This window comes from Acinetobacter sp. AS167 (genome assembly GCF_037152175.1).
Lineage (GTDB): Bacteria > Pseudomonadota > Gammaproteobacteria > Pseudomonadales > Moraxellaceae > Acinetobacter.
Map to the genome: position 1 here is coordinate 1 of NZ_JBBCMP010000017.1, position 57671 is coordinate 57671.

Annotated in this window: 44 protein-coding genes and 3 pseudogenes (1 of these 47 running past the window's edge); 15 read left to right on the top strand and 32 right to left on the bottom strand. The window is 38.0% G+C overall.

Annotation, left to right across the window (positions count from 1 at the left end; translation table 11 throughout):
- Positions 1-197 precede the first annotated feature (197 nt).
- Positions 198-1571, bottom strand: coding sequence for a dihydrolipoyl dehydrogenase (locus WFN33_RS18725; RefSeq protein WP_336954539.1), 1374 nt, complete (start codon positions 1569-1571; stop codon positions 198-200).
- A gap of 216 nt (positions 1572-1787) precedes the next feature.
- Between WFN33_RS18725 and WFN33_RS18730 the strand changes: the two genes are divergently transcribed.
- Entirely contained in the window at positions 1788-6245 is a 4458-nt protein-coding gene (locus WFN33_RS18730) for a hypothetical protein (protein ID WP_336954540.1), read from the top strand.
- Positions 6246-6592: 347 nt separating this feature from the next.
- Here the strand turns inward: WFN33_RS18730 and WFN33_RS18735 are convergent, their stop codons facing one another.
- The 4 genes from WFN33_RS18735 to thyA form a co-directional block, all read right to left on the bottom strand.
- Entirely contained in the window at positions 6593-7033 is a 441-nt protein-coding gene (locus WFN33_RS18735; protein WP_234622392.1) for an META domain-containing protein, read from the bottom strand.
- A 78-nt stretch (positions 7034-7111) separates the two neighbouring features.
- Entirely contained in the window at positions 7112-8173 is a 1062-nt protein-coding gene (locus WFN33_RS18740; protein ID WP_336954541.1) for an Lnb N-terminal periplasmic domain-containing protein, read from the bottom strand.
- A gap of 31 nt (positions 8174-8204) precedes the next feature.
- Positions 8205-8717, bottom strand: a complete 513-nt coding sequence (locus tag WFN33_RS18745; RefSeq protein WP_336954542.1) for a dihydrofolate reductase — start codon at positions 8715-8717, stop codon at positions 8205-8207.
- Between the two features lie 79 nt (positions 8718-8796).
- A complete protein-coding gene (gene thyA / locus WFN33_RS18750) occupies positions 8797-9639 on the bottom strand; it encodes a thymidylate synthase (RefSeq protein ID WP_151801587.1) in 843 nt (280 codons plus the stop codon).
- Positions 9640-9813: 174 nt separating this feature from the next.
- Here thyA and WFN33_RS18755 point away from each other — a divergent pair, with 174 nt between their 5' ends.
- Together WFN33_RS18755 and WFN33_RS18760 are read left to right on the top strand one after the other, a co-directional pair.
- Entirely contained in the window at positions 9814-10611 is a 798-nt protein-coding gene (locus WFN33_RS18755) for a YwqG family protein (protein WP_336954543.1), read from the top strand.
- A gap of 407 nt (positions 10612-11018) precedes the next feature.
- Positions 11019-11546: a hypothetical protein gene (locus tag WFN33_RS18760; protein WP_004726489.1), complete on the top strand. Its 528-nt coding sequence runs from the start codon at positions 11019-11021 to the stop codon at positions 11544-11546.
- A gap of 107 nt (positions 11547-11653) precedes the next feature.
- Here WFN33_RS18760 and WFN33_RS18765 read toward each other — a convergent pair whose 3' ends face one another.
- From WFN33_RS18765 to lgt, 3 genes are all read right to left on the bottom strand, one after another.
- The gene (locus tag WFN33_RS18765) at positions 11654-12025 is read right to left on the bottom strand and encodes a hypothetical protein (protein ID WP_336954544.1); all 372 of its coding nucleotides are present in this window, start codon (positions 12023-12025) and stop codon (positions 11654-11656) included.
- Positions 12025-12411 (bottom strand): hypothetical protein, encoded by a 387-nt coding sequence (locus WFN33_RS18770; RefSeq protein WP_336954546.1) that lies wholly within the window; start codon positions 12409-12411, stop codon positions 12025-12027. Before WFN33_RS18770 ends, WFN33_RS18765 begins: the two co-directional genes overlap by 1 nt.
- A gap of 86 nt (positions 12412-12497) precedes the next feature.
- Entirely contained in the window at positions 12498-13316 is an 819-nt protein-coding gene (gene lgt, locus WFN33_RS18775) for a prolipoprotein diacylglyceryl transferase (protein WP_336954547.1), read from the bottom strand.
- A gap of 94 nt (positions 13317-13410) precedes the next feature.
- Here lgt and WFN33_RS18780 point away from each other — a divergent pair, with 94 nt between their 5' ends.
- Positions 13411-14193: an NRDE family protein gene (locus tag WFN33_RS18780; RefSeq protein WP_336954549.1), complete on the top strand. Its 783-nt coding sequence runs from the start codon at positions 13411-13413 to the stop codon at positions 14191-14193.
- A gap of 48 nt (positions 14194-14241) precedes the next feature.
- Here WFN33_RS18780 and WFN33_RS18785 read toward each other — a convergent pair whose 3' ends face one another.
- The 4 genes from WFN33_RS18785 to tatA all read right to left on the bottom strand — a co-directional run bounded on the left by WFN33_RS18785 (position 14242) and on the right by tatA (position 18466).
- Positions 14242-16407, bottom strand: a complete 2166-nt coding sequence (locus tag WFN33_RS18785; RefSeq protein ID WP_336954550.1) for a PhoX family protein — start codon at positions 16405-16407, stop codon at positions 14242-14244.
- Between the two features lie 582 nt (positions 16408-16989).
- Positions 16990-17772 (bottom strand): twin-arginine translocase subunit TatC, encoded by a 783-nt coding sequence (gene tatC / locus WFN33_RS18790; protein ID WP_056514073.1) that lies wholly within the window; start codon positions 17770-17772, stop codon positions 16990-16992.
- A complete protein-coding gene (gene tatB / locus WFN33_RS18795; RefSeq protein WP_336954551.1) occupies positions 17769-18224 on the bottom strand; it encodes a Sec-independent protein translocase protein TatB in 456 nt (151 codons plus the stop codon). Before tatB ends, tatC begins: the two co-directional genes overlap by 4 nt.
- Before the next feature lie 17 nt (positions 18225-18241).
- Positions 18242-18466, bottom strand: a complete 225-nt coding sequence (tatA, locus tag WFN33_RS18800; RefSeq protein WP_004726505.1) for a Sec-independent protein translocase subunit TatA — start codon at positions 18464-18466, stop codon at positions 18242-18244.
- Between the two features lie 174 nt (positions 18467-18640).
- On the opposite strand from tatA, the gene WFN33_RS18805 reads away from it, so the two are divergent.
- Positions 18641-19516: a permease gene (locus WFN33_RS18805; RefSeq protein ID WP_336954552.1), complete on the top strand. Its 876-nt coding sequence runs from the start codon at positions 18641-18643 to the stop codon at positions 19514-19516.
- A 133-nt stretch (positions 19517-19649) separates the two neighbouring features.
- On the opposite strand, the gene rdgB is transcribed toward WFN33_RS18805, so the two are convergent.
- The 11 genes from rdgB to WFN33_RS18860 form a co-directional block, all read right to left on the bottom strand.
- The gene (rdgB, locus tag WFN33_RS18810; RefSeq protein ID WP_336954553.1) at positions 19650-20273 is read right to left on the bottom strand and encodes an RdgB/HAM1 family non-canonical purine NTP pyrophosphatase; all 624 of its coding nucleotides are present in this window, start codon (positions 20271-20273) and stop codon (positions 19650-19652) included.
- An 84-nt stretch (positions 20274-20357) separates the two neighbouring features.
- Entirely contained in the window at positions 20358-20855 is a 498-nt protein-coding gene (locus tag WFN33_RS18815; protein ID WP_336954554.1) for a hypothetical protein, read from the bottom strand.
- A gap of 27 nt (positions 20856-20882) precedes the next feature.
- Positions 20883-21260 (bottom strand): nuclear transport factor 2 family protein, encoded by a 378-nt coding sequence (locus WFN33_RS18820; protein WP_336954555.1) that lies wholly within the window; start codon positions 21258-21260, stop codon positions 20883-20885.
- A gap of 84 nt (positions 21261-21344) precedes the next feature.
- Complete coding sequence (locus WFN33_RS18825) at positions 21345-21941, bottom strand: tetratricopeptide repeat protein (protein ID WP_004726515.1); 597 nt, start codon at positions 21939-21941, stop codon at positions 21345-21347.
- Positions 21938-22531: a methionine biosynthesis protein MetW gene (metW, locus tag WFN33_RS18830; protein ID WP_004726517.1), complete on the bottom strand. Its 594-nt coding sequence runs from the start codon at positions 22529-22531 to the stop codon at positions 21938-21940. The genes WFN33_RS18825 and metW overlap by 4 nt, the downstream gene beginning before the upstream one ends.
- Complete coding sequence (gene metX, locus WFN33_RS18835) at positions 22531-23691, bottom strand: homoserine O-succinyltransferase MetX (RefSeq protein WP_004726519.1); 1161 nt, start codon at positions 23689-23691, stop codon at positions 22531-22533. Before metX ends, metW begins: the two co-directional genes overlap by 1 nt.
- Positions 23692-24141: 450 nt before the next feature.
- Entirely contained in the window at positions 24142-25839 is a 1698-nt protein-coding gene (leuA, locus tag WFN33_RS18840; protein WP_336954557.1) for a 2-isopropylmalate synthase, read from the bottom strand.
- A gap of 279 nt (positions 25840-26118) precedes the next feature.
- Entirely contained in the window at positions 26119-27219 is a 1101-nt protein-coding gene (locus WFN33_RS18845; RefSeq protein ID WP_336954558.1) for an alpha-hydroxy acid oxidase, read from the bottom strand.
- Positions 27220-27281: 62 nt separating this feature from the next.
- Positions 27282-27965 carry a Fe2+-dependent dioxygenase gene (locus tag WFN33_RS18850; protein WP_336954559.1) on the bottom strand — a complete coding sequence of 228 codons (684 nt, stop codon included), beginning with the start codon at positions 27963-27965 and terminating at the stop codon, positions 27282-27284.
- A 72-nt stretch (positions 27966-28037) separates the two neighbouring features.
- Positions 28038-30377, bottom strand: a complete 2340-nt coding sequence (locus WFN33_RS18855) for a TonB-dependent receptor (RefSeq protein ID WP_336954560.1) — start codon at positions 30375-30377, stop codon at positions 28038-28040.
- 418 nt (positions 30378-30795) lie between these two features.
- Positions 30796-33099 carry a TonB-dependent receptor gene (locus WFN33_RS18860; RefSeq protein ID WP_336954561.1) on the bottom strand — a complete coding sequence of 768 codons (2304 nt, stop codon included), beginning with the start codon at positions 33097-33099 and terminating at the stop codon, positions 30796-30798.
- Positions 33100-33530: 431 nt separating this feature from the next.
- On the opposite strand from WFN33_RS18860, the gene tig reads away from it, so the two are divergent.
- From tig to WFN33_RS18880, 4 genes are all read left to right on the top strand, one after another.
- Entirely contained in the window at positions 33531-34862 is a 1332-nt protein-coding gene (gene tig, locus WFN33_RS18865; RefSeq protein ID WP_004726530.1) for a trigger factor, read from the top strand.
- A gap of 188 nt (positions 34863-35050) precedes the next feature.
- Complete coding sequence (clpP, locus tag WFN33_RS18870; RefSeq protein ID WP_004726532.1) at positions 35051-35662, top strand: ATP-dependent Clp endopeptidase proteolytic subunit ClpP; 612 nt, start codon at positions 35051-35053, stop codon at positions 35660-35662.
- 36 nt (positions 35663-35698) lie between these two features.
- Positions 35699-37009, top strand: coding sequence for an ATP-dependent Clp protease ATP-binding subunit ClpX (clpX, locus tag WFN33_RS18875; RefSeq protein WP_336954562.1), 1311 nt, complete (start codon positions 35699-35701; stop codon positions 37007-37009).
- 164 nt (positions 37010-37173) lie between these two features.
- On the top strand, positions 37174-37923 hold the full coding sequence (locus WFN33_RS18880; RefSeq protein WP_336954563.1) for a DUF2846 domain-containing protein: 750 nt from the start codon (positions 37174-37176) through the stop codon (positions 37921-37923).
- Positions 37924-37983: 60 nt separating this feature from the next.
- Here the strand turns inward: WFN33_RS18880 and WFN33_RS18885 are convergent, their stop codons facing one another.
- From WFN33_RS18885 to WFN33_RS18900, 4 genes are all read right to left on the bottom strand, one after another.
- On the bottom strand, positions 37984-38517 hold the full coding sequence (locus WFN33_RS18885) for a DUF2059 domain-containing protein (protein WP_336954564.1): 534 nt from the start codon (positions 38515-38517) through the stop codon (positions 37984-37986).
- Positions 38518-38572: 55 nt separating this feature from the next.
- Positions 38573-39106: a DUF2059 domain-containing protein gene (locus tag WFN33_RS18890; RefSeq protein ID WP_336954565.1), complete on the bottom strand. Its 534-nt coding sequence runs from the start codon at positions 39104-39106 to the stop codon at positions 38573-38575.
- Between the two features lie 10 nt (positions 39107-39116).
- A complete protein-coding gene (locus WFN33_RS18895) occupies positions 39117-39665 on the bottom strand; it encodes a hypothetical protein (protein ID WP_336954566.1) in 549 nt (182 codons plus the stop codon).
- A gap of 82 nt (positions 39666-39747) precedes the next feature.
- Positions 39748-41274: a fumarate hydratase gene (locus WFN33_RS18900; RefSeq protein WP_336954567.1), complete on the bottom strand. Its 1527-nt coding sequence runs from the start codon at positions 41272-41274 to the stop codon at positions 39748-39750.
- Between the two features lie 657 nt (positions 41275-41931).
- Here WFN33_RS18900 and WFN33_RS18905 point away from each other — a divergent pair.
- Together WFN33_RS18905 and WFN33_RS18910 are read left to right on the top strand one after the other, a co-directional pair.
- A pseudogene (locus tag WFN33_RS18905) lies at positions 41932-42540 on the top strand (class I SAM-dependent methyltransferase).
- Positions 42541-42818: 278 nt separating this feature from the next.
- Positions 42819-45005, top strand: a complete 2187-nt coding sequence (locus WFN33_RS18910; RefSeq protein WP_336954568.1) for a TonB-dependent receptor — start codon at positions 42819-42821, stop codon at positions 45003-45005.
- Between the two features lie 149 nt (positions 45006-45154).
- On the opposite strand, the gene pta is transcribed toward WFN33_RS18910, so the two are convergent.
- The 3 genes from pta to WFN33_RS18925 form a co-directional block, all read right to left on the bottom strand.
- Entirely contained in the window at positions 45155-47296 is a 2142-nt protein-coding gene (pta, locus tag WFN33_RS18915) for a phosphate acetyltransferase (protein WP_336954569.1), read from the bottom strand.
- A 219-nt stretch (positions 47297-47515) separates the two neighbouring features.
- Positions 47516-48733 (bottom strand): acetate/propionate family kinase, encoded by a 1218-nt coding sequence (locus WFN33_RS18920; protein WP_336954570.1) that lies wholly within the window; start codon positions 48731-48733, stop codon positions 47516-47518.
- Positions 48734-49151: 418 nt separating this feature from the next.
- A complete protein-coding gene (locus WFN33_RS18925; protein WP_336954572.1) occupies positions 49152-50417 on the bottom strand; it encodes a glutamate-5-semialdehyde dehydrogenase in 1266 nt (421 codons plus the stop codon).
- A 303-nt stretch (positions 50418-50720) separates the two neighbouring features.
- Between WFN33_RS18925 and WFN33_RS18930 the strand changes: the two are divergent.
- Both WFN33_RS18930 and WFN33_RS20495 read left to right on the top strand, forming a co-directional pair.
- Positions 50721-51768 (top strand): annotated as a pseudogene (locus tag WFN33_RS18930) (alpha/beta fold hydrolase); the annotation flags it as partial.
- A 77-nt stretch (positions 51769-51845) separates the two neighbouring features.
- Positions 51846-52073 (top strand): annotated as a pseudogene (locus tag WFN33_RS20495) (alpha/beta fold hydrolase); the annotation flags it as partial.
- 90 nt (positions 52074-52163) lie between these two features.
- On the opposite strand, the gene WFN33_RS18935 reads toward WFN33_RS20495, so the two are convergent.
- Both WFN33_RS18935 and nagZ read right to left on the bottom strand, forming a co-directional pair.
- Positions 52164-53009, bottom strand: a complete 846-nt coding sequence (locus tag WFN33_RS18935; RefSeq protein ID WP_336954574.1) for a class I SAM-dependent methyltransferase — start codon at positions 53007-53009, stop codon at positions 52164-52166.
- Positions 53010-53246: 237 nt separating this feature from the next.
- Positions 53247-54266 carry a beta-N-acetylhexosaminidase gene (gene nagZ / locus WFN33_RS18940; protein ID WP_336954575.1) on the bottom strand — a complete coding sequence of 340 codons (1020 nt, stop codon included), beginning with the start codon at positions 54264-54266 and terminating at the stop codon, positions 53247-53249.
- Positions 54267-54462: 196 nt separating this feature from the next.
- Between nagZ and WFN33_RS18945 the strand changes: the two genes are divergently transcribed.
- On the top strand, positions 54463-56646 hold the full coding sequence (locus tag WFN33_RS18945; protein WP_336954577.1) for a carboxy terminal-processing peptidase: 2184 nt from the start codon (positions 54463-54465) through the stop codon (positions 56644-56646).
- Between the two features lie 209 nt (positions 56647-56855).
- Positions 56856-57671 carry the 5' portion of a bifunctional diguanylate cyclase/phosphodiesterase gene (locus WFN33_RS18950; protein ID WP_336954578.1) on the top strand. 1260 nt of this gene lie beyond the right edge of the window, so 816 of the gene's 2076 nt are visible here — the first part of the coding sequence; it begins with the start codon at positions 56856-56858; the stop codon falls past the right edge of the window.

Below are 57671 nucleotides of genomic sequence, written 5' to 3' on the forward strand. Positions count from 1 at the left end.
CCTCTTAGCGCTGATGGTAGTGTGGGGTTACCCATGTGAGAGTAAGTCATCGCCAGCTTTTAAATCTAAAACACCCCGGTCTCTAACGAGAACGGGGTGTTTTTTTATGTGCGCTGTTTAGTGGCATAATGAAATAGAAATGTTTGGAAGAAAATATAAAAGCTCTATTCTTCAAAATAGAGCTTCAGGTAAAAGCGTTATTTAAGTTGTCTTCGGGCATGTTTTAATGCTGTTCTTAAGCCTTCTTCCAAAGTTGGATGATAAAAAGGTTTTGCTAATACTTCATCAATTGTTAGTTCTTCGGAAATGATCCAAGAGAGTAAGTGAGTCATATGTTCAGCAGATTCAACAAAAAGTTCAGCACCTAAGAGTTTTCTGCTTTGCTGATCTACATAAACTTCAGCAGCACCTTTATTTTTACCTAAAACCAATGCACGACCTTGCTTTTCATAAGAAGCAAAACCTGTAATAAAATCTATGTTTGATTTTGATAGTGAGGCAAAGCTTTGACCAGCAATTCCCATTTCAGGACTACAGAACACGATACCTAAAGGTGATAGGTTATTTAAGTTGTATACATTGGGGAAATTTAAACAACTTGAAATGACATTTCTTCCTTCATTCGCAGCCTCATGTTGTAAAGGTGTTTGAGTGAAAGCATCACCAATAATAAATATTGGAAAATCAGCCAATTGTTTAGTGTTGTAATGAACCGGTAATTGTTTTAAATCTGAGAATGCCTGATCAATATTTTCGAGGGATAAGGTTGATAAGTTTGTAGCACGACCAGTCGCATTTAAAATATAGTCAACCTGTATGGATTTAGACTCATTATTTTCGATAAATGATATTTCAACACCATTTTCAAGATCTTGAATTGAATCAGGTAAAACTTCAAATTTTATATTAAGTTCTTTGGATAATTCCGTTTGTGCAATTTCTTGTAAATTAGGGCTACTCAATACCCCTACTTTTTTGCTTCTTGCAAAAATAGTCGTATTTACGCCTAAGCGATGCATTGCTTGAGCCATTTCAATTGCAATCACACCACTACCGATTACGGCAATAGATTTAGGCAAAGTCTCAAGTTCAAATACTTCATCCGATGTGATCAGTTTATTGCCTATTTTATTTTTCCAATCCTGGTTATAAGTCGGTGTTGAGCCTACAGCAAGAATAAATGATTTAGATTGATAATGTTTTCCATCGACCTCAACCGTATTTGCATTTACAAATTTAGCTTCGCCATCAATTTTATGTGCAGTTTCCCAACTTTCTACATCTTTAAGCGTCGCACGAGCAAAGCGGTCACGTAAATTTCTGACATGTTGCATAACTTGACGTGTATCGATCTCTGCTTTTACCTCTAAAGCGACTTCTTTAGCATTTTGAATGTCATACATTCGATTTGCAGTTGAAATGAGAACTTTACTTGGCATACAGCCAACACGGACACAGGTTGTATCCCATGGACCTTTATTGATAATCAGTATGTTAGATGTATATTTGATTGCTTCTTTATATGCACTAATACCTGCTGTACCTGCGCCGATGATGATGATGTCGTACATATCTTCTCCTCATTTAATTATATTACAAGAAATATTAATTAAAGATTTAATAGCAATTTATAAAAAATATTCATATAAAGAGTGTCGTCAAATTATATTTTTTCAATATATCACAAGTATTAGATTGAAAAGTTTTGTAGATTTGAGTACATTTCGTGTAAAAGCCATAAAAGTATTTTTAGGGCAAAACTTATACTAAATACAATGGATGAAATTATGATTTACTTAACAAAATTTAAAGAATTAGGGGTTAAAGCAACAGTTCTGGCGTCCTCGTTAGCTTTAGTGGCGTGTGGCGGCGGTGGAGGTGGTGGATATTATGGGGATGATAAGAATAATGGTGGAACAGGTACAGAAAATGGTGGTAATGGTTCAACCACGGATACTAAAAAAGTTGTAGAAAGTTTGGGGCTTTCGCTACAAGATGCTGAAGCTAAACCAATTGATGTTGCTTATGACAATTCTAAAGTATTAATTTCAGTTCAAGCCTTGAACAGTGATAAAGGTGGTGTTGCTGCTAAACTGGTAAATTTATCGATTACAGATAGTGAAAAATTAGGTGTAACAAGTAAGAGTTCTCAAGTAACGACTGGTGATGATGGTGTTGCGGTATTTGAATTAAATATTCCTACACTGAATGCGAATTCTGGAAAAGTACAGCTGACTGCAACTGTAGATGGAACAACAATTAAACAGGTTTATACCCTTAATATTAAAAAAACAAGCACGATTCAAAGTGAATATAATCTTAAAATCCAACAGGGAGTTGTGCTTAATTTACCAAAAGGTTCAGCTTCTATTACTGCCCAAGTCACAGATAAAAATGGTGGTGTAAAAGCGAATCAATCTGTATCTTTAGCTTTACCTGCTGAAATGCAAGGTAAATTTTCGATTACAAATGGTTCTACCTTAAAAACAGATGAGCTAGGCAAAGCAACCTTTAATATTACTGCGAATAGTGATTTAACGGCAGCTGACATTGCTCAACTTGTATTAACCTCGTCAAGTTTAGATTTTAAATTAGTGGATGAGTTTAAAGCTGAGAGCCAAGCAAAAGCATCAGTTACTTTTAAAGATGTTTCTCAAATTGTTCAAAAATTAGAAATAGTTACTCAAGATAGCCCTATCGTTGCACAAGGTGGAACGACGCAAGTTACTGTTGTTGCAAAAAATAGTGATGGTAATCTTTTAACCAATAAAAAAGTAAAATTATCTTTTACAGATAGTAGTGCTGTATATGGTGTCACGATTGATCAGGCAGAAGTGACAACTGATGCGAAAGGCTATGCAGTATTTACCCTTAAATCTGCATCATCGTATCCGATTGCCTTATCTCAACAAGGAATTAACTTAAAAGCGACTTATAGTGACTCCGCAGATATTTTTGCAACAGCAACAGTTAAAGTGACAACTGCTGATACTGGAGCATCAAACCAGCAGGCACTTCAACGTCTTGAAATTGCATCTTCGTATCAGATTAATGCAAAAAATGATTCGATTACCATTACTGTTAAAGGAATTAATAATAAAGGTGAAGCCGCGACTCAAGGTAAGGTCAAACTGAGCCTAAATGCTGAAGCGAATTCTAATGGTGTTACTTTTGATGGAAGTGCAGAACAGGAATTTAAAACAGGTTATGTCACTTACACCTTAAAAACCAATGCTAAAACGCCGGCAGCTGTTGAAGCTTTAGTTGCGGCAGGTATTACTGCAACATTTACCACCGATAATAATGTAACAAACAGCATTAAGATTACAGTAGAAGATGAAGCGAAGTCAGAGGAAGCATTAAGTTATCTTGCAATAGACCCGATTAATGTGGCCTATGATTACACTAAGGATCAAACCATTGTAGTCAAAGTGAAAGCTACAGGTGTAAAAGGTAGTGCATTAAAAGGAGAGACTGTTAATTTAGGATTTTCAAAGGCATATTCAGTTTCAGAGTTGCAAAGCCTAGGATTAAGTCTATCCAGTTCTGCGGATGCACTTACGGATGCAACAGGTTATGCAACCTTTACCTATCAGTATAAAGCAAGTGGAAGTCCAACCCAAAAAGCATTAGTTGAGAATGGTTTAGGCCTCATTGCTAAACCAACCAATGGAGTTGGCGCGGCAAGTACAGTCAATCTCAATTTCAAAGCACCAACAGCTCAAGGTGAAATTGATTTAGATCACTTGAATATTGATATGTTGGGTAGCCTCATTTTAACCGCAAATAACGAACAAACCTTCGATGTAACCGTTAATGCGTTGGGTACAGATGGTAAGGCGCTGCCGAATCAAAAAGTGTCTATCGGGCTAAATGATGCGGCGACAAGTAATGGAGCGAGCCTCGCTACGGCGGCAACACTTACAACGAATGACCAAGGTCAAGCAACGTTTAAGATTAAGGTGAAAGCCAATAATATAAGTGAGTTGGCAAACTTAGTTGCAAATGGCCTTACCGTGGCTGTAAAAGGAGTACGTACCGATGGCTCTGCTTATACCGTTACACGTAAAGTTGAGATCTCTCAACCTGTGGTTATCATTCCAGATTTGGCTGCGTTAAGTCTGAGCTATGATGTTCAAACCGTTTCTGTATTGGGTGGAGAAGTCCGTGTTAAAGTAATTGCTAAAGATGAGAATGGAACAATTATTCCAAATACATCTGTCGCGATTGCATTATCAAGTTTAGCGGGTTCTCGAGTTTCATTGTCAGACTCCAATTTAACAACAAATAGTAAGGGTGAAGCTGAATTTACCATTAGAGTTGCTGAAGGTGCTTATGATGCGAGCTTAATCAAGAATGGCATCACGTTTGCTGTCGTGGGTACAAATCGTAATAATGGTGATCGTATTCAGCAGACGGGTTCGATTCAGGTTGCTATCCCTCAAGATTCTGTAAACTTGCGTTTAACTGCTGATAAAAAAGAATTAGAGTTTGGCAAAAGTTATCAAGTTCAAGTTGCAGTTAAAGATGAATTAGGTGCTAATACAGGCTATCCTGTAAATTTAGCTTTAAATAAAGAAGCTTATGATGCAGGAATTCGTTTAAGTAATGATTCGCTAGTCACAGCAGCAAATGGTCAAACACAGATTACGATTACGATTCCAAAAGATATTCCAAGTGCTGCTAAACAAGCATTAATTGATTTAGGTTCTAAAGCAATTCAAATCAAAGGTACGATTAAAAATCCGAAGGGTGTTGATGTTGTATCTACCTTAGAATTTAGTGTTTTTGAGGCAGTGAATCCAAATCATTTAACTATAGATTCTTCTAAGGCAAGTTTAAGTGTTGCTGGTGATAAAACAATTGTTAAAGTGCAATTGCTTGATAACAATGGTCTTCCTGTTAGAGATGAAGATGTAACCTTAGCGGCGAATAATTCTGCGACATTGATTATTGGAACACCAGGAGATGGACACCCAACAAATACAAGTAAACCACAGACTGTAAAAACTGACTCAAATGGTAATGCTTTCTTCTCTGTGGAAGTGGATGGTAATACTGCTGATGGAGACTTGTTATTGGCAAGTGGTATTGAACTCACAGCAAGTAATACCAATACAAATGGTGCCTTAACAACACAGATTTATCGTTTAACGGCATTTAAACCTTCACCAACAGCACCTCAACCTGCGCGTTATAATTTACGAATCGAGTCGAATAAAGCAACACTAAATGTGCGTAATGATCTAGCAAATGTTACGGTGACTTTAGTCGATCAAAATGGTGGTGGTGTTGCGAATAAATATGTCAACTTGAATATCAAAGATTTTGTTCGAAATGGGGTACTTATTGTTGGTGCATCTGGTTTAACAACCGACCAAAATGGACAAGCAGTATTTAAAGTTAAGGTTGATGAAAGTGCACGTAATGCGACATATACTGCAGCAGCATTTGATGCTGATGATTTAAATTTAACAGCGACATTCAGTGAAGCTGGGTATTTAGACGCAACTCAAATTTCACGTATTGATGTTGTGCAGTCAGTTGTGCAGAATCCAGTTGCATCAATTGTTATCGGTGTTAATCCTACAGAAACGGGATCTTCAAATGACGGTGTGTACTACACGAAAAATTTATCAGTAAGTGTTGTCGATTTTGATGGTAAGCCGTTAGCGAATCAAAAAGTGGAAATGGATATTAATCCAACTAATTATGTTAAAGGTCGTTACATTTGGGCGTTAGCACCTGTGCCTGGCTCTGATCCAGTATTAAAATGGGTTGGACCTGGTAGTGGTTATTATAACTTGAACAATCCAAATATTTATTTAAGTAATGGTATTCCAATGAACAATAATGGAACGCCAGCAGATACGACTGATGACTTTCCTGCATTAACAACAATCAATTCAGCACATAGTTGTGCTGTAACCGCGCCATATAGTGCAATTACCAATAATGAAGTAAACAGCATTCCCGTTAAAGTACCAACATTCTTAGGACAAGGGGCTACGGCAACGTATACAACGGATGCTGAAGGGAAATTTGATTTTGTGATTCGTTATCCGAAGATTTATGCTCAATGGCTTAATGTACAAATTGGCGCATCATCACAAGTTGCGACATTACCATTTAGAACGACATATAATTTAGGGCTGGCTTCAGTTGCATCTGATTACAGTACTGATGGGACATTCGGACCAAATTTAAACAGTCCTTATGGTATCAATACGACTACATGCCCATAATTTTTATTGATAAAAAACAGCGCTTCGGCGCTGTTTTTTTATTTAATAGATGTTCCCATACTTACCCCAACCGTAGGTTTTACATTCATTGAACTACATGCAGATAAAATTAGGCATGAGATCAAGATAAGGCCAATGAACTTCATAGAAATATCCAAATTTTAAGTTGTTGTTATTCTAATCCCAATGATAAGACAGCGTGTGTAGTAAAATTATTGTCTTTCATTGATTGAGTTAAAATTTTTATTCAATTTCATTGTTGATATTGGATTCTATAATCTGAGGTGTTTAAAAGCCTAACGTTTTAAGCTTTTAAACTGTGTATATAAATAACTGCTTAGACGATGTTATGGCGTTGTAAATTGCAAAACACGATTCCCATATTGATCAACTAACTTTAACGTTTTGTCATAGACTTGATAACCTTTCACCTTATTGAGTGCTTCAGTATAGTCAGCCGCGAGTTTCATAGTGTCCTGACAATACATCCGAGTAGAGCCGAGTTGCCCTAAGGTTAAGTGCTGTCCTTTGATGGCGTATGCACCCATAATACGATTACAACCATCTGCACCACTTACCCGTAAATCTGAACCAAATTGAATACTTGGTACGTTGTGAGCATTTGGTGTTGCTTTATATTCTGTTGCACCAATATGCGTGAGTGTCCAATTTTTGTTTTGCAACAAACTTAAATTTTGGCTTTGTTGATCAGCACTTGGTGTAGATGCACATCCAGAAAATAAGAGCGTTGCTGTGATGAATGTGGTTGCGAGTATGGATTTAAACATGCGTATTCTCCTAATTTTTAATGATTATATAAACAAAATTGAGTTAAACCATAAAGACGAGCTGACTAAAGCTATACATTATTGAGCATGTTCATCAGGTAAACCAAAACGAATCACTTTAGAAAAGTTATCGCTATTTTGATATTTAAACTGAGCATATTCAGCCGTTCTTGGATTGATATGTGCTTTTTTATACCATTCTTTGATTGACCATTGATGATTTAATGCACCCAAATCATAAAGATAATTGGGTAAATAACCTGAAGCCAATAAACGATAATCTGTTGGTAATTTTTCAGGGGAAATTGCCTGAACCATATCAAAAACCAAAGTTGTACAGTTACTGGTTAGGGTGTTGTACCACTTTGGATGTTCTGCCAAAGCGGAAGATTTCAAAAGATACTCTTCAAACAATGCTTTGGTTTCTGCTTTTGGTAGTTGAATCGGGAAAAAATAAACCTGCTCACCTCGAATATTACTCCGTGTATAAACAATATCTTTTTCATCTGCAGCGATTAGACTTAGCTCAAACTGTCTAAAAAAACCACCAATTGCAGAAAAGTTTTCATTTTTTTCTTTTCGAATTTCAATGGAAAAAACGAGTGGGCGCTGATTTAAAAAATCAAAGCTAACCAAGGTATGGGCAATTTGTGGTCCCATCCAATAAGAGGTGATGATATTGACGCCTGTAATCTCATCTAAGTTGTAGCTTCTGGTTTCCCAGCGTTCGTCATATTGATCAGGGGAGTGCCAATTAAAGTTACGGACATTATGAATCGTGACAAGATGACCTTGCTGCTCGTAAGTAAAAATTCTGGAAACTTCAGGACTCCATTGACGATCTTGTTGCGCAGGAATATTAAAGTACCAGACTAAGCTGACAATAAAGGCGATGATATAGATCAAACTGTCAGTTTTTCGGCTAAATATATTTTTAGTAAAATAGATTCCAAGAATACTCAGTGCAAAAATAATCCAAATAGGGATGATGATATAACTGAAAATCTTTCCTAAGGGGTGTTGAATCCAAATTGCGAAACAAAACCACAGGCTGCTCAATACGACAAATAAGCTAAACAAGGAATGGATTATCCCCATTCCAAGTGTATGCAGTATTGATCTTGCTTTTAAGCTATCCATAAGCCACTATTTTTATTCATAAAGTTCAGTGCTATTTTCGGTATGTTGCAAACTCAAAAGCAATAGCTGTTTTGTCATCAACATGTGACTCGCTCGCAACTTTTTTAAATTCCGCTGGAATTTCTGGATAATACGCATCACCTTGTACATCGAGTTCAATGTGGGTGAGCTCTAAACGATCAGCAATGTGCATGGTTTGTTTAAAAATTTCACCACCACCAATGATAAAGATACTGGCAGGTTTTTCTGAGACCAATACATCAGGAATCGCTTGCTCCAAAGCAGCATCTATACTATGGGCCGTTTTAACCCCAGCAAAACTCCAATCCTGATCACGGGTAATCACCCAATTGACACGTTTAGGTAATGCACGTCCCATCGATTCAAGCGTTTTACGTCCCATCACCACAACACCACCTTGGGTGATTTCTTTGAAGTGCTTAAGGTCTGCTGAAATATGCCATGGAAGATCGTTCGCTTTACCAATGCAGCGTTGTTGATCCATTGCAACGACATGCACAATTTCAAAGTTTTTAAATGTCATAATGAATTCGCTTATTATCCATTGGAAAATTTTCCCTCCTATTGCAAGGAGGGAATAAGGAAAGACTGAATTAAAATATTTAAACAGCTACAGGTGCTTTAATTGCAGGATGTGACTCATAACCTGTAATTTCAATATCTTCAAATTTAAAGTCAAAAATATCCTTAATTTCAGGATTTAACTTGAGTTGGCACAGTGGTAAGGGCTCACGTGTTAACTGAAGTTTTGCTTGTTCAAAATGGTTAACATATAAATGTGTATCACCGCCAGTCCAGACAAAATCACCTACGCCTAAACCACAAACTTGAGCAACCATATGAGTCAGTAGAGCATAGCTGGCAATATTAAATGGCACCCCTAAGAAAACATCTGCACTACGTTGATAAAGTTGGCAAGACAACTTTCCATCCTGAACAAAAAATTGGAATAAAGTGTGGCATGGCGGTAAGGCAACTTTACCTGCTTCATTTGGATTCCAGCCAGACACAATCAAACGACGTGAGTTTGGATTGGTCTTGATTTCATTGACCAACCAACTGATTTGGTCAAAACCATCATTTTCAAACAAACCATTATCTTTTTGCGTAGCGCCAAAGTTACGCCATTGATGACCATAGACTGGGCCCAACTCCCCTTCAGGGCGTCCAAAACGGGCAGTCTGCTCAGCGGTAGACCATTCATCCCAAATCGAAACTTTATTGTCTTTAAGATATTGAACGTTGGTGTCGCCTTTTAGGAACCACAGCAATTCAATCACAATTGAGCGGAAATGAACCTTTTTAGTGGTTAGTAGCGGAAACCCTTTTGACAAGTCAAAACGCATTTGATGACCAAATACAGAACGAGTACCTGTACCAGTACGATCACCTTTGTCACCGCCATCGTCTAGGATATGTTGTAGAAGGTCTAAATACGCTTTCATATAGTGTCCAATTTGGGGCGTCCATACGACATAAATGACAGATTATGTCGCATGATTACCCATTCGTAATGTTTCTGAATAGCTTCAGAGTTTATACTAATCTGAGTTTCTTTTTAAGCTAGATTATTTTCTGTTTTGCATCCATCTAACAGCTAAAACTAAGAGTATTTGAAAATGAGTATAAATTTGAATGAGCTCCCAGCATGTTTACAGCCATATAAAACGCAAATTATTGCGACAAAAAAAGACAGTATAGAAATATCATTAGTGCCGACTGAAGATTTACAGATTTGGCAAAGCAAAGTGGGTGGAAATCCCTATTTACCTGTAGAGACGCAATATCCGCAGAGCGCGGAGGGTGATGACCTACAATTATTGGCGCAGATCAATTTTGCAGAAGTGCCAGAAAATCAACATTATCCAAAGTCTGGAATTTTACAGTTTTTTATCAATCCGCATGATGATTTATATGGTCTCAATTTTGATGATCAAAAAAAGCAAGATGGCTTTCGGGTGGTTTTTTATGACAAGATTGAGCAAGATCTTGCACTTTTACAAAGCGATTTTCCAAGTTTTGTTGAGGACGATATTTATAGTCCTATCGCAGGACAGTCTGCGATTCAGTTTGAGAAGGCTGAAAGCTATATTGATATGAATAATTTTGATTTTGCTCAAAAAGTCACAGACCCTTATGAAAAAGATAATGAAGAAGAGTTTTGTGATGAGTACAGTGAAGTTTTTTCCGCAAGCGGTCATCGTTTAGGTGGATATCCATTTTTTACTCAATCTGATCCGCGTGAATACAATGAATCTATTCAAGATTATATTTTACTGTTGCAGATCGATACAGGTGAAGCTGAAGGTATTGAGATCATGTGGGGCGACTCAGGTGTAGGGAACTTCTTTATTCATCCGGATGATCTTGAAAAAAGAGATTTCTCTAAAGTGGTGTATAACTGGGATTGTTATTAAGCACCGACGGCATAATTTCTAAAAAGCTGATGTTGATAACATCAGCTTTTTATTGAAAAAATCTTTCTTTGGCATACGATTTTGCTGAATTCATAAAACAAAAGTGTGACTGAATTGACAGTTTAATGTGTTGATTAGATTAAGAAAATATTTTAATGATACGGCCGAGTAAACCTCTATTGATTAATTTTTAAACAAACAAACCCAAGTGATGAATTGTGTAATGTCAGCAGTTTCAGTAGCTTGAGGCGTTACAAATGAGATTTATTAACACTTACATATTTTTTTACATGTTTTAATTCTACATTTTAAGAATTGCTGATTACTATTCATGGCTTGTGAAAAGTTGTTATTGATTTAAACAAGGTAGTTTGAATCAATTCAAAAGGGCAGTTTGAGGACAATGCATGATTTACGACCACAATGTTAATATGAATGAATACGTGAATCCCACGGTTCATATTCAGATTCGATCGGAAAATCAAAATAATAATTTTCGACCAGATGAATACTTAAAAAATAAAGCATTTGAAACTTTTAAAAATCAAACTGAAGCATTTAAGAAAGAAAGCTTAATCGATATTAGTAAATTTACTGAAAAACTTGTCAGTATGTCACGTAGTACTACTGCACATCGTTGTGCAAGATATGTGCGTATAGCGCTTGAATCAGCTGGTGCACGTTTTTCTGATCATCCAGTTGCGGCTTCAGATTGGGGTTCGACTTTAACTGAGATTGGTTATAAGCAAATCCGTCCTGACTTTGATAATCCTCAAGAAGGTGATATTTATATCATCAACAGTACCAGTCGCCATCGTTATGGCCATATTGCTGGATTTACAGGTTCTCAATGGGTTTCTGACTTTAGACAGCGTAGTTACGATGTGTATAAAGACCCAAATGTAACCTATGAGTATTATCGTTTAGCTGCTTAGTTTCACAGTCAAAATCATTTAATCTATTACGGATTAAAAGATAAAAAAGGAAGCTTTTGGAATGAAAGGCTTCCTTTTTTATTGCAATGCTTTTTTTTACAACATCTTTAGTCAAAACGTTTTGCGCGATTTTGATAAATTGACATGATAAATAGACCTAAAGCAGCAAAGCCAAGGGCTTGAATTGATGTCAATATTTTATGTTGTGCAGGTAAAAAAGCCATTAAAAGCATAAGTGCAAGAAAAGGGTAGATGGAAAATAAAATTTTGAAACCTTGAGTATAGACATTATTTTTAGAGATTCTTAGCCCGAGCATTCTTAATAAATGTGTAGAGATTCCAATCGCTAAACACATCACGGTAAACGTTGGACTTAACTTCTCAATCGTGGTGCAATAATAAATTATTGCGCAGGTTAAGATTGAAATGACGACTTTAATTTCACGACTACAGCGCGCTGAATACCAAAAATCTAACATTATTTAGAGACTTGTTCAGACGAATTTTGATTGAGTAGGGATAGTGGTGAAAAAATACAAACTGCTAGAGCCATAAAACCAATACCTTGAGCGCCTGGGATCAAAATTTCACCATTGTTCATATTTTTAAAAACCAATGCCAAAACTAAAGCCAGTGGAATCCAGGTCAATAAACGATAAAGAAATCCTGTGGGGTTTTGGGCTGCAAAATGAACTTTACAGTAACGACAAATCAGAAAAATAATACCTGTACCTGCAAAAAGTAAAATATTATCAAGGGTTAAAGGCTGGTACCAATAGAGTCCAATAGTGACCAGTACCAATAAAATAAGAAAAATGAGCTTCTTTGCAACCGAGACTTTAGGATCAAACCAAAATTCAAGCATAGTGATTTCGTTTAAATTGGATAATGATAATTTAGCATAAAAAAGGTGAAGCTTAGCTTCACCTTTTTCAACTTAGCTCATAAGGCTTAATTATTTTTTTGTGGACCCCAGTCAAAAATTTTCTTTTGGTAAGCATACCAAATTAACCATAATCCAATCAGAATCATTGGGAATGAGAGGATTTGACCTTTGGTCATCCAACCAAACAAAATATAACCTTGATCCGCATCAGGTTCACGGAAGAATTCCATAAAGAATCGAGCACAGCCATAACCCATTAGAAAGATTGCAGATACGGCATAACGTGGGCGTGGTTTAGCACTATAGAACCATAGAATAAGGAACAGCAGCAGTCCTTCACACAGCGCTTGATAGAGCTGAGATGGATGACGAACCAAATGTAGTGGATCTGTCGGGAAGATCATACCTAGCGCAAAGTTAGGGTCAGAAACTTGACGACCATATAATTCACCACCTATGAAGTTACCAATTCGACCAAACATCAAGCCCGTCGGTACACAGGGTGCAATGAAATCTAGTGTTTCAAACCAAGTTTTCTTGTATTTATGGCACCACAAAAGCATGGCGATCATTACACCAAGGAAGCCTCCGTGGAAACTCATACCACCAGTCCAAACTTTAAATAGCCAGATAGGATCTGCTAAAAATTTGCTAAACTCGTAAAATAAAACATAGCCTACACGACCACCGAGTACAACTCCAAGTGCACCAAAGAATACCAGATCTGAAACCATTTCAGAGTTCCAGTCAGCACGTTGTTTAGCGCGATAAGTAGCAAGTCCCCAAGCACATAAAAATGCCAAGAGATACATCAGCCCATACCAATGGACGTTGAGTGGACCCAGTGATATTGCAATTGGGTCAATATTCGGGTAGGTGAGCATTCCTAATCCTTGATTTTCTATTTTGCACAGATTTTAGCTGAAACATATTAAAAATGTTGTACATTCAATGTGTAAACTTCATGGAATGTATTTTATGTGTATTGTGGCATTGGCTTGGCAAGTTTTGGATGATTTACCTGTTTGTTTAATTTCAAATCGTGACGAATTCTACCATCGTCCAAGCACTCAATTACAATCATGGGCGAACAGTCCGATTATTGCAGGGCAAGATTTGCAATCAGGCGGAACATGGATGGGGGTTACACCACAGGGACGTTGGGCAGTGATTACCAATTATCGTGATGGTGCTGATAAACAAACTTATCCCACTACGCGTGGCTATTTGATTCAAGCCTTTTTAGCGTCAGATCAAACACCAATTCGTTTTGCACAAGCATTGGAAAAGCAGCAAAGAGATTATGCGGGTTTTAACTTATTTGTGGGTGATCGACAGCAAGCTGTTTATATGAGTAATCGCGGTGAAGCGCCACAAGTGTTATCCCAAGGTGTATTTGTCGTTTCAAATGGCTTGATGTCAGATGATTGGGAAAAAACCAAGCATTTACGTAAACGCTTTACCCAAGAATTTTTACCCATGTTGCAAGTCCCTTCTATCTCTGAGCAAGATCTACAATTCGCTGTTTGGGATATTTTAGAAGATGAACGAAAAATTATTCCTGATTTACTGCCCAATACTGGAATTAATCCTGAGATGGAAGCTTTATTGTCTTCAACATTTATTCAAAGCCCAATTTATGGCACACGCTGTTCCAACTTTTTAAGAATAAGCAGTACTCAGATTGATTGGGTTGAAAAAACGCAACAAGGTGAACATATGGGGGAGTTAGTCGAGATTCAGCGTGCTATCGAAAAATAAAAAGCCATAGCAACTTTTATCACTATGGCTTTAAAAAAATAAATTTAATTAACCCGCAATTACACCGCCATCTTTACGAGTAATGACGACCGTTGCCGAGCGTGGGCGAGCAGTCTTGTTGCTTGGATCTTTTTGTGATGCAGGCCAGTTACTTGATGGTTTATCAAAGCTAGGTGAGTCTTCACCTGGATGTTGAACATTGATAAAAATGGCTTTGTAGTCGGGTGTCATGGTGACACCCGTGATTTCACATTGTTTTGGACCTGTTAGGAAGCGACGCAGGTTTTCATCAGTGACTTGTTTACCCACAATCGTTTCTTGCCCAGCAGATGTTATTGCTTTTGCACCATCACCGACTTTACCAGGGAGTGCAGCAAGCATCATACAGTTGGTGGTATCTGTATAAGCACCATCATCCGTTTGAATCCAAAGTACACCACGTGGGTCGAACCACATACCATCTGGTGAAGATAAATCATTATTATCATTTAACCCAGACAAGTTGATGTTACTGGCCATTTTTGCTTCAGCACCAAAGAGGTAGATGTCCCAAGTAAAGCTTTCAGCTGTAGTTTTATTATCTTTTTCATGGAAACGGATAATGTGACCATTTACATTGCCTTTACCACCTTCTGGGTCGCTATAGTTTCGTGGATTTGCGGCATCTAATGCATGTGCTGTACCACGGTTCGAGTTATTGGTTAGTGTGACATAGACTTCACCATTCTCTGGGTTCACCGCAACCCATTCTGGACGATCCATTTTAGTGGCTTTGACTGAATCACCGGCTAAACGTGCAAAAGTAGTGACATCGGCTTGAGACTTGAAAGGATAGACGGTATTGCTATCATTTAAACCGTTTTTACCATACGCCAATTCAATCCATTTACCTGTACCATCATTATTGAACTGCGCAACATATAGCTTGCCACTGTTCATATATTTATCGCCAGCGCGATAGCCACCATTTACATCTTTTGCATCCCACTTCGCATCAGATACAAATTTGTAGATATATTCGCCACGTGAGTCATCGCCCATATAGAAGGCTAGATTTTCTCCTTCGATTAAACGGCTTGAGCGACAGTCTTCATGCGCAAAGCGACCTAAAGATGTTCGTTTAACGGGGTTTGAACGACTATCGAACGGATCGATTTCAACAATCCAACCAAAGGTATTTGCGCCGTTTCGATAATCTTTGTCTGCGGAGTCAGCAGTAATTGAAGAGTTCCAGCGGTCATATAAATCTTGGCTTTCGATTGCCCCAATCGCGGTTTCCCAGCCATAACGTGAGCTGGCACCATCTTTTAAACCATAGCGATTCAGTGCGATGATCTCAGCCGCACTACGTTTTGCATCATCACCTTTATTACGCACAAAGTATCCAATAAAGTTTTCTTCTGTGGTGAGGTAAGTTCCCCAAGGGGTATAACCATTACCACAGTTATTATGTGTGCCGCGTGTTTGCTTTGCTGAGCTTGAGTATTTGGTTTTCACCAAGTCTGAACCTGCAACTGTGCCTGCAAAGTCCATGACCGTTGACGCTGTAATACGGCGATTAAATGGAGAGCTTTTAACAATCTCTACTTTTTGTGTAGTTGCATCTTTCTTTAATTCAATGACGGAAACACCATGCGCATTGACTTCACGAATCACTTCATCTTCTGGGCGACGACCATTTACTTTTGTTGCACCTTTAGGATGTAAGAAGGTTTGATTAATGTATTCATGATTCATGACCAGTAAGCCACGGTTTGACGCTTTAGCATCATATTTAGAGCTATTGGAATTTAAGCCAAAATAGCTCATACCATCATGACAATCGCCTGAACGCGCTGTAAAGCTGACCCCTGAAGGAACATTGTTATCATCCCAGTCAGGGATCGTTTGCATTAATGGATCACCTAAAGCATAAAGCACATTTGCTTCATAACCAGCAGGAACAGTGACTATGTCATTAAGGTTTTTTGCAACAGGGTTAAAGGTGAATTTTTCTGGTTTTTTGACGATCGTTGTTGGGGTTGAGTTATTGTCATCGTCGTCATTACAGCCGACTAGGCTCGATGCTAAAGCGAGAGCAGCTGCACCACTTGCTGTTTTTGTAATTAAACTACGACGAGAAATCCGTTGTTCTAAAATGTCACGGAAATGTGTGTTATTCGAAGTATTGTTATCTAACTCTTGATTTTCATGATATGGCGTGAGGTCTGTCATACGATTCCCTTTGGCTTTAAGTCTTGATTAAATGTGATTTTGATTCAGCTTAAAAACATACAGAACAAATGTGTAAGATCTCTTACTCTTATATTTAATATTGGTTAAATTTAATCTTATTTTAAGAAAGTAATAGGATTGTCATATTTATATTTAGACCATTACTCCGTTGTTCAATTTCTATAAGAATGTAGGTTATGACTGATTAAGCATGATATCTGCTTAGTGAATTGAATAAACTGGATTAACTTTCAATTGTTTTAAAAAATAGAGATTTTTAACAAAGAGCTCTTAATAATAGGCTTCTTTTATAAACGCTATCAAAAGCATAGATCAGCATAAAATCGCTCTCATCCTATCCGTCTCACGAGGGGAGAAGGAACTTTCGATCGCAATATAATTCACTCAACATGATCATTTTTCGACTTGTGAAATAGATCTAATGTATTTGAATAAAAGGGCAGAAGATTAAGCAATAGACTTGTTTTAATAATTGTTTCTAAAAAAGAATTTAACAATCTTAAAATAAAAATGACCTCAAAAGAAGTCATTTAAATATTAAAAAGTTTTTTATTTTGATAGTTAAGCATCTACAGTTTTACGTTTTTCAATCACTTTACCCAGCAATAAACCCAGCTCAAATAGCATCCACATTGGAATTGCGAGCATGATCATCGAAATTGCATCTGGTGGGGTAATAAACATAGATACGAAGAAACATCCCACCACGATAAAGCGGCGCTTTTCAGCCAATGTTTTAGTGGTGACGAAGCCAACTAAAATTAACACTAAAGTAATGATTGGGATTTCAAAGGTCACACCAAAGACCAAAAATAATTTTAGACAGAAGCTTAAATAACTATTGATATCGGTCATTGGCGCGACGGTTTCTGGTGAAACACTGATAAAGAAATGCAGGATGGATGGCAATGCAATAAAGTAAGCAAAAGCGATCCCTGAATAAAACAGCACAATACTGCCAAACAACAATGGAAATGCTAGATTTTTTTCTTTTTCGTATAATGCAGGTTTAATAAACGCCCAAAGTTGATAGATGATAAAGGGCATCGCCAACATCAGTGCAATAAAGAAGTTTAACTTAAACGGCGCCATGAAGGTTGCTGTAACATCAGTTGCAATCATGGTTGAGGTTGCAGGTAATTGTTTTCTGAGTGGTTCTGATAACGCAATATAGGTCTTATTGGCAAATGGCAATAAACAAAAAAATATAGCGATGAGCGCGCCAACAATTTTAAATAAATGCTTACGTAACACCATCAGGTGTTGAGTAATCGGCATCGCATCTAAAGGCGGCGTCTCGGTAGATGAGGCATCATGTACTTGTGGTGCTAATGAGTCGCTCATACAGCCACCTTCAATTGCGGTACTTCTTTAACAAGAACAATTTGTGGTCGAGTTACAGTACAGTTTTGTTTATCTAACCAAGTCTTTGACATATAAATAGCGGGAACCGTAATATCAAGTTTATGATAAGTCGTGTGAATTTTATTATTGTCTGTTATTGCGAGATGACTTTCTTGTTCTACAGCAATTTTTTGTTGCTGTAACTCCTGCATCTGAGCCTGCATTTTTTGTTCAAGTTCTTGAATTTTTTGCATCTCTTGTTGCATTTGTTCTCTAAATTCAGAAAGACGTAATTCACGGTCGATGTCATTTTGGACACTACTAATTGCACGTTTAAATTTGCTATACCATTTGGCAGCAAAACGCGCAGCTTCAGGAAGTTTATCTGGTCCCAATACCAACAGAGCAATGATCCCAAACACTAACAGTTCTGAAAATCCAACATCTAACATGATCTACGCCTCACCGATTAGTGTTTTACTGTAGAGTTCACATCAGTATTGCTTGTTTGATGTTCTAGGGTACGCGTTTCAGTCAGTGAAGCAGTTGTTGCCTCTTCTTCTTTAATTGATTTCTTAAAATCTTTGACGGCACCACCAACATCTTTACCTAAGTTTTTCAGCTTTGATGTACCAAATAGTAGAATCACAACAATTGCAAAAATAAGTACATGCCAAATCGATAATCCAGCCATAGTTTTAACTCCTATTTAATAACAGCTATAACAACAGTTATCCATGACAAAAAAGTGACACTAATATTTCAATTTAAAGACAGACAATATTTATAAATTATTTTGATATGTTAAACATCATCTGTATTTGGAAAATGCTAGTATGTTCATGATTTGAGAATAAGGTGTTGTATTGTGGCTTTGTTATTTCCAGTTTTATCATTTATCTGTGGGCTGATACTGGCAAATAGCAAATTTTCAGTAAACTTAAAATCATTCATGTCTTTGCTACTGGCTCGCTTATTTATCCCGATTGTGATTATTTACAATATGGTATTTTATAAATCGGGTAGTATTGCTTTAATCTTATTTGCTTTTTTCTCATGCTTTACGCTTTTCTTTATTTATCTCACGCTGTCTAAAGATCGTTTAGCTTCATTGTGTTTTAGCTATACCAATATGGCATGGCTCGGCTTTCCGATTGCTTTGGCTATATTTGGCCCAGACAATAGTATGCTGATGATACCGCTCTATATCGGGGTTTCAATTTTTGGAAACTCTTGGGCGGTGACTTCGGTAAGTTCAGCCCCGCAATCCAAACAATTGCTTATCAAAAAAGTACTGCAATCGCCACCTGTGATTGCCTTGATCATTGCCGGGCTTTTACGTTGTTTTGATGTGCAACAGTTTCAGGCAAATGATTGGATTAATTGGATTTATACTCTGGCTAAATGGAGTATGAGTTTTACCGGGATGTGTGTATTGGGGATGTGGTTAAGAAAAACTAAAGTCCATATCGAGGATTTACTGTCCAGTACTAAGCTTGCAATATTAAAGTTAGTTTGTGGTGTTGTATTGTGCAGTCTGGCTTATTTCTTTTTACCAGTTCCACAGATCCATCAATATATTGGGGTGATGTTTTTACTGTTTTGTTTACCGCCAGCTGCCAATATTGTCGCATTGGAAACCCACTATCAAGGCACTGGGGTTTCAGCAAAATATATTGCTTCGGGAACGATAGTCAGTTGTGTGGTATGCATCCTATATAGTGTGTTGATTCATTTTTTATAGTTTTATCGGTTGATTGGTTTATTTTGCTTCGTTTTAGATAAGTTTTAGCGATATCCATCATATTCCTCCTTTGCTCAAAGGCGAGGAGGAATCTAACAAAATCGTATGATTTTAAACGGCTGGTTTTAACTGCTTATTTCAAGCTTGCTTTAAACAATTGCATCGCCTGACCACGATGGCTAATTTTGTTCTTTTCTGCTTTACTCATTTCTGCGCTTGAAATATTTAGCTCGGGTAACCAGAACAGTGGGTCATAACCGAAGCCATTTTCACCTCGAGCTTGCTCTAGTACTTCACCTTGCCAGATCCCTTGGAAAATTTGTGGTAAAGGGTCATCTGCATGTTCAACCAATGCCAATACACACACGAACATTGCTTCAATCGCTTGATCGTCTTGGCGTAAAGGCTTAAGGTTTTCCAGCAATTTTGTATTATTGGCTGCATCATCGCCATGTTCACCTGCATAACGTGCAGAGTAAATTCCAGGTGCTCCACCTAATACGGGAACGCAAATCCCAGAATCATCAGCAATCGCAGGTTTACCTGAAATACGGCTCGCATGACGTGCTTTGATAATTGCATTTTCAATAAAGCTTAAGCCATCTTCAATCGCGTCTTCGATATTCAGTTGACCTTGAGGAATCACTTCAACGGGTAAAGCCAATTCAGCAAACAATTTTTCAAATTCAGCAATTTTGCCTTTGTTATTGCTTGCGAGTACCAGTGTTCCTTGTGATAACCAATCTTTTGATGACATGATGCAGACTCAAAATTTAAAATTGAGTTATTTTAACTTAATCTGTGTCATAAAATGCGGCTAAATTCTCTCGTCCTTTACGCTTTACTGGATATGTTTTGCTTTTGCGCTAATGCGTTTATCTAACTGTTGTTTTAAATCGAGAACATCCTCATTTTTCATAAAACCTAGTCCAACATTGAGTTTCTGTTTGCTGTTATCTTTCATGATAAAAAGTAAATAGTATTGTCGATCAAGTAAGGTTTTTTTGAGCTCAACTTCATAGATCTCTGGTATTTTAATGTGTTTTTTAATGATCACTCTACCTTTAAAATCAATGCTTCTAATCATGTCTTGGGAGAGGGTTAAAATAGGACGTTGATTGCTAAATATCTGAATAGCTTTATTACTGAAAAAATAAGCAATGAGACCCAATGGCGTAACAAGAAATAGCGAAAAGAGACTTTTTAAGCCATTCTTCCATTCAAATATTTCCAAGATTAAAAGCACGGTCGCAGCCCAAAAGGGGCAGGCCAAAATTCCAGCAAAAATCGCCAAAGGAATTATTTGTTTGCGTGAAGCATAATATTTTTTCTTTTGCATATTTTTCCATACATAGAAGAACTCGATTTACTTCTCAAATGCACAAGTGGTGCCTTGGTGGAAAATCATTTGCCATATACCGTGATCATTCATAACCCAAATTGAACTGCGTAAAGCCACATTGTATTGAGCTTGAGTTGCCACATTGATTTGATGGCTTTGATAGGTCAGTAAAACGCTATGATCAGATAACGACTGAACTTGAAAATCCTGTGCTTGAATGATGTTGGTATCTGTATCGTTTAAAAGTGCTTCAATCATTTGGGCTTTATGCACAACCCACCCTGATTTGGTAATTTCTTTAAAATCTGGATGTAACCGTTGATCAAGTATTTGAAAGTTTTGACGATCACGATGATGCAACCCGCATTCATATTGAATTAATTGTTTGAATAGGTCTTGCATTGTCAACAATCCCAGTTGAAATACTTAAATGGATAGCAGTAAAAAAAGCACCCGAAGGTGCTTTTATGATCGATGAAAATCAAATTATTGAGCTTGAATCCATTGATCTGCACGTTGTGTTGCAGTACGAATTTGGTCTTGAGTTAAGTTAGCAGCCAAAGCAGTTTTTTTGGTTTGCGACATGTTAATCACTTTATTGTCTAACATACCATCACGTGTAGAAAGCTCATACCACTGATAAGCGCCCATGTAGTTTTTCTTTTGCTCTTCCATCACCGCAAGATTAAAGCTTGCACGGTTATCGCCGTGGCTTGCTGCTTTTTCAAAGTATTGACGCGCAGATGTTTCGCTTTTAGAAACGCCTAAACCATCAGCATACATACGACCAACATTCAACTGAGCCGCAGAAATACCTTGGTCAGCCGCAGCTTTAAACCATGTAAATGCTTGTTTAAGGTCTTTAGATACACCGCCAGTACCAGCCTGGAAATGTGTTGCTAAATAAAATTGTGCAGCAGGTTGACCAGCTTTGGCTGCTTTTTGCAAATCTGTCACATTCATATGTGCATATTGTGCTGCCATTGCTGATACAGATTGTTGTTGCTGCGGTACATAGTCCGCATGGGCTTGAATACTCACTAGCCCAAAAAATAACGTACTGCCTAATAATAATTTCTTCATAGAGCGCTCACTCGATAAATAGCGACTTCGCCGAACAAATTCGGTATGGCTTTACTTAAAAAGCTACCTTGTTGGTTCCCATTTACAGCGAGTCGATCAATAATTTGAATCTGATTTTCAGCACATAATGCTTCAAAATCACGAAAGGTGCATAAGTGGATATTAGGTGTATTGTACCACATATACGGTAAGGCATCAGAAACAGGCATCTTGCCTTTCAGTGCAAGGAAAGACCGTGTTTTCCAATACGCAAAGTTAGGAAACGTAATAATTGCTTGTTTCCCCACACGCACCATATCGCGCAGAAGCACATCAGGTGCATCTACAGCTTGCAAAGCTTGTGCCATAACCACATAGTCAAAAGACTGGTCGGCAAAGCGTCCCAAACCGAGGTTTAAGTCTTGTTGTATAATATTTAACCCTTTGCTGACGGCAATTGCAATCTTTTCTTGATCGATTTCTAGCCCATAAGCGTGAATTTGCTGTTTTTTGCTCATTTGTGACAATAATTCGCCATCACCACAACCTAAATCGAGCACACTCGCACCAGCATTGATCCATTTTTCTGCAAGCTGTTGGTCAATACGCATTACAAAGCCTCCTTAGGTGTTGAATTAAGGTGTTCAATACCACCTAAAAATGCACGTAAGGATTTGACGTACAAGGGGATAGGGAATAGGAATGAGTCATGGCCCTGCTCAGCATCGATATCCAAATAACTCACAGGTTTTTGATTGGTAATCAAGGCGTTGACAATCTCTTGCGAGCGTTCTGGGCTAAAACGCCAGTCTGTTGTAAATGACACTACTAAAAAGCGACATTTGGTATTTGATAGGGCTTTAGTGAGTGACTGTTCATATTCACGTGATGGATCGAAATAATCCAAGGCTTTGGTCATGATCAGATAAGTATTGGCATCAAAGTTTCGACTGAATTGTTCGCCTTGATAACGCAGATAGCTTTCAACTTGGAACTCAACATCGAAACCATACATAAACTTGCCTGATTTTAAATCACGACCAAATTTTTGTTTCATGGCTTCTTCAGAAAGATAGGTAATATGACCCACCATACGTGCCAAAATTAAGCCACGTTTTGGATAACTATCGAGTTCTAAATAACGGCCATTGTGAAAATCTGGATCAGACAAAATAGACTGACGTGCTACTTCGTTAAATGCAATATTTTGTGCGGAAAGCTTTGGTGCACTGGCAATGATGACACATTTTTGTAAACGGTCAGGATAGTCCACAGACCATTGTAAAGCCTGCATGCCACCTAAAGAACCACCAATGATTGAATACCAAACATCTATCCCTAAGCGGTCAGAGAGTAGGGCTTGGGTTTTAACCCAATCACGTACTGTCACTAATGGAAAGTCAGGACCATAAGGGCGATTTTCATTTTCAGGGTTAGGTGAAGTGGGTCCCGTTGAGCCACTACAACCTCCAATATTGTTGAGTGCGACCACGAAAAACTTCGAAGTATCAATGGCTTTACCTGGCCCAATACATGCATCCCACCAGCCTGTTTTTTTATCGTCTTCGTGGTGATAGCCAGCCGCATGATGATGTCCTGAAAGTGCATGGCAAATCAAAATTCCATTTGATTTATCTGCATTGAGCTCACCATAGGTTTCCACCATGATTTCATAGCGTGGCAATACTCGACCACACTCAAGCTCTAACGGTTCTTCAAATTCAAACTTTTGTGGAGTAACGAGCCCCACTGAATCAGCTGGAAAAGACACTGGAAATGTTCACCTTAAAGTTTTAGAAGGTCGATAAATTACGAATATTAGAGATATCTAAGACATCTATATAGCTAATAAATTAATGATATTCCATGGTTTTCACAATAGTGTTTTATCATTAAAGTTCACTTTCAGAATGAGTGATGATGTCTAGAGCGATAGTGAGTCGAAATGGAATGTCTTCACTTCACTGGCTTTAACTTATTTTCCATTTTGGAAAATGAAATGCAAAGCTTTGCAACAGAACGATCTTATGAATCACTACAGAACTTACTCGCTACTCATTCACAGCTGTCTGATCTCAAACAATCATGGATGAAATTTCCACGTATTTTTTATCTTTGAGAGGCATAAAGCTATTCGAGAAAGTCACTTGCTAATATCCATGAATGAAAGAAAGGATACCACTAGGGGGCATCCTTTCTAAAGTCTTTTAATTGATATGGCTTATACAGCAGCTGCGATGACTTGTTCAGTACTTAAAACACCTTGGTCAATCAAACGATTGGTTGCGGCAATGATTGCTTCAATTGAAGAGGTGACGATATTATCATGTACACCAGCGCCGAATGCAGATTTACCTGTGCCTTGGACTTGAAGTTCGATCAATGCCAACGCTTTTGCATGTGCGCCTGAACTGATACTGCGTTCTTCGTAGTTTAAGACATCAATTGGTAATTGAAGTGCATTTAAAATCGCAGAAATTGGACCATTCCCTTCACCACGTAAGTGCTGAGTTTCACCATTGATGACCACATCAAGTTCAATCACTTGACTACCATTTTCATCTGACAATCTATAGTTTTTTGCTGAATAATGTGCATCTTTTGCAGCAACGTAGGTATCTTTAAACAAGGTCCAAATTTGTTGAGCTGAAACTTCAACGCCTTCTTCATCTGCAACTTGCTGAACAATTTGTGAGAATTCAATCTGTAAGCGACGAGGTAAAACCACGTTATAGTTAGATTCTAGCAAGTAAGCAATACCGCCTTTACCCGACTGTGAGTTGACACGAATCACCGCATCATAATCACGACCTAAATCTTTAGGGTCGATTGGTAAGTAAGGCATATCCCAAATTTCTTCATCTTTTTGGAACTCAAAGCCTTTTTTAATTGCATCTTGGTGAGAACCCGAGAATGCAGTAAAGACTAAATCACCTGCATATGGATGACGCGGATGTACAGGCAAACCAGTACATTCTTCTATTGTGGCAATAATCTCGTTAATGTTTGAGAAATCTAACTCACATGCCACACCTTGTGTGTACATGTTTAATGCAATTGCAGCCACGTCAACGTTGCCAGTACGTTCACCATTCCCAAATACACAACCTTCAACACGATCAGCACCAGCCATGATCGCTAACTCAGATGCTGCAATACCACAACCACGGTCATTGTGACAATGCACTGAAATAATCACACCATCACGACGTTTCAAATTACGATGCATCCATTCGATTTGGTCGGCATAGACATGCGGACCTGAAACCTCAACAGTTGCAGGTAAATTTAAAATAACTTTATTGTCAGGCGATGCTTCCCAAATTTCAGTCACAGCATCACAAATATCTTTAGCAACCTCTAATTCTGTTGCTGTAAAACATTCTGGGCTGTACTGGAAAATAAATTCAGTTTCAGGCTGTTTGGTTGCATATTCTTTTACTTTGCTTGCCGCATTCATTGCCAATTGCTTTGCACCATTGACATCAACATTCAATACTTTTTTACGGAAAGTGGGTGAGTTTGAGTTATAGATATGCACAATGGCGCGTTTCGCACCTTGTAAGGCTTCAAAGGTGCGTGCAATTAAATGATCACGGGCTTGCACCAAGACTTCGATATAAACGTCATCTGGAATATGACCTTCTTCAATCAACTTACGGGTGAAATCAAAATCAATTTGTGAAGCTGAAGGAAAGCCAATTTCAATATGTTTAAAGCCAATTTTGACCAACATTTCAAACATTTTGAATTTTTGTTCGATGTTCATTGGTTCGAAAATCGCTTGGTTACCATCACGAAGGTCGGTACTCATCCAAATTGGCGCTTTATTGATTTCGTTATTTGGCCATTGACGGTCAGGCAAGTCTACACGTTGGTACATGCGACGATATTTTTTACTTGGATCAGCCAACATCATGAGGGAACTCCTTGTGTAGTTGTTGTTGCTCGTCTCTTGGATAAAGGCAACTTACTACAAATATAGATTGTGTCTATCTGTTCAATTTACAAGTGTTTTTATGATGAAAACAGTTATAAATTTTCATAAACTTATACGTGGGTAGCACGAGATAAATCTAAACACTGATAACTTACAAATGGTTTAACTTGAGATTAATTCTAAAACAATTATCTTGGAAATAATTTCCTTAATTTGCATAAAAAATATCAGTTGAGAGAAAAATTTTCTTTGAATGTCTTAATCTTGAAAAATATATTCTTGATTGATTTCTTTTACGGTAGCTGTTCCCATTAATGCCATGGTAATTTCAAATTCTTCCTTTAAAATTTTAATCACATGGGCGACACCTAAAGCACCAGCAACAGAGAGCCCGTAGATCGCAGGACGGCCAATCAGCACCGCAGATGCGCCTAATGCCAATGCTTTAAATATATCTGTACCACGACGGATTCCACCATCCAAAAGCAAAGGAAAATCATGAGGAACAACGGCCTTAATTTTTGCTAAGGCGATCAGTGGGGAAATACTCGTATTGAGTACCCGCCCACCATGATTGGAAACGATTAAGCCTTTTACTCCGATTTCGACTGCTTTTTTTGCATCGAGTGGATGTAGCACACCTTTTAAAATTACAGGCAAATGGCTATGGGCAATTATAAATTCGATATCTGCCCATTTGGGTGCAATTTGCATTAAGCCATTGAATACTGGATGTTGATGCTCAGAAATTTCGGGTAGAGGAATGTGGGTGGGGGTATGGGGGTGTTGCATGCCTTCTGGCAATTGGAAATTTACCCGACGTTCACGATCACGAATCCCTGTATGCGGTGAATCTACTGTAATCACAAGCGCTTTAAAATTTTGTTGTTCTGCGAGTCGAACTAAGGCCAATGATTTCTCACGATCACCTTGCCAATACAATTGAAACCATTTCAAAGGGTTTTCTTGTTTTAAACTTCGCATATCGGTATTGGTGAAAGTGCTCAGTACAATATTACTTTCTAAAACTTCGGCCGCTAGTGCAGCCGCAGCTTCGCCGTCAGGGTGGAACAATTGTTGATGCCCAATCGGTGCAAGAAAAATTGGATGAGGAAAATTTTGTCCTAAAATCTCACATTGGGTCGAGCCTTGAGTTAAGTCATTGAGCAGTCTTGGAATCAGTTGAATATTTTTAAATTGTTGTAAGTTTTCTTGAACACTTTGCTCATCCATCGCCCCACCTTGCAAATAGTGCCAAGTGTTTTCAGGCAGATGCTGTTCTGCTTGTTTCTCGTAATCCGCAATGGTCTGTAAATATGCTGGAATTTGAGTGAGTGGTGCTTGGATTTTTTTACTCATTTATTGATTGTCCAAATTTATACAAAACACTTTCATTACAATAATGACTTGCAAGCTAAAACTTATAAATCACTCCATTCACGTAGAAGGTTGTGATAGATCCCTGTAAGACTAATCACTTGCTCATGTGTAGCAGATAGCTCGATGGTCAGCTTTTGAATATTTTGATCTAAGTCAAAGAGAATTCGTCGTTGCGCATCGGATGATACAAAGCTTTGTACCCAAAAGAACGAGGCAATACGTGCACCTTCAGTGACTGGGTTGACCTGATGTAAACTGGTAGAAGGATAGACAATTGCATCGCCAGCTGGAAGTTTTACTTCTTGTGTACCAAAAGTGTCTTCGATCACCAGTTCACCGCCATCATATTCATCGGGATTGGTGAGAAAAACAGTGCAAGACACATCAGTTCTTAAATACTGATTGAGTTGAGGATGACGACGGATAGCATTATCAACATGCATGCCAAAGTTTCCGCCGTGTTGATAACAATTAAACAGCGGAGGTAAAAATGTTTTTGGAAGAGCCGCGCTAAAGAACAAAGGATTTGCATTGGCAGAATTTTGAATGATTTGTCCAAGTTCAAATGCTTGTTGAGAATCTTGAGCCAGTTGTAAATTATTTTTTAAATGCGCAGATTGATAGCCTGTTGTTACTTTTCCATCTGTCCACTCTGCTTGAGAAAGTGTCTGACGACAATGATTTAGTTCATCCAGACTAAGTAAATTTGGAATATGTAAAATCATGATTTTCTTCCCCAAAAAAGAAACAGCGCCTGATGAATCAGACGCTGAATTTTAACATAGATTGGCTAAATCTTAGAACTTATAGTTGATGTTGAATACGCCTTTGCGACCCTCACCAGGCATTGCCCAACCATTGTTACGGATATGGGTGTAGTACTTCTCATCACTTAAGTTTTGCCCCAATAATTGGAAACTTAAATCTTTGTTGTAGCTGTAGGTTACAGAAGCATTGTGAATCACATAATCTTCAGACTTGACCTGCGGCACAAGATTATTCGTCGCTGAACGTGTGCTTAAATACATTTCACCTTGATAGGTTAAGCCATAGCCAGCTTGCCACTGATCATTGAATTGATACGTTGTCCATAAGCTGCCTGAAATTTTAGGAACATTGACCAATTTGTCACCTTTTTGGAAGTCAGTATTCGGTGAACCATTGACTTTAGTTTGGTCGTATTCTCCTTCCATATAAGCAGCACTAGCGGTGATGTTCCATTTTGGCGTAATTTCACCAGCTAAACCAAGTTCAACACCTTGTACATAGTTTTTACCATCTAATTTGGCATCTGGTTGTCCAGGTATATCATTGGTTACACGGACTTTATCTTGTTCATTACGAAATACTGCGGCAGACACTAAGAAGTTTGGATTTGCTTGCCACTTTGCCCCCACTTCATAGGCAACTGCATTTTCTGGGTCTGTACTGCAAGAATTTGCTGTGATTGCATTGTTGGTAATAGTTTGAGAACAGCCACCACTTGCAGTATTTTGTACCGGCTTTTGAGCATTAGCATAAGACAAATAAAGACTGGTTGCTGGTGTTGGTTTAAATGTCAAACCTGCATTATAGGAAATTAAATTATCAGACTGTTTATAGTTTTGACCACGAGTTACCGCTGCATTAGTTGTTGAAATAGTATCTGAACGATATTGACCGTCAGTATAATCATTACGCACACCAAGGTTAAGTAACCATTGTTCACCAAACTTTAAAGTATCAAACAAATACGCTGAATAAACATTTAAGTAGCCTTCAGCAACAGCTGTTTTACGGAAATTTGTTGGACCATGCCAAAAGTTATCTGGATTGTACACATACATGTAAAGCGGGTTAGTAATAGAACTGCCTGCTGATGAACCATTTGAATTATATAAAAAGCCAGCTGTGGTAATCTCATAGTCTTCACGGCTAAAGCCAACCCCAGCAACAAGAGCATGATCGATAACCCCAGTTTTGAATTGCACATTGATGTTGGTGTCATTGGCAAATTGCTTATTATGGGTATCACGATAATAACCACGTGGACCAGAAATATAATATGAACCCTTTGGAACAGTAATCGTGGTTGTACCAGAAGTTACATTACAATTTTTATATCCAGTTTGGTTGGTATTGGTCAGTGCTGTTGGTGATGTGCCATCTGCTAAACAAAATGTTCCTTGTGGTGCAGAAACAGTTGCTTTTTGTTGAATATCACTATAACGAGTAATGGAGTTCAGTTTTGCGTTGGGACTGATCTCGCTTTCTACTTTAAATGTGACAACCTGATTTTCAATATCTTGTTGATCTAAGTTGCTATAGCCATAGTTATTTTTATCTGAAATCCCTTTGACAGGTTTGCCATTATAATAAGGAACGCCGTACTGTGGATCATTTTCATCTTTTTGATATAAGTAAGATAAAGTTGCCTTGGTCGTATCGCTGATTCCAAAAGTAACCGATGGCGCAATTCCCCAACGTTTCATTTCTTCATCACGACCCGCATAGGTGTTTTGATGCCCCATTATATTTAAACGAAATGCTAAATCTTCATCTACAACTTTATTAAAATCACCGGTAAAGCGTTTATAGCTATCTGAACCAAAACCTAAAGTAACTTCATTGCTGTCACGATTCTTAGGTGTTTTAGAGACTAAATTGACACCACCACTGATTTGTCCTACACCATTTTCAACAGAATTCGCACCTTTGATGATTTCAACAGCTTCATAGTTGAATAAATCAGAACGGTTGGTTAATGCTGCATCACGTAAGCCATCTACAGTTGTGTTATAGGTTGCATCATAACCCCGTAGGTTGATTTTATCGCCATAACCACCACCACCTTCGCCAGCACCAAAACTAATGCCTGGAGTTGTTGCAAGGGCTTGTTGTAGTGAAAGTAAGCCTTGATCTTTGAGTGCTTTTTCCGTGATGACCTGAACAGTTTTAGCGGTATCTAAAATGTTTTCTGTACGTTTAGTTGAAGATGTTTTTGCTGCTAAATATGCAGTATTTTGTTCTGCACGAGCTTGAATAGTAGGAAGTTGTACTGTTGTGTCTTCAGTTGCTGCAAAAGCTAGGTTGGGTAAAGCAATTGCAAGTGCAACTGTTTTAACTTTTTTGTTTTTTACAGAGTATTTTTGAGCCATTTTTTGCGTCCATCGCAGGTTGTATCAAACTTACCCAATACTGCTCAGGAAACATCATGTCGCAATAATGGAGAAATTGTTAGGGTGTGTAACCAGTGTTGCGAATTCTAATGATAATTATTTTCATTAACAATAAATATAAATAATTATTCATACGGAAAAACCGTTTAATCTGTTAAGAATAATTAAATAAAACTATAGGGGATATGATTGATGGGGTTTGATCATATTGCTGAAATTTAAAGTATTTTTACTTTTTGGTAAAAAGTAACTATTGGAAGTTATAGAATTATTTTTTAGTGAGGATTAATAACAATGAGATTTATCTTTAATAAAAGACACAACGAGCTAAATTGTAGGTAAAAAATGGCCCCTATGAAAAGGAGCCATTTCACTTTAATTTTTAAAGTATTAACTATTAATATTTAAAGTTAATTGATAAAACAGCATTACGGCCTTCAGCTTCAGTTGCATAGTGAGATGCATAGGCTTTAGTAAAATAACGCTTGTCCGAAAGGTTGTTTACGTTTAATTGTAAATCAACATTTTTGTTTACGTTATAACGAGCCATTGCATCATAACGTACATAGCCAGGAACAAATTTAGTATTAGCTGCATCACCATAAACTTTGTCCATAGCAATTGCACCAACGCCTAAATTCAACTGTGGAAGCACTTGATAAGTTGTCCAAAGTGTTGCGGAGTTTTTCGCAACGTTTTGAACTTGATTACCATTTGTTGAGCTTGGTGAATAAGTTCCATCACTATTTTTTGTAAAGCCTGCATCTACGATTTCACTATCTAGATAGGTATAGCCAGCACTGATTGCCCATTTATTGGTAATATTACCGTTAGCACCTAATTCAATACCATCGACACGAGTTTCACCGATATTACGCGTAAAACCATCTGTATCTAAAGCACGTGTATTTTGTTTTTCAGTGCGGAAAATAGCAGCTGTTAAATTTAACTTATCGCCAAAAAGATCCCATTTTGTTCCAATTTCATAGGTTTTAACTTCTTCTGGTTTTAAGTTATTAATTGCACGTGCTTGCTCATCCGATGTATTACGACCAGGAACGCTGATTCCTTCAGAACCATCACCAGCATCTACACCGACAGGGTTCGCAGAAGTTGCATAGCTTAAGTAAATAGAACCATTATCGGCAGGCTTAAATGTCACACCCAATTGATAGTTAAAGAAATCATTGTCAGAGTTATAATGTGTCCCAGCTTTAATTGCTGTAGCACCTGAACCTGAATCTTGATTATATTTCATGTCCGTTTCGAATTTATCCCAACGGATACCAAGATCAAGTAACCACTGAGGCGTGATTTCAATATTGTCTAAAGCATAGATTGATTGTGTTTTAGAGGTAATATTGGTGACATTAGGATTGGCTTTTACATTGCCTAACCATGCATCATGAGAATTAGGGTTATTTAAGTCTGTACACCAGCCATTGGAATTTGTAAGTGAACATGCGTTATTTGCATTGTTATTACTTGGGCTGCCACCGATTTTTGATGTATTTGGATCAGTAACAATATTTGTTCCACGATCAGAATCTTGTTTAGAGTATTCTGCACCTACATTAAATTTATGTTTGAAAGCCCCCGTATTTAATTTACCTGTTAAAGCCAATTGATCAGTAAAACTGTCTGTGCTGGTAAGATTGGTGTTTACACGGCGCCAAACCTTTCCATTGACAATATTTCCTTGGCTGTCATCAGGTTGAGTCCATAAATAATTATTTTTTGATTTACTATAAACGGCCGTATTACTTAAAGTGAGGCTATCAGTAAGATCATGTTCTAACTTTAATGTACCACTTTGATTTTCTTGTTTTTGGAAATCACGATCTAACCAACCATAATAAATACCTTGCTTAACATCGACAGGCTTACCTACGGTTGCTTTTTTAGTTGTATCATATTGATATGGAACACCAGAATCTGGTGTATCATCTGACTTTAAGTAGTAGTAACTTAACGTTGCACGAGTCGCTGTATCTAAGCCAAAAGTAATACTTGGCGCAATACCAGCACGTTTATATTCAGTGCCATCTTCTTGACCAGCCTTTTCATTATGATGCCCCATGACTGCAACACGAGCAGCAATACCATTACCAAAATCTTTATTGCCATCTAGGGTAATACGTTGGTAGTTATCTGTACCACCTGCAACAGAACCTTCTAAAAAGTCTCCTTTTTTAGCGACCTTAGAAATCATATTGATGCTACCGCCTGAAGTTCCAGCACCACCCATCGCTGAAGCAGAACCTTTAGTGACTTCTACTTGTTCGATAGCAAACATCTCACGGTTTTGAGAAGTTGAGTTACGAACTCCATCAATATACATAGAACTTTCAGAGTTATAACCACGGATAAATGGACGATCACCATTTGGGTTACCGCCTTCACCAGCGCCAAGAGTAATGCCTGGAACTGTACGAAGTGCATCTGCCAGTGTTGTTACTTGAGTATCTTGAATCAGTTGTTTTGAAATAACAGATACAGATTTAGGTGTATCCAGAAGTGGCGCAACAAATTTTGTATTGGCAGACTGATCTACTTTTAAACCTTGTTCAGTCGTTGCTTGTGCTTTAATTGTTGGTAGTTTTGCGATTTCGTCTTGAGCGATGGCTGACGTTGCAATAACTGAAAGAGATGAAGCGATTGCTGTAGTAACAATCTTTTTGCGTGATTTGATAAAAGACATACTTAAACTCACTAAGAGTAGTGCAAATTTGTATGCGAATAATAATGATTCTTATTGTTTATTTCATCTGTTTGAAATTGAATTTGTCGATAGTTTTAAAAGTTTATGATGAGAAAATGAATTGAAAATGTATTGAATTTTCACTTAACTTTTTGAATTTTATTTATTTATTTTTATTTCCAGATATTTCAAAATGTAAATAAATTTATTCTATTGTCACTAAAGCATTTGAATTTGGTAAATTTCTCAAAATATGCGGATTTCTGGCTTTTGACTTCAAAGAAGGGGATTTGTTTAAAAAAGCGACATAATGGGGAAATCCGTGACCGAAATAAAATGATTTACACAGGTGTTTTGTATATATTCAAATGTTGTCATATAATGTGGCACTTTTTGAAAAACTGTAATTATTAAATTCTATCGAGGAAGCCATGCAAGTAACTTCTGAAGCGGTTTCGGGCGTTGCCCGTCGTTTAAATGTATCTGTACCGACGAGCCGTATTAACGAGCAGTTTGAAGCTCGCTTGAAACGCACTGCCAAAACTGTGAAGATCAACGGCTTCCGTCAAGGTAAAGTGCCAGTAAACGTTGTACGTCGTGAATACGGCGCTGGTATTTACCAAGAAGTTGTAAACGACATCATTCGTGACACAGTATTTGAAGCAATTCAACAAGAAAAAATCAACGCTGTTGGTATGCCAAACATCGACAAAGTTGAAAACAAAGATGATGCTTTAGTTTATCAAGCTACAGTTGAAGTTTATCCTGAAGTTGAAGCTAAATTTGAAGGTCTTGAAGTATCACGTAAATCATCTGAAGTAACAGATAAAGACGTTGATGCAATGCTTGAAAACCTTCAAAAGCAACGTGCTGAATGGACTGAAACTAAAGGCATGGCTAAAAAAGACATGCAAGTAACTTTCGATTTTGAAGGTACTGTTGATGGTGAGAAGTTTGAAGGCGGTGCTGCTGAAGACTTTAAACTTGTTTTAGGTTCTGGTCGTATGATCCCTGGCTTCGAAGACGGTATCGTTGGTATGAAGAAAGGCGAAGAGAAAGTGATTGATGTAACTTTCCCTGAAGATTACCAAGCTGAAAACTTAGCAGGTAAAGCGGCTCAATTCAAAATCACAGTTAAACTTGTTGAAAAACAAAAACTTCCTGAAATTGATGCTGAATTCCTTAAAATCTTCGGTTTAACTGAAGAAGAAGGCGTAGAGAAATTAAAAGCTGACGTTCGCAAAAACATGGAACGTGAAGTAAAAAATGGCCTACGTAATCAAGTAAAAGGTGCAACTTTTGATGCACTTGTTGCTGCAAATGACGTAGAAGTTCCTGAATCTATGTTGGCTCAAGAAATTGACCGTCAACGTCAACAAATGATTCAGCAATTTACTCAACAGTTTGGTGCTCAAGGTGCTAAAGCATTTGACAGCAGCATGCTTCCAGATGAATTGTTCAAAGAACAAGCTGAAAAAGCAGTTAAACTTGGTGTATTGGTAAGCAAAGTATTGGCTGATGCTAAACTTGAAGTAGATCAATCACGTGTTGATGCTTATATCGAAGATATGGCTTCTTCTTATGAAGATCCAACTGAAGTGATCGAATATTTCAAAACTGATAAGCAACAACGTGCTCAAATCGAAGGCGTAGTGTTAGAAGATCAAGTTGTTGATCATATCTTAGCTGCTGCTAAAGTAACTGATGAAGTTGTTAGCTATCAAGATTTGTTAAAAGAGCAACAAGCGCGCCAACAAGGCTAAGTTGTTTGATCTAAAAAAGGCGCTTTGGCGCCTTTTTTTATGAGCTTAAACATGGATTTAATCATTCCATTCACAATACTTATGCAAAAAATATCTGATATTAAGTTGGGAATATTTTGCATTTTCAGCAATTATCCCTCATATTGTGAACATGAGTGAAGTAACAAGAATTCAGGAATAAATAACGTATGTATGTTCCATCAATTGAAAGCGCTTTGGTGCCAGTAGTCGTAGAACAATCTTCACGTGGTGAGCGTTCTTTCGATATTTTTTCACGTCTTTTACGTGAACGTGTGATTTTTTTAACTGGTGAAGTTGAAGACAACATGGCGAATCTTATTGTCGCGCAAATGCTGTTTTTAGAAGCTGAAAATCCAGATAAAGATATCCATTTATATATCAATTCACCTGGTGGTTCAGTGACTGCGGGTATGGCAATTTACGATACGATGCAATTTATTAAGCCTGATGTAGTGACCTATTGTATGGGGCAAGCTGCATCTATGGGGGCTTTCTTATTAAATGCTGGTGCAAAAGGTAAGCGTTATTGCTTGGAAAATGCGCGTGTGATGATTCACCAACCATTGGGTGGTTTCCGTGGTCAAGCATCGGATATTGAAATTCATGCACGTGAAATTTTATTCATCAAAGAACGTTTAAATCGTTTAATGGCTGAACATAGTGGTCAAGATTACGAAACTGTCGCTAAAGATACAGATCGTGATAATTTTATGACTGCACAGCAAGCAAAAGAATATGGTTTAGTGGATCAGGTATTAAGTAAACGACCTCAAGACTAAACATTTATAGATAAGATTTAAGAATTTGGAGTGAAAATGTCCGATCTTCCTCAAGGACAAAAGCATTGTTCATTTTGCGGTAAAACGCAGTCTGAAGTCGGTAAGCTGATTGCAGGCGAGGACGCATATATTTGTAATGAATGCGTGGATGTGTGCTTAGACTTAGTGCAAACGAGTCAACAGGTGGAAACAGGCGATTGGGCAACACGTCCATTGCCAAAACCACATGAAATTCGTGCGGCTTTGGACCAGTATGTAATTGGTCAAGACACAGCAAAGAAAACACTTTCAGTTGCAGTGTATAACCATTACAAACGTTTAAAAGTATCTCAGACAGGGCATAAGCCTAAAGATGCAGTTGAAATTGCTAAAAGTAATATTTTGCTGATTGGACCGACAGGTTCAGGTAAAACATTGCTAGCACAAACACTTGCACGTTTGCTTGATGTACCTTTTGCAATGGCGGATGCAACAACTTTGACCGAAGCTGGTTATGTTGGTGAAGATGTTGAAAACATTATTCAGAAACTTTTGCAAAAAGCAGATTACGATGTAGAAAAAGCACAAAAGGGCATTATCTACATTGATGAAATTGACAAGATTACCCGTAAATCTGAAAACCCTTCGATTACACGTGATGTGTCTGGCGAGGGCGTGCAACAAGCATTGTTGAAAATGATTGAAGGTACGGTTGCGTCAATTCCGCCTCAAGGTGGACGTAAACATCCACAGCAAGAGTTTATTCAAGTCGATACTGCAAATATCTTGTTTATCTGCGGTGGTGCATTCTCTGGTCTTGAAAAAGTTGTGCAACAACGTCAAGAAAAAGGTGGCATTGGTTTCACAGCAGATGTAAAGAATAAAGACGATAGTAAGAAAGTATCTGAATTATTCCGTCAAGTTGAAGCAGCAGATTTGGTGAAATTTGGTTTAATTCCTGAGTTTATTGGTCGTTTACCTGTGATTGCGACACTTGAAGAACTTGATCAAGACGCGTTGATGCAGATTTTAACTGAACCAAAAAATGCATTAACGCGTCAGTATCAATATCTCTTTGAGATGGAAAATGTAGACCTTCTTTTTGAAGATTCTGCTTTACGTGCGATCGCGAAAAAGGCGTTAGAACGTAATACAGGTGCGCGTGGTCTGCGTTCTATTTTGGAAAATGTATTGCTTGAAACGATGTATGACTTACCAAGCCGTTCAGACGTTGGTACTGTGATTATCAATGAAGCTGTTATCAACGATAAAGCTGAGCCAGAGTTTAAGCCTGAACGTCAACCCAAGCATGAAAATACTGAAGTTGAAAAAGTAGACTTGAAGGTGTTGGATACTAAGTCAGCTTAAAAGCTGGATTCTGATACATCCTCAGTGCAATTCATCTGAAACGTGCAAGTAGCTTGACTATTTGCACGTTTTTTATTTTTAAATGGTCATTGAAATGTTAAGCTGGCTGTAGACAATAGGGTTTATTAAAAACGAAAATAAAAAATACGCGGTGAGGGAAAATCATGCGTTACATCGGTCTAGTCGTTTTGATCAGTTGTGGGTTGGCAGCTTGTCAAAGTCACCAATCTGTTGAACAGCAACCAGCAAAAGTTGTTTCAACTTTAGAGCCAATCGATTTCAAAAAAGAAGATTCGTTGGTTCATGAAAAGCTGGAACAATATAAAGTTGCATCATTTTCTACAGGGTCTTGGGTCAATCAAAAACCGGGGCAGTATTTTAAGCTGGTTAAACCTCAGAACCCTCAAGCTGCAATTGTGTATTTTTATCGACCTGATAGTCGTTGGAATAGACAAGAAATTATTCCAAACAATTTTTTTCTGAATGGTAAGAAAATTCCAAGCTTGATCAGTAATCATTACTACTGGATTGAACTGGCTGAGGGGGATTATAAGTTAAGTCTCAGTCGTCCATTAACTGTTTTTCATTTCCAGAAACCCAAAGTTGCTTACTTCTCAGTGGAAGCTGGCGGGCAGTATTTTGTCAAATATGAAGAAGAAAAGTTTCGCGGTGGGCCAAATGGTGAAGCTGGGTTATTGCGTGTAGGGCCTTTAATGCAAATGCCTACCCGACAAGGACTAAAAGAAATTTCAATGACTCAATTGAAGACACCTGGTCTTAATTTTGTCGCAGAAATGACTGCGGATGGACGATTGATCAAACCTAAAGAAAAAATCAAAGGTGAGCCATACAAAGTGAGTGATGACGTACATTTGGGGCAGCAGTTTAAACTTTGGAATCCAATGACTTGGTAATCTATCGCTAGATGCTGCTTGATATAGAAAAGAGAGCGAAGCTCTCTTTTCTTATTTGTTTTATTGAGTATTTGCAGACTTTTTTAAAGCATCTAATTTTTTAGTTACTTCTTTAAAATCTTCAGATGCATTTTGTACACTTTTAATCAGTTGGCTGTTCATGACTTTCATGGTTTCTTGAGCAACTTGAGGTGTTTTTTTCAAAATTGACTGTCCAATAGCACTTGAATAAAAATCAATTTGAGCTTGAACTTCTTCAGCACTGTATATGTCTTTATAAATCTTAAGATAAACGGGTTTGATTTGATCCCAAGCAACAGTTTTTTTACTTTGCTCATACATTTTGTCAGCAAGTTCATTTGCTACAATTTGTTCTTGTGGATTGAGCTGATCTTTTTTGACCGTCATTTGAATGATTTGATAAGCCTGTTGATCTAGCTGAGGACGAATCTGTTGTAATGTTTCTTGCAGCAGTTCATCAATATTCATGACTTTCAATAATTGTTGAACTTGTTGATCTGAAGCGGGCGCTGCAAAAGCAAAATTTGTGGTGATACATGCGCTTGCAATTAGTAAGTGTTGGAATAATTTCATAAAATACCTATAGGATCCTGCTGTAATTAACATCATAAAATGATTGAGTGAAAGCTTAATCAACCTGAAGAATTGGCTTTAAAATCGTTTCCATTTTTTCCTTCAATGCTTTTTGATTTTCTACTTTCATCATTTTTTCTTGAGAAAACGTTGTGGTTTCTTGCATGACTTCTGTCATCAGGGTGTTCATCTTTTTATTGATAGATTGTCCAATCGGTGTACTTAAAAAAGCGATATTGGCTTGAACTTCTTCTTCTGTAAAGGTCTTTTTAAATAATGATTTAAACATGTTGAGATATTCGGGGTCAGTTACCAGCTGTTGTTGAAGATCACTATACAGCGCACTAATTTGTAGTGCTGCATTTTGTTGATCGATATTCAATGTTTGAGCACCCGTCACTTGGCGGACAAGTGCTTCTGCTTGATCGTCAAAGTAAGGTTGCATATCGCGGGTACTTTGTTTGAAAATCTCTGAGATATTGGAAAGTTGCATCAACTTGTCGACACTTTTATCTGTTGCTGGAGATGCAAAACTTGACACTGTGATACAGCATAAACTTAAAGTTAAAACGAACTGCTTAATTTTCATAGGTTTTCCTTTATTTATTTTCATCTAAATGATGCAGTTGCTGAATAATTTCTCCAATTTTATTGCGATATTGTTGGATAAATTGAGGGTCATTGACTGCCTTATGAATAGCAGCATTGCTTTCTATGAATATTTCTGTGTCAATATTGGCAAGTTTTGTGTACAGCTCTTGGCTCAACCTTTTATCACGCTGATAGAGCATTTCAATTTCTTGAGAACTTAACGATTCTAAAAGAATTTGTTTGGTTTGAGCGATAAATTGTGGATCTCGGAGAATATTTTCTGGTATTGCCTGATAAATTTCTACAATTTGAGGGATGATTTGTTTTTCTTCATCAGTGAGTTCTATTGTACTTAATCCGTTTTTGATTAAATCTTCTGCTTGATTTTGATAAATCCTTTTTGCACTTTCATTGTATTGTAGGCGCCATATCTGATTGATAATAATACCTTGCGCTAGTCGGTCAACGACGTCACTATCTGTGTTTGAAGCAAAACTTTGAATAGAGATCAAGCATACAAATAACCCAGGAAAAAAAATATATTTTATAAAGTTCATGATCTGACTCAAAATAAAAAGCACTCTAATCATAGAGTGCTTTTTAAGTGATGCTCAAGCTTAATCTAAGCTTTAGATCAGATTATTGTGCAACAGCATCAACCACTGGGATTTTACCAATTTTGGCTTGCCAGATTTTAGGTGCAGTCGCATGAATAGAAGTACCATTGACATCAACTGCAACAGATACAGGCATGTCTTGTACTTTAAATTTGTAAATAGCTTCCATACCTAAGTCAGCAAATGCAACAACTTCTGCTTCACGAATGGCTTTAGATACTAAATAAGCAGCACCACCAACAGCCATCAAATAAGTCGCCTTATTATCTTTGATCGCTTCAACAGCAGCAGGACCACGATCCGCTTTACCAATCATACCGAACAAGCCAGTCGCTTCAAGCACTTGACGTGTGAACTTATCCATACGAGTTGCTGTTGTTGGGCCAGCAGGGCCTACCACTTCATCGCCTACAGGGTCTACAGGTCCTACGTAGTAAATGAATTTACCTTTAAGATCTACAGGTAACTGTTCGCCTTTATTCAACATATCAACCATGCGTTTATGCGCGGCATCACGACCTGTATAGATAGTACCGTTTAATAATAAAGTATCGCCCGGTTGCCATGAGTTCATTTCATCCTGTGTGATATTGTCTAAGTCAACACGTTTAGATGTTGAGGTATCCCAAGTCACTTCAGGGTAATCAGAAAGTAAAGGCGCTTGAATATGTGCAATACCTGAACCGTCTAACTGGAAATGAGCGTGACGTGTTGCAGCACAGTTTGGAATCATACCCACTGGTTTACCAGCAGCATGACAAGGGTAGTCTTTGATCTTGATATCAAGCACTGTGGTTAAACCACCAAGGCCTTGTGCACCGATACCCAATGCATTTACTTTTTCAAAGATTTCAATACGCAGTTCTTCGATTTGGTTCTGTGGACCACGACGAAGTAACTCGTCCATATTGATTTCTTCCATGAGCGATTCTTTTGCAAGCATCATGGCTTTTTCAGCAGTACCACCAATACCAATACCGAGCATACCAGGAGGGCACCAACCCGCACCCATCGTTGGTACAGTTTTAAGTACCCAATCTACGATCGAATCAGAAGGGTTAAGCATTGCCAGTTTAGATTTATTCTCTGAACCACCACCTTTCGCTGCAACAGTAATATCGACTTTATTGCCTGGAACGAGTTTGTAGTGAATTACAGCAGGTGTATTGTCTTTGGTATTTTTACGACCAAAAGCAGGATCTGCTAAAACTGAAGCGCGGAGTACGTTGGAGTTTTCTAAGTAACCTTGGCGGACACCTTCATTGATTGCATCATCTAAGCTCATGGTTAAATCAAATTTAACATCTAAGCCCACGTCAACAAAGACGTTAACAATACCAGTATCTTGACAGATTGGACGATGACCTTCTGCACACATACGTGAATTAATTAAGATTTGTGCAATAGCATCCTTTGCAGCTTGGTTCTCTTCACGATCATAAGCACGGCTCATCGCTTGGATAAAGTCTTGTGGATGATAGTACGAAATGAACTGAAGCGCGTCCTTGACCGATGTGATCAAGTCATCTTGTTTGATAATAGTTGTCATACCAAAAATCTCTTGAGCGGGCTGTTAGCTAGCGGGCTAAATTATACGTGATATTGCTTGTTTTGTGGTGGCTTAGATCTAATTTCAGCCTAAAGTTTTATGATTTTATTTGAGAAACTCAGCTTATATTTTGGTTGATCAAGTCAACTTTTCTACTTTATATATATTCAACCTGTCAAAAAACTTAGATACATAAATATATTTCTCTTAATTAGTATTGTTAATTACATCAATTGAATGGAAAAATAAATTGTTTGATTATAAAAAAGCTTGCAATGCCACACCTTACATTCAACGTTTAAATGCCTTTGCGTAGGTGATGCCTCACTTGTCGTAGGGGATGTCAAACCTTGCGCTGCAAACAAAGCCGTGCTTTGTTTTTGCTCATGGGTGAGGGGTACGTCCTGTATCCCCTCCCCGCCCACGGCGACATCCATGTCGTCCCACGCTAGGATAACTATCTAGAATTCAAAAATACAAAAACTTATTCATTGCCAAAACTTCTAAAGTTCATACAAAAACAGGGTAATTCTCCCTTAAAATAATTGAACTTAAAAGGAGACAATCGAATAATCTTATTGAAATAAATTTCAGATTTTACAGGGTAAAAAGCTCAATACTCTTTGAAGTCGGAAGCTTGGGCTGAATAACAACAATATGGAAAACTATACACATCTTGCGGAAAATATTATTGAAATTTTAAAAAAATGCCCGTGCATGGACTGATTTACGTGGGGAATTTCTTTATGAAAAAGCGTGGTTGGATCGCTTTTTAACTTTAATTCCAGCTCACTCTCATATTCTGGATTTGGGCTGTGGTTCAGCAAAGCCCATTACTGCTTATTTGATTGAGCAAGCGAATACAGTGACAGGTGTTGATAGTTCTGATGTGATGATTGAAATGGCGAAACAGAATTTTCCTGAGCACACTTGGATTTTAGCTGATATGCGAACAGTAAATTTAGATCGCAAGTTTGATGCAATACTTGCTTGGGATAGTTTTTTCATCTTACACCACAAGATCAGAGAAATATGTTTGAAATTTTTAATCAATATACAAAAGCTGGTGCTACTTCAATGTTTAGCAGTGGACCATCCCAAGGGGAGGCGATTGGAGAGATGTTTGGTGATGCTCTGTATCATGCGAGCTTATCATCGGCTGAGTACCACGAACTATTTAAAAAGTATAATTTTGCAGTGATAGCGATGATTGCAGAAGACCGTAATTGTACAGGACATACTGTTTGGTTAGCCAAGCGAATATAAAATACCTAGATGAAAATAAATTAAGCAATAAATTAAAAATATCTAAAAATTTTAAGATTCTCAAATTAAGAGACTCATCTATTTTAATTGTGAGTATTAAAGTTATTTTTTAGTTAAATTTCTAAATAAGAAAAAAAAGCCTATCTCCTTTAATGTACTTTTCACGTTTATTTTATTTACCTATGATTATTTTGTAGTTAAATTAGCATGTTATTGTAAATTTTGGTGAGAAATTGTATTATAATGATAACTATTATCATTATGTTTTCGGTGTAATCATGCCTTTTGTTAAAAAAAGCTTAACTTTAATGATGCTGTCGACGGGAGGACTTTTCGTTTCCTCTCTAACATTTGCAAATACAGATAGCAGTGAAGAACAGAAAAAAAGTACAGCAACGCTTCCCACGATTGTAATTGAAGCAATGAATGATGGTGACCCAATAAAAACATATGTGGACTATAAACAAGCCAATGTTACGAGAAATGGTTTAGATAAAAAAGATATACCACAAACGATTAATACAATTGATGTTTCTAAATATAAGCTATATGGTGCAAATGATTTGAGTGTCATGCTACAAGGCACACCAGGCGTTTCAACCAGTTACGATATGCGTGGTGATGGTATTATGCTGCGTGGGTTTAGTGCGGATTCTGGGGATATCTATCGTGATGGTGTGCGTGAAAGTGGACAAATACGTCGCAGTACCGCCAATGTTGAACGAATTGAAATTTTAAAAGGTCCTGCATCTGTATTATATGGCCGTAGTGGCGGCGGTGGTGTGATCAATATGGTCACCAAATATGCAAATTTTGACTCGGGAAGCTCAGTTGGGGCATACGTGGGTTCTTATGACAATGTTGGCGGAACGCTTGATATTAATAAAGTACTTAATGATAACTGGGCTGTACGTTTGGTTGGTGAAAAGTCAGATACCAATAGTTTCCGTTCAGAAATTGGCGCCAATGAGGAAATGATTTCTCCAAGTGTGACTTATCGTAGTGATGATGAAAAGCTACTTTGGACAACGGAATTTACTTACGACAATATAAATCGAGTTCCTGATCGTGGGCCTGCTTATGATAATTTGCCTGCAGGAACTTCAATTAAGATGGGGTTTGCTCAACCTGGTGATTATGTAGAAGATATTCTTCAAACAATGCGTACAGATGTTAAATATGAATTTGCACCAAATTGGAAATTTCATTGGGGCTTAAGCCATCGTGAATCGGAACAAAATTTTGATCATTTTTATTTAGGCTCTATGTGTACTGCTGACGTGAAGCCAACGAATACAAATAAAGGGTGTTATAAAGGTTATATCAATCAAATTTATTATTGGCAACAGACAACCAATAAAACCACAACCAATACTTGGGATATAACTGGTGAGTTTAATACTGGGACAATTAAACATAATATTCTAGTCGGTACAGACTGGTCTTATGAGCAGAGAGAACCCTTACTATCAAATAAAAACAAGGATGGCTCATTGATTTATGGGTTTGTTAATCCATTAACAGGTGATCGTTTTAGTAACCGTGGTACAGGGCATATTACTACCTCGCATAATTATAATGAAGGAACAAATTATGCGCTTTTCCTTCAAGATCTTATTAGCTTCAATGATCAGTTTAAAATGATGTTAGGCGGGCGATATGATTACTATGAATCAAAAACCACAAATAAATTAGAGAGTTCAACCTCATATCGACAATCACGCGAAGTTAAAGACGAGACATTTAGTCCAAATGTAGGTTTTGTATGGCAACCCGTCCCTGAGCAAAGTCTATATGCATCTTATAGTCGAAGTTTTTCACCCTTTGGTGGTAATATGGGCGTCAATGTTATAAATGCAACTGATGACCTAAGCGCATTTAATTATGAGCCACAATATCTTGATCAATATGAAGTGGGTATCAAAAGTGATTGGCTAGATTCTAAGCTAAACACCCAACTATCTGTATTCAATATTAAAAAACATAATATTCGAGCGCGTAAAGATCCAGATGATAATAACTCGCCTTATGTTGTTATTGGTGAAAATGAATCTAAAGGATTAGAGTTTAGTTTTATTGGTCAGGCACTGAATAATATTTATGTTCGAGGTGGCTATGGTTATACAGATGCCAAAATTACTAAACATGATGTAAGACCTGAATTAGTTGATAATAATTTACGCAATGTGTCCAAGCATACAGGCAATTTATTTGTACGTTATCTTCCTACCGAAAAAATTTATGGCGAGGTTGGTGCAACCTATATGGGGGATTATTATACTTCTGATGAAAATACCATCAAAATGCCAGATTGGACTCGTGTAGATGCTGCAATTGGTTATAAAGACGATAAATGGGGCGCGACGATTGCTGTAAATAATTTAACGGATAAAGAATATTGGCGTTCAAATGCAATGCCAGGGACTCCTCGAAATTATTTATTCCGTTTAAACTATTTCTTCTAAACTTTAATCTCATCGGAAAAGAGGTTGCCTGATTACCATGATAGCAATCTAATCGTTTGGTCAGATGAAAGCATGATGCATGCGTTTATAGTAAGTCGATAATAAAAACCATCCAATTGATTTGGGTGGTTTTTATTATTAGTAGAGAATTAATGTGTAGTTTGTTGTTCTGACTGAATCGCTGTCAATGCAATGGTAAACACAATATCATCCACCAATGCTCCACGAGACAAATCATTTACAGGTTTATTTAAACCTTGCAGCATTGGACCAACACTGACGACATTGGCAGAGCGTTGAACCGCTTTATAAGTCGTATTGCCCGTATTGAGATCAGGGAAGATAAAGACATTGGCACGACCTGCAACTTGAGAGTCAGGGGCTTTAGAACGGCCAACACTTTCAACGGATGCAGCATCGTATTGCAAAGGGCCATCAATCAATAAATCTGGACGACGTTGTTTGGCAATTTCAGTGGCTTTAGCTACTTTTTCGACTTCTGCACCTGCACCTGAGGTTCCTGTTGAATAAGAAATCATGGCAATACGTGGGTCAATACCAAATGCTTTTGCTGAGTCTGCGGATTGAATTGCAATCTCTGCCAATTGCTCAGCATCTGGATCGGGGTTGATTGCACAATCACCGTATACATAAACCTCATCTGGCAACAGCATAAAGAAGATTGAAGAAACCAATGAGTACTCTGGTGCGGTTTTGATCAGCTGGAATGCAGGGCGCACCGTATTGGCGGTAGTATGTACAGCACCAGAAACCAGTCCATCGACTTGATCAAGTGCCAGCATCATCGTACCAAGGACCACAGTATCTTGCAGTTGCTCACGTGCTTGTAATTCGTTGAGTTTGCCTTTACGTAATTCAACCATTTGCGTCACGTAGTTTTCACGGATCAGATCTGGATCAATAATCTCTAAATCCACAGGAAGTTCGATATTACGTGCTTTGGCGACTTCAAGTACCGCTTCAGGTTTTGCTAACAATACACATTGCGCAATACCGCGTGATTGACAGATCGCTGCGGCTTGAATAGTACGAGGTTCATCGCCTTCGGGCAGTACAATACGTTTTTTTGCAGCAATTGATTTTTGTACCAATTCATGACGGAATGCGGAAGGGGATAAACGAGGTTTATAGTCACCGTTCAACATCTGGGTCAGCCATGCTGGATCAATATGGCTTGAAACGAAACGGGTCACTTGATCTGCGCGTTCGGTATCATCCACAGGAATTTCATTGCTTAAATTGGCAAGCTGCTGTGCTGTTTCAAAGGTACTGAGTGGTGTATGTAAAATAGGTAGACCATTTTTAATTGCAGACTGGCAGAATTCTAAAACCAATGGATTTGGCTCATGATGTTCAGTTAAAACTAAACCTGCGAGTGGAATGCCATTGCTGGTGGCTAAACTGCTCGCCAATAGCACATCAATACGATCAGAAGCACTGATAATCAGTTCGCCTGCAACGAATTTTTGTAGCTCATGTTCAATATTTGAAGCAATTAAGCTACTGTGCAACACACGACGTGTGTTAGCTTTGCCCTGATTAATCCATGTGGCTTGAATTTGTTTAGCTAGGTCTGAGATACGTGGCACACTTAAGGTATCACTGAATGGAACTAAGCCAATAATTGGGAATGCTGCTGAACCAATGTGTGCATAAGTTTTTTGAATTTCAGTTTTAAATTTTTCAGTATCTGCAACTAAACGTAAACTTGGATCAATGGTTACTGGAATTTGTGCAGATTCAGCAGGTAGACCACGAGTACGCATAAACAATACGCCCGCATTACGCGATGATGATGCTCCACCAAAATTACGTACTTGTGCTTCAACTTTTTCAGCAGTTTGTTCTGGTTTTTCGATATTGGCATTGCTGACGAAGATGACTTTGGCATCTAAAGCTTGCGCTAAAGAGGCATTTAAATCACTGGCAAAAGCATCACGAGCAGTTGGTACTAAGCCCTCTACAATCACAATGTCATGGGACTTTGCAATTTGGCGTTGTAAGCTGACCGCTTCTTCAAGGAGTTCATCTGTTTCACCATCATTGAGCTGTTGTGTGATTTTTACATAAGCTATTGGTTCAACTGTATCTAATTTTGAAATATGACGGTAAAGCGCAGTTGTGCGATCTGGTTCAGTGATTAATTCTTGTGAAAATGGTTTTAAAAAACCGGCTTTAACACCGTGGCATTCCAATGCATAGACCAAACCTAAACACGCCGACGTTAAGCCAACGCCTTCCCCAGTCGGAACCAATAAAATTGTTTTCATAGACGATTCTTTAATCAGTAAATAGTGTGAATTCATGGGATAAATTGAAGATGAATATCTCCAATCATCTACAAGACTGGTTTATATATTTATGCCAGCTTAAACGATTACAAAATAGCTTTATATCAAAAATCTGATTAAGATCATTATAAATAATGATCTTGAGTATGCTGCTATTTCAACATGTACACGCAAAGCTCGTACAAGACTTACGACAGCTTAAGCTGTCGCAATATCAGATTCAGGCTTTTTTGCAGCCTGTTGTACCTCGTGTTCTACAACATGAACCGTTTCTTTAGCGATTCGACCTTCTTCATCGGTTGGAATTACCCAAATTTGAGGGCCTGTTCCTGCATCAATTCGACCTTCTGTTCCACGTTTTAAACCATCATTCTGTTCTTTGCTAAGGTTGAAACCGAAGTGAGGTAAGTAAGCAACAGTTTTTTCACGAATGTAGGCAGAGTTTTCGCCAATACCACCAGTAAAGAACAAACCATCGATACGTGGTAAGCCACAGCTTAATGCAGCCAGAGATTTGGCTAAACGATAACAGAATACTTCAATCGCTAAAGTTGCATCTTCATTGCCTTGTTCTGAGGCATCAATCAAGGTACGCATATCATTTGAAAGATCAGATAGGCCTAGTAAACCTGATTCGCTGTTTAGCATTTTATCAATTTTATAGATATCCCAACCTAAGTTTGAAGCAAGGAAGCTATGAATGCTAGGATCAACATCACCACTACGTGTGCCCATCACCACGCCTTCGAGCGGGGTAAGTCCCATGGATGTATCGACACTTTGACCGTTCCAGATTGCGCAAGTTGAGCTACCGTTGCCTAAGTGTGCTGTTAACCAACCGCCATGTTTGTAGCTACCCGCAAGTTCAGAACCACGTTCAGAAACATACGCATGACTGGTACCATGGAAACCATAACGACGAACATTGTGTTGTGTATAAAGAAACTTTGGTAAAGCATAACGATATGCATGTGCAGGCATGGTTTGATGGAATGCTGTATCAAATACTGCAACCTGTGGTAATTCAGGGAATAGGCGCATTGTCGCATCAATACCGACTAAATGAGCAGGATTATGCAGCGGTGCAAGCGGTGTTGCTTCACGAATTTTTTCTACAATTTCAGGTGTCAATAATTCCGCTTTGGTTAAGGTACCCCCGTGAACGACACGGTGTCCAATGGCTTGAGGCTTATATTGTGATAAGCGACCTAAGATAGTTTCTAAAGCTTTTTCATGGTCTGCATAAGGAATTGACAGTTCAAGAGGCTGATTACCCGCCGTGATTCCTTTAATACGTGCATCAGCAGAACCTAGGTTTTCTGCTAAACCAAAGATTCGATCTTCACGACGTTCAGAAACAAGCGCATATTTGATTGATGAAGATCCGCAGTTAATTACTAATACTGATGTAGACACGTTTGAATACCCGAAATTATAATTTAAAAAAGTCATCCTGATTGATCTGATTATGCTTGTTTATATAGGGCAAATTAGATCGGCAGTCATGTTGTACCATGTGTAGTTTTTTTGTCCTAGATAGACTTTAGGTGATTAGACTTTTGGACTATCGACCTGATATTGATTAATAATTAATATTTATCAATTGATTGTTAAAAATTATCACTCATTGCCGTTTTTATCTATCTGCATTATATAGTTTCTTGTAAATAATCTTGTCCTATAAAAATGATGTTGTTTTGGTGTTTTAAAATTTAATTAATTGTTTTTTTATAAAAAAAATTGAATTTAGTTATATTTTAACGATGTATTAAAAGTAAAAAACTCAGCATTTATTGTTAAGATAAATGCTGAGTCGAGTTATTCATGCTTGGAATTAATGACGAATCTGACCATCTCCCAAAACAATCCATTTTTGAGAGGTTAATCCTTCAAGACCAACTGGACCACGGGCATGAATTTTATCTGTAGAAATCCCAATTTCAGCACCTAAGCCATATTCAAAACCATCAGCAAAACGAGTCGAAGCATTGACCATGACCGAACTTGAATCTACGCGTGTCAAAAATTGACGCGCTAAGCTAAAGTTCTCGGTGATGATTGCATCAGTATGATGTGAACCATACTTGTTAATATGTTGAATGGCTTCCTCAATCCCTGTCACAATTTTCACTGCTAAGATTGGGCCTAGATATTCTTCATACCAATCCTCTTCACTTGCTGGTTTTACAGCGTTGCCTAAGATTTTTTGAACATTTCTACAACCACGTAATTCAACGTTTTTTTCTGCATAAAGCTCGGCGATACGTGGTAAAAACTCCTCAGCGATTTTTTCATCAACCAAGAGAGTTTCCATTGCATTACATACACCATAACGATGTGTTTTGGAGTTTAATGCGATAGGAAGTGCTTTATGTAGATCAGCTTGAGCTTCAACAAAAACATGGCAATTTCCATCAAGGTGTTTAATCACTGGGATGGTTGCCTCATTGGTGATGCGTTCAATCAAGCTTTTACCACCACGAGGTACAATCACATCAACATATTCAGACATGGTAATTAATTGGCCCACTGCAGCACGGTCAGTGGTGTTTATCACTTGTACACAAGTTTCAGGTAAGCCCGCTGCTTTTAAACCATGTTGGATGGCTTCAGCAATTGCTTGATTTGAATTCAATGCTTCAGAGCCACCACGTAAAATGATGGCATTGCCAGATTTTAACGCAAGTGAGGCAGCTTCAAGGGTAACGTTTGGGCGTGATTCATAAATCATGCCGACCACACCTAAAGGCACGCGCATTTTACCAATCTGAATACCTGTTGGGCGGAAAGCAAGATCCGTGATTTCACCAATCGGATCGACAAGACCAATGACATCTTTTAAGCCTTGTAACATTCCTTTAAAGCGTGTGGGGTTGAGTTCTAAACGATCAAGTAAAGCACTATCCAATTGATTGTCACGACCTTTGCTCATGTCAATTTGGTTGGCGGCCAAGATTTGCGGTTGACTATTTTCCAAAGCAGTATAAATCGCAGATAAGGCATTATTTTTTGCAAGTGTAGTTGCGCCTGCCAAAACACTAGCGGCTTGGCGTGCTTGCTTCCCTACAGTTTGCATATACTGTTCAATTGAGTCTTGCATAGCAGTTTATTTGATCATTAAAAATTTCCCTTTGATAGTAGCAGTCTAAGTAAAGCCAAGGAAGTATTTCACTGAAATAAACTTATTTTGTGTTGCCAGAACTCAGAATATTTTGCAAAGTCTTTTGCCATTTAAACTGGATAAACGGTCAATTTAGCGATTGCGTATAAATCACACATCTGTAAGAATGAAACAATAAGGACATTGAAGTGATACAGAATTTATACGTATCACGAATTTGAAAGAATAATGCGGGTCAAAATCTTGCATATTAAAAGAATAAAGCAAGGATGGAGGAAGGATATGAATTCCATTATCCAAATGGACACAGAATCACACCAATCTTTATCAAGCTTTGGTTTTTTCGACATATACCACAAAAATAGTTTTAAGCAGGAACCAAGAACAACTTGGATTGATGGCTGGAAAATTGAGTATATGGCGATCGCAGATCCACGAACAATTCACAATACCCCTATTGTGATTGTGGGTGGAGCATTCCAAAACTTTAACTCATATAAATATTGTGTAGAGCAGTTTTTTGAAAGTGGCCCAGTCATTCTGATTGATTTGCCCTCAATGGGCGCCAATCAACAAATCACCAATATCGATTCTGGCTTATCAGCAGGTACATTAGAGTTACCAGATCTTTCTCGTATGTTGGGACAGTGGCTTGATATTGTCGCGATTGAAAAGGTTGCCGTGGTGGGGATATCTTTAGGTTCTGTGATTGCTTCATTTTTTGTTGATCAACGTCCAGAATTGGTCGAGAAAATGATCCTGATGGGCGTCATGCAAGAAACGCGTAAAAGCTGGCGGATGCTGTTAGAAGAATCATTGATGCTGATGAAAGAACAACGTATGGGGGAGTTTGGTCAAGCGGTCATTTTGTATTTAGTCAATCATGCTAAATTAGACAAAACCCGAATGTCGCCTACAGCAAAAAGATTGTTCTTTAAGCAAATGGCTGAGTTTTCTCATACAGAACAAGAACGTTATGAAATCAATTGTAATCGCTTATTGCGGTTAAACCATGTGCCGGTCCCTCAAGTCAATACGCTGGTGGCATGTGGTCAATACGACAGTTTTACCTTACCCCATGAAAATGCAAACTTTGCTTTGCAATGTCCAGACATGCAGTTTGCAATGATTGCCAATGCAGATCATGTTCCACAATTACAGCGTCGTAAAGAAACCATGACCTTATTCACTACTTATTTAAAAGGTGATTCTATTCAAGGGCTAGATGGCATTGTTAATTTCACACGGGAACAAATGCAACATATCGAGCGCCGTGGAGAACAACGTATTCAAGTGCTTGATCCGCATCGCCAGTTGAGCCACCGCCATTCAAATAGAGTGATACAGGTAGATGTGATTGATTTAAATTATTTTGGTCTATTGATAAGCCTTGATCATCAACAGGATTTAGCTTTTGTCAATGAACATACCCGTGATTTGGCTTTAAACTTAAGTGATGATGAAGGTGAGTTTGCGATTGAATGTTTGATTTTTGAAACATCTGAATTTGGTGTTCGCGCTCTATTTAAGCATGGTAGCTTTGAAAATGCAGATCGCTTATTACGCTTTATCGCGCGCCAAACTCAAACAGTACCGGTGTGTATTGAACAAGAAAATGCTGTAGCTTTAAGGTAGTCAGGGTTTATTCTGTTAAAAAACCAGTCTTTTTCACTGGTTTTTTATAGTTAGGAGTTCAAGTCTCGATCATAGCAACAAATGATTGCTTTATCGTTGTGCATCAATCATCCACACCAAATCACCTAGATGTTCTTCAGCATCGTGTTCAATTGAATTTTTATTAAAATAGGAACTAGGCTGGATTACTTCAACTTTTTGAAAACCAGCTTGATAGATAAAATTTTTCACTTGTTCTGGATTGATAAAGTGAAAGGTAAAAGCACTTCGAGACATGATTTTTAATAGCTTGCTACTATTCCAAATCACTTTAGCCAGTTTGTTTTTTACAGGTTCAGGATAGAGGTCTGTGAGATAATGTAAGCTCTTGAAGTCTTGTCCGTACTGGGAAATCGATTGAATCAATTGTTGTAAAAGTGCTTTGGTAAAGTAGTTAATTAAACCTTCACTGATCACAACGAGCGGTCGTTGGGGATCAAATACGTCAAAGGCTTTTTTAAAATCGTCTGTAAATAAATCTACAGACAATACATCTGGGCTCGCGTTATCAATTTGCTTAAGCGCTGCTTGCTTAGTTTTTGCCATATCGGGCAAATCTAATTCACGATAATCAATCGTGGGATAATGTTGCCTAAACCACCAACCTCTTGGTGATAGTCCTGCGGCTATTTCTAATACTTGTAAGTCAGGAGACTGTTCGATCAGTTTAGCTAAGCGCTCATCTAACATAGTATGACGTTGTTTGAGTGTGGTACGCATACTGCCGCCTACATATTTTTCTCCCCAACTTTCTATTGGATGGGCAATCATCGCTAAAGTTTTACCCTTTGATGTAGCAAATAATGGATGAGAAATTCCCATTTTATACCAAATATAGCCTGTGTAATGGGCTGTAAATGAGATATGGCGGTGCTTTGAAAGTTGTTGGTCTGACATAGTTATCCTTAACTTATATTTTTTCTAATTCGATGATTACGAAAACAATTAAAAAGAAGACTAAAATTTAATTTTACTCAGTTCTTCTTTTTTATCCTTCCCAATGCACTATTTAGAGATATGCATTTTAAGCTTTTTAAACTGTTAAAAAGCTTAAATTTTTCTCTTTCTTTTTATAAAAAGAAAGAGATGTTAATTTTTCTAGATCAACATCATATAGATGTGTTTCTATTCTTTTTAAAGTGAATTTTTAAATTCTTCAATGACTCTTTTGACAGTTTGCCATTCATTTCCAAGCTCAAATTTTTCACCAATGGTGATATCTGGAATTTTGCCACGCATACGTTCTAAACGTGCTTGATTTGGTAATGGTAGATTGTTAATTCCAGCCAATGCAATACATGCTGATTCACGATTATTACACACCAAGCCCATATCGCAACCAGCTTCGAGAGCAGCTCGGATACGTGCGTCTGCTCCGCCTGCGACACAAGCAGCTTGCATACTTAAATCATCTGAGAATAACACACCATCAAATTGAAGTTCTTGACGTAAAATCGTTTCAATCCAATAGGGTGAAAAGCCCGCAGGATTTGGATCTACATTTTCATAAATAACATGTGCAGGCATAAGTGCATCCAGCTGGGTTTGTAACTGAATAAAACTTTGCATATCATTATTATAAATATCTTGGTATTCACGTGGATCAATTGCTGCAGCAACATGAGAATCTGCTTTAACTGAACCATGTCCAGGGAAGTGTTTGCCTGTAGTTGCCATACCAGCACGTTGCATCCCTTTCATAAATGCACTAGCTAGGGGCACAATATCTTGTACATTTTTTGCAAAGGCGCGATCGCCAATCACATCACTTATATCATTGAGATCTAAAACAGGGGCAAAACTAAAATCAATCCCGACAGCAAGCACTTCAATTGCCATGAGCCAACCACATTGTTCAACCAGTGTTAATGCTTTTTCAGGTTGAGTTAAGTAAAGCTCACCAAAATGCCCCATAGCTGGTAGTAGAGTAAACCCTTGTTTTAAGCGTTGTACTCGCCCCCCTTCTTGATCAACTGCAATAAGAATGTCTGGGCGAATTTGGCGCATATGATCGGTTAATGCGCGAACTTGTGCAGGTGATTCTATATTTCTTGAAAATAAAATCATGCCACCGACTTGCGGAGTTTGTAATAGTTCAATATCTTCTTGAGTAAGTTCTGTGCCTGCAATATCAAGCATCAATGCGCCGATCATAGGAATCCACGGTTGTATTTATTTAAACTGGGAAACAATACCCGATTTCTGCAATGATTTGCTACACTTAGTCAGTACAGATTATGCTAAAACTACACAACATAAACAGATAAAGTCGTTTAAGATATTGAAACTGTTGAGTTCAGATTGAAAAACGATATAGAAATTGGAAAACCCAAGGAAGTATTAAGAATTTATGAAAATTCAAACTCTCGCTTGCGCTATAGCACTTGCAACAGGTGGTTTATTCTTTACCCATACCATCAATCAGGCAATGGCGGAAACCAATGCTACAAACGTGTCTCAATCGATTCATCCTTCACAAGATCAAGCTTTAGTGACACGTCAACTTGCAACATTGATTGACCGTCAGCATTATTTGAATATGCGTTTAGATGCAACCACATCAAATCGTATTTTAGACATGTATATTGATAGCCTCGATCCAGAGCACACATTATTTTTAGCTTCAGAAATTGAACAATATAAAAAACAGTATGGTGCAACACTTGGCGCAAAACTAAAAGCAGGTGATTTGTCTGGACCATTTGCGATTCATGCGCATTATCGAGCGCGTTTAAAAGAATTTTATGAATTTGAATTGGCTGAACTCAAAAAGACACAGAACTTAAATCAACCGAATGAGTTTATTGATGCCGATCGTGAAAAAGCTGCGTTTTTTGCAAGCAAAGCCGAGTTGCAAAACTATTGGCGTAAAATGCTGGTGTCGCAATTAATCAATCTCACTATTGCTAAGCAAGAAGATCAAGCCAAACAAAAAGCATTAAAAGATGATCCAACATTGGCCAATGGTCAGGATTTAGCCGCATCAGAAGATCTTACACCGGTTCAAACGCTTACCAAGCGGTATACCCGCCAACTAGAGCGTATTGGACGAACCAAGAGTGATGATGTGCTGGAACGTATCCTCAATGCAATGACCTTGACCTACGATCCGCACAGCAATTATTTTCCACCTGTTGATGCCATGGAGTTGAATCGTCAAACCACCTTACAACTTGAAGGTATTGGTGTTTCGATTCGTCCTGAGCGTGGTAATGAAGACTACACCAAGATTGAAACTATTGTAGATGGTGGGCCGGCAAGTAAGACTGGACAGGTTAAATCGGGTGATCGCATTATTGGTGTTGCACAAGATGGCAATAAGATGGTCGATGTGATTGGCTGGCCAAGTTCCGAAATTGTTGGATTGATACGTGGGAAACGTGGAACCAAAGTTTCAGTGAAATTGTTAGCTGCTGGTGCCTCTATGAGCCAAGCGCGAGTTGTCACAATTACTCGTGATGTGATTCAAGAAGAAGATGCTGGTGTCCGTTCACGGACTGTGGAACTTACACGTGATGGTAAAAAGCATAAGTTTGGTGTTTTAGAAATACCATCTTTCTATTTGAACTATCGTGCACGTCGTGCAGGGACTGAATATCGCTCTGTTTCAGAAGATACCAATAAAGCATTGAAGTCACTTGCAGCACAAAATGTTGAAGGCATTATTATTGATTTGCGTAATAATCCAGGTGGTTCTTTAGAAGAAGTTGCGAAAATGATTGGGCAGGTAATTAAAGAGGGCCCAGTGGTTCAAATCCGTGACGGTAACGGGAATGTGAGTGTGTTTGAAGACACCGACGGTGGTGCTCAAACTTATTCAGGACCTTTGGCTGTTTTGGTTAACTTAGCATCAGCTTCTGCCAGTGAGATTTACTCTGCTGCACTCCAAGATTACGATCGTGCAGTTATTTTAGGGAGCACAACAACAGGTAAGGGAACTGCACAAGTTCAATTAGATAGTCTTGCTTATGGTCAAGCGACCTTAACTCAGCGTAAATTTTATCGTGTTACAGGTGGAAGCACACAAAACAAAGGTGTGATACCAGATATCAAATTGGTTGATATTTACGATGAAGAGTTTGGTGAGCGTAAAGCGAAAAATGCCCTGAAATGGGATACGATTCCGACTGCGCCATTTAAACGTGAAGGTTCAATTCAACCTTATGTGGCACAGCTTGGTGAAAAATCAAAAGTTCGTACGGCAGGCGATTCTCAGTTCCAATATTTAGAGACGCGTAAAGCGATTGCTCAAGAAGCTAAAGATCAGAAACGAATCTCTCTAGATATTGATAAACGTAAAGCGGAGTTAATAGCGCTTGAAGCAAGAACATTGGCTGCAGAGAACAAACGCCGTACTGAAACAGGACTAAAACCATATTCAAATTGGGAAAGCTACCAAGCAAGTTTGGATGCTTTGGCTGAGTCGAGAGCAAAAATGAAAGTAAACCAGCGCCCAGCTTTGCCAGAAGAAGAGACTTTTGTGAATGAAGCTGCCAACGTTCTGTTAGATTTGGCACATCTAACAAGTAAATAACTAAAAATTCTATTTAGGTAAAATAAAAAAGCATATCTCGGGTATGCTTTTTTATTTCGATTTAAAAAATAACTTGACGTTCAATAGGATAGTGATATTTTAAGTAAAACGAACGCTCTTTAAAAAAGGTGAACCTTCTCGCAATTTTAGGTTGTATATATAAAGGTTGCTTATAACAAAAATAGGTTCATTACTGGAAGTAAATTTTTATGAGTTATATGAGTTATGATAGTAATCTCGTAATAGGCTCTGCATGTATTGCAGTTATCATCTGTTACGTAGCTATTTCATTAGAACAACTCATATTTACGCAACATTCGCCTCGCCAACAAAAAATTATATTATGCTTGAGTGGCATGGTTTTTGGGTTTGCAATTTGGGCAATGCATTTTATCGGAATGTTGGCTTGTGATCTACCACAAGGTTATTCCTTTGATCTAACATTCACAGTGATTTCATATATTATTGCTGCATTGGCGTCGACTTTTGCGATTTGGCTGACAACTCAAGAAACTTTGCCTATTGTACGGCTGATTTTGGGTGGATTGTTGATGGGGTTGGGAATTTCTGGGATGCACTATATCGGCATGCTGGGTTTAAATATTCCAAATCAACAAGTTGATTATGATGTTATTTTAGTGATGCTCTCAGTCATCATGGCTATAAGTGGTTCAGGATTGTCTTTCTGGCTCGCCTTTAAATATAAGAATTCTTTTAATCATAAGATGCTCTATAAAATTGCTGTATCGATCATGATCGCGCTCAGCATTGTGGGAATGCATTATATTGGTATGGCTGCGGCGACGATCTCATCGGTGCATGAAAAACATTTTGGAAGTCAACTACACGAAGGACAAGGTATTTTATTGTTTACCATTATTTTTGTAGCGAGTTTGATCCTTGTTTCTGCTTTTTGTGTAGCGATTTTAGAACGAAGATTAGAAGAACGTAGTTTACAGTTATTACAAGCCAATAAAGAGCTTGAAGACTTAGCACTTCAAGACAATCTGACTAAACTTCCAAAT

Excerpts from the sequence above, each read along its gene's own strand:
- tig (WP_004726530.1), top strand. The coding sequence starts at position 33,531 with ATGCAAGTAACTTCTGAAGCGGTTTCGGGCGTTGCCCGTCGTTTAAAT.
- WFN33_RS18725 (WP_336954539.1), bottom strand. The coding sequence starts at position 1,571 with ATGTACGACATCATCATCATCGGCGCAGGTACAGCAGGTATTAGTGCA.
- pta (WP_336954569.1), bottom strand. The coding sequence starts at position 47,296 with ATGAAAACAATTTTATTGGTTCCGACTGGGGAAGGCGTTGGCTTAACG.
- WFN33_RS18765 (WP_336954544.1), bottom strand. The coding sequence starts at position 12,025 with ATGTTAGATTTTTGGTATTCAGCGCGCTGTAGTCGTGAAATTAAAGTC.
- WFN33_RS18945 (WP_336954577.1), top strand. The coding sequence starts at position 54,463 with ATGAAAATTCAAACTCTCGCTTGCGCTATAGCACTTGCAACAGGTGGT.
- rdgB (WP_336954553.1), bottom strand. The coding sequence starts at position 20,273 with ATGTCATCAAAAGATTGGTTATCACAAGGAACACTGGTACTCGCAAGC.
- tatA (WP_004726505.1), bottom strand. The coding sequence starts at position 18,466 with ATGGCTGGATTATCGATTTGGCATGTACTTATTTTTGCAATTGTTGTG.
- WFN33_RS18860 (WP_336954561.1), bottom strand. The coding sequence starts at position 33,099 with ATGTCTTTTATCAAATCACGCAAAAAGATTGTTACTACAGCAATCGCT.
- WFN33_RS18825 (WP_004726515.1), bottom strand. The coding sequence starts at position 21,941 with ATGAAGAAATTATTATTAGGCAGTACGTTATTTTTTGGGCTAGTGAGT.
- WFN33_RS18910 (WP_336954568.1), top strand. The coding sequence starts at position 42,819 with ATGCCTTTTGTTAAAAAAAGCTTAACTTTAATGATGCTGTCGACGGGA.
- WFN33_RS18785 (WP_336954550.1), bottom strand. The coding sequence starts at position 16,407 with ATGACAGACCTCACGCCATATCATGAAAATCAAGAGTTAGATAACAAT.
- WFN33_RS18770 (WP_336954546.1), bottom strand. The coding sequence starts at position 12,411 with ATGCTTGAATTTTGGTTTGATCCTAAAGTCTCGGTTGCAAAGAAGCTC.
- WFN33_RS18755 (WP_336954543.1), top strand. The coding sequence starts at position 9,814 with ATGAGTATAAATTTGAATGAGCTCCCAGCATGTTTACAGCCATATAAA.
- lgt (WP_336954547.1), bottom strand. The coding sequence starts at position 13,316 with ATGCTCACCTACCCGAATATTGACCCAATTGCAATATCACTGGGTCCA.
- clpP (WP_004726532.1), top strand. The coding sequence starts at position 35,051 with ATGTATGTTCCATCAATTGAAAGCGCTTTGGTGCCAGTAGTCGTAGAA.
- WFN33_RS18900 (WP_336954567.1), bottom strand. The coding sequence starts at position 41,274 with ATGACAACTATTATCAAACAAGATGACTTGATCACATCGGTCAAGGAC.
- WFN33_RS18735 (WP_234622392.1), bottom strand. The coding sequence starts at position 7,033 with ATGTTTAAATCCATACTCGCAACCACATTCATCACAGCAACGCTCTTA.
- WFN33_RS18895 (WP_336954566.1), bottom strand. The coding sequence starts at position 39,665 with ATGAACTTTATAAAATATATTTTTTTTCCTGGGTTATTTGTATGCTTG.
- WFN33_RS18815 (WP_336954554.1), bottom strand. The coding sequence starts at position 20,855 with ATGCAAAAGAAAAAATATTATGCTTCACGCAAACAAATAATTCCTTTG.
- WFN33_RS18745 (WP_336954542.1), bottom strand. The coding sequence starts at position 8,717 with ATGACATTTAAAAACTTTGAAATTGTGCATGTCGTTGCAATGGATCAA.
- tatB (WP_336954551.1), bottom strand. The coding sequence starts at position 18,224 with ATGTTAGATGTTGGATTTTCAGAACTGTTAGTGTTTGGGATCATTGCT.
- WFN33_RS18845 (WP_336954558.1), bottom strand. The coding sequence starts at position 27,219 with ATGAGTAAAAAAATCCAAGCACCACTCACTCAAATTCCAGCATATTTA.
- WFN33_RS18760 (WP_004726489.1), top strand. The coding sequence starts at position 11,019 with ATGATTTACGACCACAATGTTAATATGAATGAATACGTGAATCCCACG.
- thyA (WP_151801587.1), bottom strand. The coding sequence starts at position 9,639 with ATGAAAGCGTATTTAGACCTTCTACAACATATCCTAGACGATGGCGGT.
- tatC (WP_056514073.1), bottom strand. The coding sequence starts at position 17,772 with ATGAGCGACTCATTAGCACCACAAGTACATGATGCCTCATCTACCGAG.
- WFN33_RS18935 (WP_336954574.1), bottom strand. The coding sequence starts at position 53,009 with ATGTCAGACCAACAACTTTCAAAGCACCGCCATATCTCATTTACAGCC.
- WFN33_RS18740 (WP_336954541.1), bottom strand. The coding sequence starts at position 8,173 with ATGGATAGCTTAAAAGCAAGATCAATACTGCATACACTTGGAATGGGG.
- leuA (WP_336954557.1), bottom strand. The coding sequence starts at position 25,839 with ATGATGTTGGCTGATCCAAGTAAAAAATATCGTCGCATGTACCAACGT.
- WFN33_RS18880 (WP_336954563.1), top strand. The coding sequence starts at position 37,174 with ATGCGTTACATCGGTCTAGTCGTTTTGATCAGTTGTGGGTTGGCAGCT.
- nagZ (WP_336954575.1), bottom strand. The coding sequence starts at position 54,266 with ATGATCGGCGCATTGATGCTTGATATTGCAGGCACAGAACTTACTCAA.
- WFN33_RS18890 (WP_336954565.1), bottom strand. The coding sequence starts at position 39,106 with ATGAAAATTAAGCAGTTCGTTTTAACTTTAAGTTTATGCTGTATCACA.
- WFN33_RS18730 (WP_336954540.1), top strand. The coding sequence starts at position 1,788 with ATGATTTACTTAACAAAATTTAAAGAATTAGGGGTTAAAGCAACAGTT.
- metW (WP_004726517.1), bottom strand. The coding sequence starts at position 22,531 with ATGCGTATTGACCAACAGCTTGCAGAAAAATGGATCAATGCTGGTGCG.
- WFN33_RS18925 (WP_336954572.1), bottom strand. The coding sequence starts at position 50,417 with ATGCAAGACTCAATTGAACAGTATATGCAAACTGTAGGGAAGCAAGCA.
- WFN33_RS18885 (WP_336954564.1), bottom strand. The coding sequence starts at position 38,517 with ATGAAATTATTCCAACACTTACTAATTGCAAGCGCATGTATCACCACA.
- WFN33_RS18850 (WP_336954559.1), bottom strand. The coding sequence starts at position 27,965 with ATGATTTTACATATTCCAAATTTACTTAGTCTGGATGAACTAAATCAT.
- WFN33_RS18820 (WP_336954555.1), bottom strand. The coding sequence starts at position 21,260 with ATGCAAGACCTATTCAAACAATTAATTCAATATGAATGCGGGTTGCAT.
- WFN33_RS18855 (WP_336954560.1), bottom strand. The coding sequence starts at position 30,377 with ATGGCTCAAAAATACTCTGTAAAAAACAAAAAAGTTAAAACAGTTGCA.
- WFN33_RS18780 (WP_336954549.1), top strand. The coding sequence starts at position 13,411 with ATGTGTATTGTGGCATTGGCTTGGCAAGTTTTGGATGATTTACCTGTT.
- clpX (WP_336954562.1), top strand. The coding sequence starts at position 35,699 with ATGTCCGATCTTCCTCAAGGACAAAAGCATTGTTCATTTTGCGGTAAA.